Genomic DNA, 57,671 nt, shown 5'->3' on the forward strand with positions numbered 1-57,671 from the left:
GTCAGCAGGCGGCAGTTTGGCATCATAGGTATTATTTTTATCCGTCACCAGCAGTGCGACCTGCCCTTTTTTGCGTGTTTGCGCAAGCCATTGCGCAAAGGTATCACTGTTCAGCAAACGATGCTGACTATCCGGGTATTGCAGACCATAGGTCAGTTCACCTGAGTTATTCAGCAGATAAATATCACCACGCTTCAGTTCCCAGGCAAGACCGGCACCAATCCCGACACTGTTACTCACAATAAACGGGCTTTGTTCCAGTTCTGTCATATGCTGGCGGATAAAGGACTGCGGCAGTTTTGATTCTACGGAATGATTCGGAATTGCACTGCCGAACGTCAGGCTGATAACCAGAGAGCAGGAAGCCGCCCACAGCCAGTGCTTTGCTTTGAGCAGATAACAGAGATAGCCGATAATGCCCCAGATGGTGAACGCGACAATGCCGAGAACCACCTTTGACCATTCTTCCGGCTGATAAATCGGTTTTTTGACCAGATAACTGGCAATTATCAGCCCGATAACAGCGACCGCACCAACAGTAATGTTCAGTAATCCGTTAGCCTGTAAGGCTTTCATCCGGTGTTTGCGTACGCAATCCACGCCGTATTTAGCGATCATGACTGCCAGCGGTGCCATCAGCGGCAGCATGTACGTCGGCAATTTGCCTTTTGCAATACTGAACAACAGAAAAGGCGCGACAAACCAGCAGAACAGGAAAAACATCGGCGGATTATTACGCCGCTCTTTCCAGCCCTTGGATAATGCACCGGGCAGCAGAGCCAGCCACGGCAGACAACCAGCGAGGATCACCGGCAGATAGTACCAGACAGGCGATGCGTGCTGGGCATCTTCTCCGGAGAAGCGCTGAAAATGCTCAACAACAATAAAATAGCGCCAGTAATCCGGCTCCTGCTGATGAATCGCTAATGCCCACGGCAGGCTTATCAGCACCGCAGCAATAACGGCCAGCGGTCCGAATTTCAGTAATTCAAGAAAGCGCCGCTGATACAGCATCACCGGCAGCATGGCAACCACAGGTATCGCCAGTGCGAGAAAACCTTTGGTCATGAAACCCATGCCACAGGCCACACCCACCAGAAGCCAGGAGGTTATCTGCATCCTCAGATTTTCGGCTTTCAGCGCACGGAAACTGAACGCCATCGAGGCGATTACCCACATGGCAAACATAGGGTCCAGCACACTGTAGGTGCCGACACTGAAGACAAGGAACATGGAGATAAACACAAGCGAGGCGACAAATGCAGTATGGCGGTTGCGCCACATCCGCAGGGTCATCAGATACACCAGCAGGGTGCTGATAAGAATGCTGAATACGGAACCGGCACGGACAGCAAAATTGGTATGACCAAAAATCATCTGGCTGATATTGTTCACCCAGTAACCCGCCACCGGTTTTTCAAAATAACGCAGATCGAGTAAATTAGGGACGACCCAGTCACCCTGAGCCAGCATTTCACGGCTGATTTCCGCATAGCGGGTTTCATCCGGATGCCAGAGCAAACGATCATTGATCGGCAGAAGGTAGGTCAACACGAAAAAAAAGAGCCAGTAAAAAGGCTCCGATTTTACTCGCCCGGTTATTCAGCATGTCATGCTATCCCTCTTGTTGGCAGCCCAGCCAGCCTTCGCGGCCGGGAAAATTGCCCCGTACCACTTTACCTGTCGGTAATGTTGATAAATCAGACGGCAGTAGTTCACTCAGCGGACAAAACCGGATATTTTCCGCTGTTATCCGTGTCAGCAGCGCTTCAAACTGCGCGGCTTTGGACATACCTTCCACTTCTGTGTGGATGGTATAAACCGGAACGCCCTGATCCTGTCTGATAGCATTAAGAATAAAGTCATTAAAATCAGCATCTGCAACCTGTGTGCCGACGACTTCATCATAGGTGGGCAGTGTAACAGGAATTTGCACTGTTCCGGTAGTCCCGTCTGCGAGAAGCGGACGAAACGGATGTGTCCCGCGGCAATCACTGTTATACGCAAATCCGAACGCTTGTTTGGCCTCAATAACCCGCTCATCTGCACGCCAGCCCGCCACTGCCGAGCACAGTACCGGTTGCCCGGTCGCCTGCGACAGCGCATCGGTTCCGAGGCGGATTTGCTCTGTTATCTGCTCCGGTGACCAACGACCGATTTTAGCCTGCCAGCCCTGATGATCCCAGGCGTGCAGCCCGACTTCATGTCCGGCGTCCAGCGTTTGTTTCATCAGGTCGCCGAGATCACGGGCGATTTTTTTACCCGGCCACGCAGTGCCTGCCAGTAAAATATCAAGACCGTAAAGTGAAGCGGCATTGGAACGCAGCATTTTCCACAGAAATTTGGGACGCAAAAGGCGCCACAAGTGGCGCCCCATATTATCCGGCCCGACGCTGAAGAAAAAACTGGCTTTAATATCGTGCTGTGCAAATACTTTCAGTAACTGCGGCACACCTTCTTGTGTGCCGCGGTAAGTATCAACATCAACCCGCAGGCCGGTGTTCTTCATTACTCATCGTTCTCCAGTTCTTCAAATGCACCGCGCAGGAAGAAATCAAGTGTCTCTTCCACTGTCTGGCGGGTATCGATAGTCGGTGTCCAGTTCAGTAAACGCTCAGCGTTTTTAATGCTTGGTTTACGGTGCTCAACATCCTGATAGCCTTTACCGTAGTAAGTGCTGCTCTCGATTTTTTTGAAGCCGGCAAACGGCGGGAAATTGCCGCGCAACGGATGTTTTTCAAAGCAATCCAGCAGCATTTCTGCTAATTCACGGATACTTGCTTCATTAACCGGGTTACCGATATTGATAATCTGGCCATCACACTTGCCGTCACGGTTTTCGATAATGCGGAACAGTGCTTCGATACCGTCATGGATATCGGTAAAGCAACGTTTCTGCTCACCACCGTCAACCAGTTTGATCGGCGAACCTTCGACCAGGTTCAGGATAAGCTGGGTGATAGCACGCGAGCTGCCGATACGCGCAGAGTTCAGGCTGTCAAGACGCGGGCCCATCCAGTTAAACGGACGGAACAGGGTGAATTTCAGCCCTTCTTTTGCGCCGTATGCCCAGATAACACGGTCAAGCAACTGTTTGGAAACAGAATAAATCCAGCGCTGTTTGTTGATAGGGCCGACGATCAGACGGGAGTTATCTTCATCAAACTCTTTGTCGTCACACATGCCGTACACTTCAGACGTGGACGGGAAAATAATCCGTTTGTTGTATTTCGCACAGTAACGGACAACTTTCAGGTTTTCTTCGAAATCCAGTTCGAATACACGCAGCGGGTTGCGGGTATATTCGATTGGTGTGGCAATCGCCACCAGCGGCAGGATCACGTCACATTTTTTGATGTGATACTCAATCCACTCAGTGTGGATGCTGACATCACCTTCAATAAAGTGGAAACGCGGATCGCCGATAAAACGGTCAATAGCGGAGGCGCTGATATCCATACCATAGATATCATAGTTACCGTCTTCCAGCAGACGCTCTGTCAGGTGGTTACCGATAAACCCGTTAACCCCCAGGATCAGGACACGTTTACGGCGGGAAACCTGTGCAGTGGCTTTCGGACCGACGCGGACATCAGTCACGATACCCATTTCAAGCGCCAGACGGGAGCCCTGAACATACAGACCTGACTCACCCTGTCCGCTGACAATTTCCAGCGCACCTTCGCCACAGGCGATAGTCAGTGGTTCGGTCGCAATAACCGTACCGGGACGCTTGCCTTTGTTGTCAGCCAGTACACGGCTGCGCCAGATAATCATCTTACGCTCACCCAGGAAGGTGAATGCACCCGGGTACGGCTCAGTAACAGCACGGACCAGGTTATGGATTTGTGCAGCCGGCTTTTCCCATTCAATCAGACCATCGTCCGCACAACGGCGTCCGAAATAGCTTGCCTGAGATTCATCCTGAGCGGTTGCTTTATAAGAACCGGCTTCAATCAGCGGTAATGTTTTATTCAGCAGAATTTCAGCGGCTTCGCGGACTTTACCGTGAATAATCAGAGACGTATCGTTTTCACCGATAGTGACTTTTTCCTGCGCCACGATATCACCGGCATCGGCTTTTGTGACCATTTTGTGCAGTGTCACGCCTGTTTCGGTTTCGCCGTTCAGTACCGCCCAGTTGATAGGCGCGCGACCGCGATATTTCGGTAACAGTGAACCATGCAGGTTAAATGCGCCTTTCGGTGCCAGGTTCAGAATATCTTCACTCAGCATATCACGGTAATAGAAAGAGAAAATCACATCCGGTTTCAGTTCACGGATACGCTCAACCCACAGCGGATGATTAACATTTTCAGGGGCATAAACCGGCAATTCCATGTCTGCGCTGACGCGGGCAACCGATGAAAAGAAATGGTTTTCACCCGGATCGTCGGTATGAGTGAAGACGGCCTGAATATCATAGCCTGCTTTTTTCAGGGCTTTCAATCCGGCACAACCAATATCATGGTAGGCAAATACGATTGCTTTCATTAGTTTTTTTCCTGAGTTTCAGTTTCACGGGTCTCTTTCGCCGCAGCGCCGACCACTTTTTGAATAAAATACCGGGGACGTGCGCGGACATCGTTATAGATCCGCCCGATGTATTCACCGAGCATTCCCATCGCGACAAACTGCGCGCCGATAAACATAAATAAGATAGCAAACAGGGTAAAGACCCCTTCTGCCGCCCACAATGAGCCGAAAGCCACCCGCAGGATAATCAGTAACAGCGCCAGCAGAAAACCGGAGGCGGCAATAATACTGCCCGCAATACTTAATAAGCGCAGCGGTGCGGTGGTCAGACAGGTCAGCAGGTCGTACATCAGATTGATCAGTTTCAGAAAACTGTATTTTGAATCACCAAATTCGCGCTCGGCGTGGGTGACATCAATTTCAATCGTTTTGCGGGCAAAGGTGTTTGCAAGAATAGGGATAAAGGTGCTGCGCTCATGGCACTGCAACATGGCATCAATAATATGGCGGCGGTAAGCACGCAGCATACAGCCGTAGTCGCCCATAGAGCTGCCGGTCGCAGAAATAATCATTTTATTGATCATTTTGGATGCTGTTTTGCGAAACCAGGAGTCCTGACGGTTAGCCCGGCGTGTACCGACCACGTCATAACCCTCTTCCGCCTTTTCGACCAGGCGCGGGATCTCTTCCGGCGGGTTCTGTAAATCCGCATCCATGGTGATCACCAGATCGCCATCTGCCTGATTAAACCCCGCCATAATCGCGGAATGCTGCCCGTAGTTCCGGTTCAGTAACACGGCAACCACATGATTTTCAGGGATTTCAGCCGCCTGCGTCAGCATTTCGGCTGAACGGTCACGGCTGCCGTCATCCACCAGCACAATTTCATACGACTGTGTCAGTGACTGACACGCCCTGATGGTGCGCTCCAGTAACTGAGGCAGGCTTTCTTCCTCGTTATAAACCGGAATGACCACTGACACTTTTTTAATTTCGTTAAAAGACACTTATTTCTGCTCCGCAAGAATTTCTCTGATTGCGTCTGTCACACGGGTAACATCACTGTCCTGCATATCCGGGAAGAACGGCAGCGAACATAATGTCGCTGTATTCCACTCCGAATGGGGCAACGATAATGACGGATACCGTTCCCGGTAATATTTCTGGGTATGAGCGGCACGAAAATGAAGCCCGGTCCCGATATTGACCGCCTTTAACTGCTCCATAAAGGTATCACGGTCGATGCCGCATACCGTTTTATCCACACGGATCATCAAAAGATGATTCGCATGCAGATGCGGGTAATCCGGTACAGCCAGCAATGCAACCGGCAGCCCTTTCAGGGCTTCATGGTACAGTTTCGCTAACTGTGCACGGCGCGCGTTCAGTTCATCCATCCGGCTCAGCTGCACCACCGCGATGGCTGCATGAATATCGGACAGATTATATTTGAACCCCGGCTCAACAACTTCCGCCTGCGGTTTACGCCCCTGCATCTGACGGTCAAAAGCATCCACACCTAAGCCGTGGAATTTAAGACAACGGATACGCTGTGCAAGTTCATCGTTATCTGTTGCAATTAATCCGCCTTCTGCGCAAGTGACGTTTTTGATGGCATGAAAGGAGAAAATGGCCGTGCCTTTCTCACCAATCCACTCGTCTTTATAACGGGTGCCGACAGCATGTGCCGCATCTTCCAGCAGGAAGATGTTGTGTTCTGAGGCGATAGCGCGCAGCGCGTCCAGGTCACACGGAGCACCGGCGTAATGGACAGGAATAATCACTTTGGTTTTCGGGGTGATTGCCGCCCGGACAGCATCCGGCGAAATCATCAGTGTGTCACGGTCGACATCAATCATGACCGGCACCGCACCCAGCAGCTCAATCATATTGAGAGTGGACACCCAGGTCTGTGAAGGCGTAATCACTTCATCACCCGGACCCACACCCAGCGCCATCAGTGCAACATGCATACCCGCTGTTGCCGACGCCAGTGCAATGGCGTGTTTACATCCAAAGCGCTGACAGAAATCGGTTTCCAACTGATGATTTTGCGGGCCGGTGGTTATCCAGCCGGAGCGCAGCACCTTTTCAACAGCAGCTATTTCTGACTCCCCGATAGCAGGCCGGGAAAACGGAAGAAATTCAAGCATAAGTGCGCCCTAATAAGAAACAGAATTGGTGATTATATCCTGAATTGATTCAATTGACGTTCAACATCAACTCTGTGTTTAAACAATCCTTAATCTTTATGGCAAATTAAGAATAGCAAATAAGGCAGACAGCATAACAAAAAAATTGCGCTAATGTTGATGCCAATCCGTTATTTGCCAATGGGTTTCTTGTGTAGGTCTGATACTTTTTATGTCAGATTGAAAAAGGTCGCTCAAAATATCTTCAGTCATCACCTTTTTCGTTTCACCTGCCGCCAGTAGCTGACCCGCTTTCAGTAATACCACCGCATCCGCATTGATATAACTGTGGTTTAAATCATGACCGCTGGTAATAATAGTGCCCTGTAGCTGACAAAACCGGGCTATCCATTTATCCAGTATCGCCTGCTGGGTAATATCCAGGTGATTGCGGGGTTCATCCAATAACAGATATTTACCGTTCAGATTATCACCGCTCCATAATTGCAGAAATGACGCGGCAATTTTAACCCGCTGCCATTCACCACCGGATAACCGGGTTAATACGCGGGACAATAACGGTGCTAACTGAAAATCATCACAAAGCGGATAAATAATAGCGGTATTTTCCTGCTGCGGTGGCATATAAAGCTGTAAATACTGAAACACCGTCATTACCGGGATGCTGTCTGTAAGCTGAGTCAGATACCCGCGAAAATTGGCCTGCTGCCGTTTGGGGATTGTCTGTAAATTTTTACCGTAATAACACACCTCTCCCTGATAACGCGCGATACCGGCAAGTGCTGCCAGTAAGGTGCTTTTCCCGGAGCCGTTCGGTCCCAGCAGATGCACCTGCTGTCCGGCAAAAAATTCCAGATGATCACACGAAAGGCGCTGCCCCATCCGCAGCTGACTGACTGATAACAAAGGTGCATCCATCAGCGCCGCCCTCCGTGATGCCGCGTAAGCAGATAAATAAAGGCCGGTGCACCGATAGTGGCGGTCACCACTCCGATAGGAATTTCCGCGTTAGCTAAAATAAGACGTGAGCACAAATCAGCCAGCAGCATACTGAGCGCACCAAACAGCCCGCAAGCCGGAAGCAGTGTTCTGTGATCAGTAATACCCGTCAGACGCAGCATGTGCGGAATAATAAGCCCGATAAAGCTTATCGCGCCGGCTATCGCCACACTCAGCCCGATTAATAACCCGACGGCGATAATAAACACATTACGCCAGCGATGGGCGGACACGCCGAGTTGCAGGGCGCTGACCTCGCCGAGTGCCAGATAATTGAGAACCGGCGCCTGCCACAGCAACCAGAGCGCCACAACCGCAAGCGCTGCCAGTAACGGACTGAGCCGCCAGTCAGCCCCGGAAAAACTGCCCATCATCCAGTACATCAGTTGGCGCAAATCCAGGCTGGTGCTGAAATACACCATCCAGGTCATAAATGCCCCGCAGATAACGCCGAGCGCTACCCCCACCAGCAGCAACTGGCTGTTAGTCAGACGGCGGAAATGGGCGAAATACAATAAAATCAGTGTCAATAATGTTGCACCGATGACCGCGCCGGTACCCAGTACCCACAACGGCGGCATTCCTTTGAAAAACAATACGATGAAAACAACAAAGACCCCGGCACCATTACTGACGCCCAGCAGACCCGGTTCCGCCAGCGGGTTTTCAAAAATCGCCTGCATAACGGCCCCCGCCATCGCCAGGCTTGCACCCACAGCAATCACCGCCAGCACCCGGGGAAAACGCAGTTCCCAGACAAATAACTGTGCGGTTTCCGTCAGCCACTCGTCCGGCAGGATCCACATTTCACCTGCGCATAATGAAACGGCAGTCATGATGAGTAATGCAGCAGAGAGGAAAATAATACGGTGCATATCCCGCTTTTGCCCGGATTGCACTAACTGTGTGATGGGGTTGTGAGTACTCATGAGGTCCCTGTCATTATGTAAGACGGGAAATAGTATACCTGTACTGATGTAACGTTACTGTCTGACAAACCACAGAAAAGAAAACGACCTCATAAGAGGTCGTTTCAGGTCTTACTCTTTCGGTGTCGATTTCTCGACCTTGGCCTTCAATTTCTGCCCCGGACGGAAAGTGACAACTCTGCGTGCCGTGATAGGAATATCTTCACCCGTCTTAGGGTTGCGGCCCGGACGCTGATTTTTGTCCCGCAGATCAAAGTTTCCGAAACCGGATAATTTTACCTGCTCGCCATTCTCAAGAGAACGACGTACTTCTTCAAAAAACAGTTCTACCAGATCCTTCGCATCGCGTTTGCTGAGATCCAGCGTTTCCGACAAATTTTCTGACATTTCAGCTTTAGTAAGCGCCATAGGTTTAGTCCCTCAAGGATGCTTTAAATCGCTGTTGCAACGCGGCAACACATTTGTTTACGGTTGCTGCAATTTCATCTTCTTCAAGTGTACGTTCAGTATCCTGTAACGTCAGGCTTATCGCCAGGCTCTTGTAGCCTTCGGCAACGCCCTTACCGTAGTACACGTCAAATAAGTTTATGCCAACTAACTGATTTACGCCAACTTTTTTACATTCATTCAGAATGTCTTCTGCGGCGACACTTTCCGGCACAACGATGGCGATATCCCGGCGGTTTGCAGGGAAGCGTGAAATTGCTTCAGCCTCTGGAATAATACGGTCTGACAGTGCGTCCCAGCGGATTTCAAAGACAACCGTACGGCCGTTGAGATCCAGTTTTTTCTCCAGTTCAGGATGAACCACACCAATGTAGCCGATATGCTCACCTTCCAGATAAATCTCAGCACCTTGTCCCGGATGGAGGGCCGGATTCGTCGTTGCTTTAAACGATACACGATCTAATTTGCCAGTCAATTCTAAAATGGTTTCCAGATCACCTTTTAAATCATAAAAATCAACGACCTGTTTTTCCAATGACCAGTGTTCATCATTCCGGTTACCCGCAACAACCCCGCCCAGCATGGTTTCCTGACGGATCCCGAGGTCTGCCTGCGTATCAGGAACGAAGCGCAACCCTGATTCAAAAAGGCGTACACGATTTTGCTGACGGTTCTGGTTGTAAACAACGGTGCTCAGCAGACCCGGTAATAATGACAGGCGCATCGCTGACATATCCACAGAAATCGGATTAGGCAGAATAATGGCGTCCTGGCCGGGATGCAGCAGTGCCTGGATTTTAGGATCCACGAAACTATACGTAATCGCTTCCTGAAAACCCCGGTCAACTAACAGTGTTCTTACCCGTTTCAGCGGAAGATGCGCTTCATGACGTGATGTCATGATGAGATCTGCACGTAACGGAACATCCGGAATATTGTTATAGCCGTAAATACGGGCAATTTCTTCAACCAGATCTTCTTCGATTTCCATATCGAAACGCCAACCCGGAGCAACCACCTTCCACTGATCCTGTCCGGCATCCACATCACACCCTAAGCGCGTCAGAATGTCTGTGACCTGTGCATCATCCACATGATGACCAATCAGCTGATCCAGTTTATGACGGGTCAGTATGATAGTCGCCACTTCCGGTAAATCAGCTTTTGATACCACTTCAATGATTTCACCCGGCTCACCACCGCAAATCTCAAGGATCAAGCGGGTGGTACGCTCTGCCGCCATATGCTGCAATTGCGGGTCAACGCCGCGTTCAAAGCGGTGTGAGGCATCCGTATGCAAACCATACTGACGGGCACGGCCGGTTATCGCCAGCGGATTAAAAAATGCCGTTTCCAGCAGAATATTTTTTGTCTGTGCAGACACACCTGAGTGCTCACCGCCAAAAATACCCGCCATGCCTAATGCACCACGGTTGTCCGCAATGACCAGGATATTATCTGTCAGTGTAATTTCGTTGCCGTCCAGCAGGGTCAGTTTCTCGCCCTGCTCTGCCATACGGACGATCATTTCGCCATCCAGCGTATCCAGGTCGTACGCATGTTGCGGCTGACCGAGCTCCAGCAGAACATAGTTGGTGATATCCACGACAGGATCAATAGAGCGTACGCCGCCACGGCGCAATTTTTCCGCCATCCACAGCGGCGTTTTTGCTGTGACATCCACATTTTTGATAACACGACCCAGAAAACGCGGGCACGCCTTTGGCGCATCAACACGGATCGGGAAGGAATCTTTATGGACAGCCGCAACCGGTGTCATATCCGGTGCCTGATAATCCATTTTATTAATAACCGCGACATCGCGCGCCACACCACGAATGCTCAGGCAATCCGCACGGTTTGGCGTAATGCTGATGTCAATCGCCGTATCATCAAGTTTCATGTACGCGCGCAGATCTGTTCCCACAGGAGCATCTGCCGGTAACTCAATAATACCGTCGTGGTCAGTACTGATCCCCAGCTCAGAAAATGAGCAGAGCATGCCTTCTGACGGCTCACCGCGTAATTTGGCGGCTTTAATTTTAAAGTCACCCGGTAACACCGCGCCGACGGTTGCTACCGCCACACGCAGTCCTTTACGGCAATTTGGCGCACCACAAACGATATCCAGCAGGCGGTCGCCCCCGGTATTCACTTTTGTGACACGCAGTTTGTCTGCATTCGGATGCTGACCACATTCAACCACTTCACCGACGACAACGCCGTGAAACTGACCGGCAACGGTTTCAACACCGTCAACTTCCAGGCCTGCCATGGTAATCTGATCGGATAATGCATCACTGCTGATCGCCGGATTTACCCATTCGCGTAACCAGAGTTCACTGAATTTCATGAGAAAGTCCCGCCTTATTTGAATTGCTTGAGGAAACGAAGGTCATTTTCGAAGAACGCACGTAAATCACTCACGCCGTAGCGCAGCATGGTTAAGCGCTCCATTCCCATACCAAAGGCGAAACCGGAGTAAATATCAGGATCAATACCGACATTGCGTAAAACGTTAGGATGCACCATCCCGCAGCCCAGAACTTCCAGCCATTTGCCGTTTTTACCCATAACATCCACTTCCGCCGATGGCTCGGTGAACGGGAAGTAAGACGGACGGAAACGAACCTGCATTTCTTCTTCAAAGAAATGATTCAGAAAATCATGCAGTGTACCTTTCAGATTGGTGAAGCTGATATTGGTATCAATAATCAGGCCTTCGGTCTGATGGAACATCGGGGTATGTGTCTGGTCGTAGTCATTACGGTAAACGCGGCCCGGCGCAATAATGCGGATTGGCGGCTGTTTATCTTTCATGGTACGGATTTGCACGCCGGAGGTCTGGGTGCGTAACAGACGTTTGGCATCAAACCAGAAGGTATCGTGATCAGCACGCGCCGGATGGTGCGCCGGAATATTCAGTGCATCAAAGTTATGATAGTCATCTTCAATTTCAGGACCGGACTCCACAGAAAAGCCCAGTTCGCCGAAAAAGGCTTCAATACGTTCGATGGTACGGGTTACCGGATGTAATCCGCCGTTTTCCATACGACGTCCCGGTAAAGAGACATCAATCCGTTCAGCAGAAAGACGTGCATTCAGTGCTGCTGATTCCAGAGAATCTTTACGGGTGTTCAAGGCTGTCTGGACTTCCAGTTTAGCCTCGTTAATCACAGCACCCGCAGCAGGACGATCTTCCGGCGGCAGATCCCGCAGCGATTGCATCTGTAGTGTTAAATGCCCTTTCTTACCCAGGTATTCAACACGCACCGATTCCAGCGCTGCAACATCTTTTGCCTCTTCGACGGCTGCTTTTGCCTGAGCAACCAGTTCAGCGAGATGTGGCATGTTTTCCTATTCCTCTGACCCTGTGGTCTTAAATTGTGACGATAGTCGCTGCCGGTATTTTTTATAACATTTCACATTGGCAGGACCATAAAACAAAAAAGCCTCCAAACTGGAGGCTTACGGCGTTACTTTTCGTTTCTTTTCTACGCGTAAAACCCCCGAAATTCAGGCGCTAAAGTAAAAAAAAGAAACGGAAAGAAACGAGTGTGTTCATTTTTTCAACCATTTTGGGTTAATGAGTTATATCCTGTAATACTACGCGAAAATTCAGCAGAGATACAACGACAAATTATTCATTTTGAAGATTTTTTTGCCAGACAGCAAAAGAGGGAGCAAGCTCCCTCTTTTGTCTGAACAATTACGCCAGAGCGCCTTTTGCTTTTTCGACCAGTGCAGCGAATGCCACTTTATCGAATACAGCGATATCGGCTAAAATCTTACGATCGATTTCGATGGATGCCTTTTTCAGACCGTTAATGAAACGGCTGTAAGACAGACCATTCTGACGAGCTGCTGCGTTGATACGTGCGATCCACAGCTGACGGAACTGACGCTTACGCTGACGACGGTCACGGTAAGCATACTGTCCGGCTTTGATTACAGCCTGGAATGCAACACGATAAACGCGCGAACGGGCACCGTAGTAACCTTTCGCTTGTTTCAGAATTTTTTTTGTGCCGTGCGCGGGCAACAACACCACGTTTTACGCGAGCCATACTAATCTCCTAAGTCTTAAACTATTCTAAAAACTTGCTTATGCGTATGGCAGGCAAGCAATAACTAAACCCAGATCCCCTTTGGAGACCATACCCTTTGCACGCAAATGGCGTTTACGCTTAGTTGATTTTTTAGTCAGAATATGACGGAGGTTAGCATGCTTACGCTTAAAACCACCTTTGGCGGTTTTTTTGAAGCGCTTCGCTGCACCACGTACAGTTTTAATCTTTGGCATTTTAATATCCACTTCGCATTGTTAAAAAACGAATTAGCCTGGCGAATAAGTACCGGGGTTGCCCCCGGCGCTTATTACTTGTTATTGCCCGACTATTTCTTCTTAGGCGCAAGCACCATGATCATCTGACGACCTTCGATTCGTGATGGAAACGATTCGACGGACGCGATTTCACTCAGATCGTCTTTAACACGGTTAAGTACTTCAAGACCGATCTGCTGGTGCGCCATTTCACGACCACGGAACCGCAGTGTGATTTTGGCTTTGTCACCATCTTCAAGAAAACGAATCAGGTTGCGTAGTTTGACCTGATAGTCGCCTTCATCTGTACCAGGACGGAATTTAATTTCCTTGACCTGAATAACTTTTTGTTTCTTTTTCTGTTCTTTTGTCGATTTGCTCTTTTCGTAGAGGAATTTGCCGTAATCCATAATCCGACAAACCGGCGGCTCGGCATTAGGACTGATTTCAACTAAATCAACCCCTGCTTCCTCGGCTTTCTCAAGAGCTTCTTTAAGGCTGACAATACCAAGTTGTTCGCCTTCCAAGCCAGTCAAACGTAATTCAGTGACACGAATCTCCGAGTTGATACGGTTCGGACGTGCCGTTTGGATTCTTTTTCCGCCTTTAATACTTTATTCCTCCAGTTGATCAAGACTGCGACTGCGAATTTCTTCAAGCAGTTTTTCTTTAAATTCTTTTACATCGAAGCTGCCAAGGTCGTTACCGCGGCGCGTACGAACAGACACTTTGCCTGATTCAACTTCTTTATCACCGCAGACCAGCATGTAAGGAACACGACGTAATGTGTGTTCACGAATTTTAAAGCCAATCTTCTCATTTCTCAAGTCTGCTTTTGCACGGATACCGGCATCTTGCAACTCTTTGACTAATTTTTGAACATAATCCGCTTGTGAATCAGTGATATTCATCACTACAACCTGATTCGGCGCTAACCATGTCGGGAAGAAACCCGCTGTTTCTTCAGTCAGGATACCAATGAAACGTTCCATTGAACCTAAAATTGCGCGGTGAATCATTACCGGGGTAAGGCGTTCATTGTTTTCAGCAACATACGTTGCACCTAAACGAGCCGGTAGTGAAAAATCGAGCTGCACTGTACCACATTGCCATGCACGATCCAAACAATCATACAAAGTAAATTCAATTTTCGGACCGTAAAACGCACCTTCGCCCGGCAGGTATTCAAATTCAATACCATTTTTCTCCAGCGCGCTGGCAAGATCTGCCTCAGCTTTATCCCACTGAACATCTGTACCGATACGTTTTTCAGGACGGGTGGACAGTTTCACCACAATCTTTTTGAAACCGAAAGTGGAGTATATGTCATACACCATACGGATACAGGAGCGGACTTCATCCATTACCTGCTCTTCGGTACAGAAGATATGTGCATCATCCTGCGTAAAGCCGCGGACGCGCATCAGACCATGTAACGCACCGGATGATTCATTACGGTGGCAGCTACCGAACTCAGCCATACGCAGCGGCAGATCACGGTATGAACGCAGACCCTGATTAAAGATCTGGATATGACCCGGGCAGTTCATCGGCTTAATGCAATATTCACGATTTTCAGAAGAAGTAGTGAACATGTGCTCTTTATAGTTTTCCCAGTGTCCTGTTTTTTCCCACAGAACGCGATCCATCATAAACGGACCTTTCACTTCCTGGTAATCATATTCTTTGAGTTTCACACGGACAAACACTTCCAGCTCACGGAAAATCGTCCAGCCATCGTTATGCCAGAACGCCATACCCGGCGCTTCTTCCTGCATATGATACAGGTCAAGCTGTTTACCGATTTTGCGGTGGTCGCGTTTTGCTGCTTCTTCCAGACGTTGCAAATAGGCCGCTAACTGTTTTTTATCGCCCCATGCTGTCCCGTAAATACGTTGCAGCATTTTATTGTCACTGTTGCCGCGCCAGTAAGCACCCGCCACTTTCTGTAATTTGAAGTGATGGCAAAAGCGCATGTTCGGTACGTGCGGACCACGGCACATATCGATATATTCTTCATGATGATATAATGCAGGTTGCTGATCCTGAGGAATATTTTCATCCAGGATTTCAACTTTGTAATCTTCGCCGCGGGAAACAAATATATCGCGGGCTTCACGCCAGCTGACGCGCTTTTTGACCACGTCATACTCTTTTTTGGCGAGCTCCGCCATCCGTTGTTCGAGTTTCTCTAAATCTTCCTGAGTCAGGGAGTGTTCGAGATCAACGTCATAATAGAAACCGTTGTCGATTACCGGACCAATTGCCATCCGGGTATCCGGCCACAATTGTTTGATGGCGTGACCTAACAGGTGCGCGCAGGAATGTCGGATAATGTCCAGACCGTCATCGTCTTTGGCGGTAATAATGGCTAAGCTGGCATCGTGTTCAATCAGGTCACAGGCATCAACCAGTGTGCCGTTAACACGACCCGCGATACAGGCTTTCGCCAGACCGGCACCGATATCGTTAGCAACATCAAGGACAGAAACAGAGTGATTAAATTGGCGCTGACTGCCGTCAGGAAGAGTAATTACAGGCATTTTAAATCCTTATCTACAGTGGTGACCCATACGTAAGATCACATATAGAAATCTCATTTATTTGATTTAACTTTCAGTACGTTACCGGAAATTTCTTGCGTACATTGCAAGCTGGGTCACATCGGTAAATATCCATTTACCGGGCGCCCTTGCCGGAACTCAATATTGATACTATCACAGCAATTACGGATTAATAGATTTATCTGGCTATGTCACTGAAAAGGTGGATGGCGTCACAAACTGAGCTGTATTTATGAACATTTCATGGCGAAACAACCGGCTAACGACAAAACCCGCCGGAGCGGGTTTCATTTATACCGGATATACAGGAAATCGGTTATTTTGTGGCAGGAAGAACCAGGTCATCATCCGGCAACTCACTGAAATTTTTCAGTTCATTTTTAAAATTGACGACTTTATCCTGCCCGGCACACTCTGTATCCTTCAGCCAGTCACAAGATTTATCCAACTTTTTATCGTCAATACCCAGCCACTGACTCAGTAACGGCAGCATAGATAATCCGCTGCGGAAATGGTTGATACGGGTTTGTGACTGAGCATCATACGCGGTGATAAAAAACGGTACCTGAAAGTTAGGTTTTACACTGTCACCATGTGTCACATTGGTGTTTTCTGTTCCTTTATCCACAAACATCAGCCCGTGGTCAGAAAAGTACGCCATCGTCCAGCGGCGGTTGTCTTTGCCCGCCATCTGTGCAATATCTGAGAGTAATTTATCTGTATTTTCAATGCTTTTCACATAACACGAAATATTGCGTGAACCGATAAATTTATCAAAATTCTCCGTCAGTCGACCACACGGCTGCGGGTGTGACCCATTCAGATGCACAACTATCAGCTGTTTTCCGGTGCTTTCTGCCAGTGCATCACGGACAAACGGCAGCAGCATCTCATCAGGGCCGCCTTTATCAGAACGGTTCGGTGCAACAAAATGCGCAAATCCCGCTTTTTTACCCATGATCCCCACAGGGGAGTCATAAATACCTTTCAGATGCTGATTCGAAATCCAGTAAGTATGAAAGCCGGCTTTATTTGCCAGCGCCACTAAATTATCATTCAGGTTAATCACTTTCCCTTCACGGACCGCCAGCGCATTTGTCAGTGACAGCGTTGTAGAGCCGGAAGCCGAAATATAATTATCAAAAAACACACCGTTCCGGCTGCTCATCCAAGGGGTATTAGGGTGATGAGTAAAACCAAATGCCTGCATAAAATCTTTACGGACACTTTCACCAATCACCAGAATATAGGTGTCATAGCCGGTATCACGCACAACCGGATCCCAGTGGTCACTGGTTTCAATCACTTTGGCGTAGCGCAGATTATCTTTACGGATTTGAGCATAGCTATTATAGCTGTCACGGAAAAACCGGATTTCCGGCAGACCTGATTTAAAAACAGAGGTAATACCTTCTGATTTTCCCTGAATATAATCTTTTGATGAAGACCAGAATGCACTGATAAAAAAGACAATGAACAGTGCCAGTCGCCAACTGCGTTTTTTCGGGGTACTCAGTAAGCACGCCACAACCGCAGAAACCGTCATCACCGCCAGATATAAATAGGTTTTTACCGGAAGCCCGGCAATATATTCAAGGGATTCATTATTATCCGTATACATCAGTGAACCGATAGCATTCACATCCGGATAGCCGTAGTTAAGACCCACTGCCCCGTAGATAAGCCCGACCAGCCAATAAATCACAATCAGCGCTATGTATAATGTTTTACTTAACGATAAACAAAAGACAAATAATGCAGCCGCACTCAAAACATAAATAAATTTATATTCATAGCCGAAGCACAGATGAAGAAGAGACAAAAAGAGAAATAACCCGGCCGTTGCAATCAGACTTTTTAGCGTGCTTTTTATTGTCATTTGAAATAATTCATATTCGTAACTAAAAATGAGGTCAGCATTATAGCGGGACTGATAACAGGATACGACAGCTTTTGCAGCCGGTAATGAATCCCCCCTGCATCTCATTGTGGTGTAACAGAATTATTATGTTAAGAATTGATACAATTTATCATTATTCATTCACCACCTGTAAAACGCTTTCCGCTATTATTCAGCCCGTAGTAGAGATAAGTGAACTTTTGGTATTACTCTTGCCCTGATCCTGAATCAGGGCTTTTTTTTATGTTTTTCGCTACGCTCTGTACCCAACATGTCATTACTGACCGTCAGTCTGACATTGCCAGAGCACTGTATGCGTTTTTGACTTTCCACAAATAGCGCGGAGCCTGCGGTGCCGGATGTTTGCGCCGGACATGCTCATAAAACTCATCCGGTGACAATGCATTGATTTTTGTAATTGCCAGTGCGCGGTTATTATCAAATGTGCGCAATAATGCACCGGCGCCGTTCACATAAGAGACAATGGTGGCGTAATTGAGTGTTTGCGGATTGGTAATACCGGCAAGGTGCTGATCACGGATAATACGGATATACGTTGTGCCGATATCAATGTTGGTTTGCGGATCAAGCAGGTCACGGGTTGATGGCTCGCCATTACGCCCTTTCATGCGGTAAGCATCACGCCCGGCAGTAGAGGCTTTAATCTGCATCAGACCGACAGCATTCGATTTACTGATAACATCAGGCCGGTAAGAGGATTCCACTTCAATAATAGCGCGGATCAGTGTTTCATCGATTTCATAACTATTGGATGCCTGGCGGATAAACTGATCAAAAGGTGTCGCCGGATAAACACTATTTCCGTCTCCCTGTGCAGGAAACAACGAAGCGTCATAATCAGCGGACGGTGTCTTATTTATCCAGCCGCCGGTACGGGTCTGTTTATTACTTCCTGAGCAACCCGCTATCAATAATGCTATTGCAATCACACTAACGGTTTTTTTTCACTGTGCTACCCTTTATCCGGCGTTCTTCTGGCGTAAAGAATACTGAAAATGCACAGAAACAAAAAGAAGTTTACTTAACTTTTACTTTCCCTGTGATTCATAGCATAGTGTGAAGCAATTCCCTTGAATGTTATAAAGATATTACAAAAGTGCCTGACAGCATCAAATGATATTGATAATCATTATCAATAAAGATATCCTTAGTTTTTGTCACACTTTAACCAGGCAGGCTGATACCATGAACAAAAAACAAAAGACCCCCTTTCCCGCTTCCCTGGCGCGCATATTGCGCCATTCTGTCCTGCTGCTCACACTGAGTGCCGTTAGCTGGTATGCCACTGCGGCGGATAAAAAGTTTAAAGTCGTCACCACCTTTACGATTATTCAGGATATGGCTCAGAATGTTGCCGGCGATGCTGCCATTGTGGAGTCCATCACAAAGGTGGGTGCAGAGATCCATGACTATCAGCCGACCCCGAAAGATATTATGCGCGCACAGGATGCAGATTTAATTTTGTGGAACGGGTTAAACCTGGAGCGCTGGTTCGAGCGTTTTTTTGAGAATTTACAGGATGTTCCGGCGGTGACAATCACGGATGGCATCAAACCTAATTCGATTCGTGGCGGCACCTATAACGGCAACCCTAACCCGCATGCCTGGATGTCCCCCGCTAACGCCCTTATCTACGTTGATAATATCCGGGCAGCCCTGGTGAAACACGATCCTGCAAATGCAGACACCTATAATAAAAATGCCGCCGCATATTCCGAAAAAATCAAAGCAATGGATGCGCCTCTGCGCGCCCGGCTGGCAAACATCCCTGAAAATCAGCGTTGGCTGGCAACCAGTGAAGGTGCTTTCAGTTACCTCGCCAATGATTACGGATTTCAGGAAGTGTATTTGTGGCCGATTAATGCCGAAGAACAAGGCACGCCACAACAGGTGCGCCATATCATTGATACTATAAAAAAATATTCAATTCCGGTGGTCTTCAGCGAAAGTACTATTTCTGACAAACCGGCAAAACAGGTTGCCAAAGAGACGGGTGCAAAATACGGCGGTGTGCTGTATGTGGATTCACTGTCAACCGCAGAGGGTCCTGTACCGACTTATATAGATTTACTTAATGTGACCGTAGATACGATTGCCAAAGGATTTAACCAATGAGTGAACTTGCCGGTAAACCACGATTAGTTGTCGATAATGCAACCGTCACTTACAACAATGGTCACACCGCTATTTATGATGCCAGTTTTACTATTGATGGCGGCTCTATCTGCGCCCTTGTCGGCATCAACGGCAGTGGTAAATCCACTCTGTTCAAAACGATTATGGGCCTGGTTACGCCGACACAAGGGCGGGTAACACTCAATGATGAGCCGGTACGCGCCGCTCTGAAAAAAAATATTATCGCCTACGTTCCGCAAACAGAAGAAGTGGACTGGAATTTTCCGGTGCTGGTTTCAGATGTGGTTATGATGGGGCGTTACGGCAAAATGGGCTTTCTGCGCATTCCCGGCAAAGCAGATAAAAAAGCGGTTGCCGATGCTATTGAACGCGTTGGTTTAACCGGTTTAAGTCACCGCCAGATTGGTGAGCTTTCCGGCGGACAGAAAAAACGGGTATTCCTTGCCCGCGCACTGGCGCAGGAGGGAAAAGTTCTTCTGCTGGATGAACCCTTTACCGGGGTGGATGTAAAAACTGAAAATGCCATTGTTGACCTGCTGCGCGCACTGCGTGAAGAGGGGCATCTGGTGCTGGTATCCACCCATAACCTCGGGAGTGTGCCGGAGTTTTGCGATCATGTGATCCTGATTAACCGGACAGTGCTGGACAGCGGTCCTACTGCCACCACCTTTACACAAAAAAACCTGGAAAAAACCTTTGGCGGCGTTCTGCGCCATATCAATCTTTCAGGATCAGATCTTCATGACGATGATGACCCACGCTCACTCACTGTTATCACCGATGATGAACGCGCCGCCGTCTTCTACGGTCATCAGGATAATCTGACTGTGCAGACCGGCACTAAGGATGAACAGCCATGATTGAGCTGTTACTTCAGCCGTTTGAATACAACTATATGGTGAAAGCCATCTGGGTCAGCGCAATTGTGGGAGCCGTCTGTGCTTTTCTCTCTGCTTACCTGATGCTGAAAGGCTGGTCGCTGATGGGTGATGCTCTCTCTCACTCGGTCGTTCCCGGTGTTGCGGGGGCTTATGCGCTCGGCTTTCCTTATTCAGTTGGTGCATTTTTCACCGGTATGCTGGCGGCTCTTTCTATGACATTTGTCCGCCACCTGACCCGGCTGCGGGAAGATGCGGTGATCGGATTTATTTTTTCCACCTTCTTTGCCGCCGGTCTGCTGATTGTCTCGCTGAACCCGACCTCCGTGAATGTGCAGACGATTATTATGGGCAATATCCTCGGGATCGCCGATACCGATATGTTGCAGGTGGAAATTATTATTGCGGTGTCATTCCTGGTACTGATGTTTATCTGGAAAGATTTACTGGTGGTCTTTTTTGATGAAACCCATGCCCGTTCTATCGGACTTAATCCATCAGCACTGAAAATTATCTTTTTTACCCTGCTCAGTGCCTGTACGGTTGCCGCCCTGCAAACTGTCGGCGCAATACTGGTTATCGCCATGGTCATCACGCCGGGTGCAACTGCGTACCTGTTAACTGATCAGTTTAAAAAATTACTGATAACCGCGGTCATTTTAGGTGCGGTCACCAGCAGCGTTGGTGCTTACCTGAGCTATTTTCTCAATGGTGCCACCGGTGGCATGATAGTCACGTTACAAACAATCGTATTCCTGCTCGCCTTTTTCTTCGCACCAAAACACGGCATGTTATCAACCCGCCGCCGCGCCCGTCGTGAATCCGCCGCGTTACGCCGGGAGGCAAAATTATGAGTGATTTTCTGACCTCACTGTTTATTGACCCTTTTGCATTTCCGTTTATGCAGCGGGCCATGTTTGCGGCGATCATCACGGGCGCTGTCTGTGCCGTGCTCTCCTGCTTTCTGGTGCTCAAAGGCTGGTCGCTGATGGGGGATGCTATCTCTCATGCCGTGTTACCGGGAATTGTCCTCGCCTTTGTTATGGGCATCCCGATTATTATCGGTGCCTTTGTTTCGGGTTTATTCTGTGCCTTTGCCACCGGATACCTGAAAGAACACAGCCGGATCAAAGAAGATACGGTTATGGGGATTGTTTTTTCCGGCATGTTTGCGCTCGGCCTGGTTCTGTTTACCCGGATAGATACCGATCAGCATCTGACGCACATCCTGTTCGGCAATATTCTCGGGATCACACAGGCAGAGCTGTACCAGACAATGATAATTGCCGGGCTGACCATGGTTGTGCTGATGATAAAATACAAAGATTTCATGCTCTACTGTTTCGATCCGAACCAGGCGCGTGTTATCGGCTTACCTGTCCGCCTGCTGCATTACGGGCTGCTGTCACTGCTGGCACTGACCATTGTTGCCGCACTGCAGGCAGTCGGAATAATCCTTGTGATCGCCATGCTTATCTCGCCCGGCATCATTGCTTTCCTGTTGTGCCGCAGTTTCGGCAAAATGATCATAGTCGCCATTGCTGTATCAGTCAGCTCAAGTTACATCGGAACAGTTGTCAGCTTTCATATCGATGGTGCAACCGGTGCCTGTATCGTTCTGGTTCAGGCGCTCTATTTTGTTATTGCCCTGATTTATAACCAGCTCCGGTTATCCGCACTCAAACATCACAAACAGATAGCCTGATAACCCTGTACAGTGGCTGTTCCACGGATGGAATAACCACTGTTGTCCGGGCTTCCCGCTTCATCATTTCTGTTCAGGGCTCTTCTGAAACTTCCCGCGTAAGTCTCTTTTTTCGCTACTTCCCTGTGATTGGTGTGCAATTTGTGTGAGACATCCGCTTTTTTTCTTTTATATTCCGGCTGTAGAATAAATGAACTGATTAACGGCTTAGTGAGGTGGCTCATGTGGCAAGCAGTGGGACGTATACTCAGTGAACACTTCGGTGAACATTCGTTCTCTGATAAAAAGCAACTCAATGGTGGTGAAATCCATCGTTCCTGGTATGCCTGTTATGGCGATCAGCCGGTTTTTATCAAATACAACCGGCGCGACATGTTACAGGTCTTTAAAACAGAAGCAGAACAACTGGATGCGCTGAGTCGCAGCCACACACTGAGCACACCTGCCGTTTATGGTGTCGGTTCAACAAAAGAACACAGTTTTCTGATTATGGAATACCTGCCGCTGAAGCCTTTTGATTCACACACCGCTTATGTCTTCGGACAACAACTGGCGCGTCTGCATCAATGGCATGAACAACCCCGCTACGGTTTTGATGAAGACAATCTGCTCGGGACTAACCCGCAGCCGAATGCCTGGGATAAAAAATGGGCCTCTTTCTTTGCTGAAAAGCGTATCGGCTGGCAATTACAGCTCGCCAAAGAAAAAGGCATTGTATATGGCGATATTGATACGATTGTTGACCGGGTACAAGAGCGCCTGACTAACCATCAGCCACAACCCTCCCTGCTTCACGGCGATTTATGGCCGGCAAACTGTGCCGCCGTCACTGACGGAAGAACGGTTGCGTTTGACCCCGCCTGTTACTGGGGTGATCGTGAATGTGATTTGGCAATGCTCACTTTTTTCCCTGAACTGCCTATGCAAATCCTCGACGGGTATCAGCAGGTGTGGCCACTCGACAGTGGCTTTTTAGACCGGCAGCCCCTCTATCAGCTCTATTATCAGCTTCACCGCAGCCACTTATTCGGCGACCGTTATTACCAGAGCGCACAGGATATTATTGATGATATTCTGGCCCGCTGAAATATTGTCCATCCGTTACATGACGGATATTACAGCGCATATTGTAGTGGACAGAATGTAGTGAACAAAAAAACGCCCCGGACATACTAATGCCGGGGCGTTTTTCTTTTTATACCCTTATTCATTCAAACTGCAGGTTCGTTGGATGCTTTCAGATAACCCGCCGGAATTACCAGTTAAGAAACTTAATTAAAAACCATGCAATCACGCCTATAAATACAGGGAGTACATACAACACAAAAATCTGACGGAAAATAGTGTGGTTCGGAATACGAATTTTGGCTTTTAAGTCCTCAAGTGTTTTTCCGCTCTCTCTGGCATTTTCAATAATGCTCTGATCTTCAATATTTTCCCGGATAAACTTCACCTGTCTTGACATGCGGATCCCGGATGCACTCAGCGCCAGACCAACAAACATCAGAATATAGATCAGTAAAAAGCTTAAATTATAACTCTCAGTTCCCAGTAATTTGTCCGGCGTAGGTGAGTTGCGCCAGAATACATTCAGGAACGGCGTATTAACCCGGATCATTTCAGTGACAACGTTAATAAAATCCCCGATAACGGCATTAATCTTGTCACTGGCAGTGCTTTGCTGATGCGCCAGCTTCAGTAAAGAGACTATGGTTGAAATCAGCGCAGGAATAAACACCACCCACCCTGCCACACGTTTAAACACTGCGAGCCAGCGAGCCTGTTGCAACGTCATTCGTTTTCCTCATTTTATCTTTTAACGCTAATGATAACGCAGAAAACGGGTGAAAATCATTAGCAATATTCCGACCTTTTATAATATACCCTTATTCATTCAAACTGCAGGCTCGTTGGCTGCATCCTGAATGACGTTGGGTATAGCGTAAATTATTAACTCATTTAATGAATTCTGCTGATCCACTTGTTACAATCACTGTGCGTTTTAATTCATTGATAATTATCAGGAGCATACGCTATGTCCTACAGGTTACCAATTCAGGCCGCTATTTTTGATATGGATGGCTTACTGATTGATTCCGAACCTTTTTGGTTACAAGGTGAAGAGCAGGTTTTCAGCAGTCTGGGGCTGGATATGTCCCTGCGGGATAAACTACCTGACTTACTGGGGCTGCGTATCGATCAGGTCGTGGAATTATGGTATCACGCATCCCCGTGGCAGGGTCCGGACAAACAGGAAGTCACACAGCGAATTATTGATACCACTATTGCTATGGTGGAAAAAGAGCGCCCGCTGCTGCCGGGTGTGGAGCACGCACTGACACTGTGCCGGTCTGCCGGTCTGAAAATTGCGCTGGCGTCTGCTTCCCCGCTCTACATGCTGGAATCTGTGCTGGACATGTTTAACATCCGTGACTATTTTGATGCGGTCGTCTCTGCCGGTGATTTACCTTACAGCAAGCCACACCCGCAGGTTTATCTGAATGCCGCGCAGGCACTCGGTGTGAAACCGGTACAATGTGTTTCACTGGAAGATTCCGTCAATGGCATGATTTCCTGCAAAGCCGCGCGTATGCGCTCTGTTGTCATACCGGCAAAAGAAAATGCAGCCGATCCGCGCTGGTCACTGGCAGATTATAAGCTTGCTTCCCTGAATGAGCTGACAGCGGACATGATCCGTTAAACCTCCCGGCGGCAGGGATCCCCTGCCGTTTGAATGAATAAGGGTATAGTCGAATATTCCATACTTATCCATTAATAAATAAGCATTTTCTTTTTTACCCTCTGGTCGAACGCATCAAAAAACTTTATACTGCGCCACTGTATAAATAAACACCTGAGTATTTACCCGGTATTGATTGCGTCATGACGGCTGAAGGTCACCTGTTTTTTTTCTGTCGCCTCTATAGTGATGGTTCATCAGCTCCAGATTTCGCCTGAAATTACTCAGGGGGACTGGCTGCATCTGATCCCCGGCGCGCTTGCCGGTGCATTACTGCCGGATATCGACCACCCTAAATCGATGCTCGGTCAATGGGTACGGTTTATTTCAGTACCCGTGTCCCGCTTATGCGGTCACCGTGGCTTTACGCACAGTCTGCTGGCTATCCTGACCGGCATTTTTTTTATTCCATACCCGGCTGCCTGCCGGATGGGCTGTTCCTGCCGATTTTTACCAGGCGGTGATTGTCGGTTATCTCAGTCACCTGGTGGCGGATATGCTGACAACCGCAGGTATTCCGCTGTTATGGCCCATCCGCTGGCGTTTTTGTATTCCGGTTCTGGGCAGTAAAGGTAACAAGCGGGCTGAACGCAGTGTTGCCTTTTTTTGTATTGCTGGCCGCGTTTTATCTTCCTGCTCACTGGGAAAGCTGGTGGGGGCAGTTGTGGGATCTTATCCTTACCCAATTACCTATATAGTTATAATAAAATTAATTAATATAAAATATTGATATAAAAATGATCCGTTAAGTGACTGTTTCAACTAAATCAATCCCTTTGATCTACAATAAAGATATAAATAATTCAGATTAATTATAAGTACGACTGAAAAACTCCTGTTAATCTATAACGCATCATTTACAGTTTTAGCATTTGTATAACTGTATACGATTCAGCTAACAAACTATAACAACAATACCCTCAGGTATCGGAGTCCGGGATGAATTTTCCACTAATCAGCAATCTTGTCATATTCGTTGTCCTTCTGCTGGTGCTTATGAAGCTGTGCAGCAATAAGGACTGGAGTCTCTCCAAAAAAGTACTTACCGGTCTGGTTATCGGTGTGCTGTTCGGCCTCGGGCTGAATGCATTCTATGGTGCGGGTACCGCACCGATACAACAGGCATTGCCGTGGTTTGATATAGTCGGTAACGGCTATGTGAAACTGTTACAGATGGTCATTATGCCTCTGGTCTTCGCCTCTATCCTCAGTGCGGTTGCCCGCCTGCATCAGGCGTCTTCTCTGGGAAAAATCAGTGTGCTGACAATCGGCACACTGTTGATTACCACCGCGATCGCCGCCTTAATTGCTATCCTGGTTACCCTCGCCTTCGGTTTAACCGCTGACGGACTGGTTCAGGGTGTCAAAGAAACAGCACGCATCGCGCAGCTGGAGTCACAGTACGCGGGCAAAGTGTCTGACCTGACGCTGCCGCAGCTGATCCTCTCCTTCATCCCTAAAAATCCGTTTGCTGACCTGACCGGCGCAAACCCGACCTCTATTATCAGCGTGGTGATCTTTGCCGCCTTTATGGGTGTTGCTGCCCTCCAGCTGATTAAAGATAATGAAGAGCGCGGCGCGAAAGTGCTGAGCGCAATTGATATTCTTCAGGCATGGGTAATGAAGCTGGTTCGTCTGGTGATGCGTTTTACGCCTTATGGTGTATTTGCATTGATGACCAAAGTGGTTGCCGGTTCAAACATTCAGGACATCATTAAATTAGGCACATTTGTTGTTGCCTCTTATATTGCCATTCTGCTGATGTTTGTTGTTCACGGGTTGATTGTCGGGGTTGCCGGGATTAATCCGCTGCGCTTCTTCCGTAAGATTGCACCGGTACTGACGTTTGCATTTACCAGCCGTTCAAGTGCCGCCAGTATTCCGCTGAGTGTGGAAGCACAAACCCGCCGTCTCGGTATTCCGGACTCTATCGCCGGGTTTGCCGCCTCCTTTGGTACCACTATCGGTCAGAATGGTTGTGCCGGTATTTACCCTGCTATGCTCGCCGTCATGGTTGCGCCGACAGTCGGGATTAATCCGCTTGATCCGCTGTGGATTGCCACTCTGATAGGTATCGTGACCATCAGTTCTGCCGGTGTTGCCGGTGTGGGCGGCGGTGCAACCTTTGCCGCGCTGATTGTGTTGCCTGCAATGGGCTTACCGGTAACCCTGGTTGCGCTGCTTATCTCTGTTGAGCCATTAATTGACATGGGACGTACCGCACTGAATGTCAGCGGTTCAATGACCGCCGGAACCGTCACCGGCCAGGTGCTGGGACTGACTGACAAGACCGTGTTCAACAATGATAAAGATGATGATTTGCAGCAAGGATAATATCCCGTGCTGATTGTCGTCAGATAACAGAAAGCCCGTATTCAGGATATGAATATGGGCTTTCTGCTTTATATTACAATGTGTTGTGCATAAACGATACCAACTTACTAACCGCCAGCGCCACATAGTCCGGCTGGTCGTACATGGCTATATGGGTTGCACCGTCAATCACATATAACGTTTTATTCTCTGATGCCGCCTTCTGATAAATTTTTTTCTGATAACCAGCGCGTTCCCGCTTCACTTCCCGCAATCACCAGCAGAGGCTGTGTCAGAAAAATATCCGCATGATTAAATGCATCATACGTTACCAGTTGCGCCAGGCTGCGCGTGGTGATTTTGCCCGGCGCATTGGGATGTATTGCCCGCGCGGTATGATAGTAATCATGTGCTTCTGCCAGATCCGACTCCTGCGGTTCCGGAGCCGGGGCCGGAATGGTCGACAGATACCCCGTTGCCGCGCCTTTTGCTTCCTCATTCCGATGTTCAGCAGCCAGTTGCAGAAGTCCGGCGGTCTGTTCCGGTGTCTGATCGCCCCGCCATCCGTAACGATACATATCGCCGTAGTTAACCGCACTGATAGTTCCTGCTGCCTTAATCCTGTGATCAATTATTGCAGCATGAACCGCATAACCACCTCCGGCGCAAACTCCCGTCACACCGATGCGGTTTTCATCAACGAATGGCCGGGTCACCAGGTAATCCACCGCCGCACTGATATCCTCAACACGGGCATACGGATTTTCAAGGTGGCGCGGCTCACCACCGCTTTCCCCCTGGTATGATGCGTCAAAAGCCAGGGTGACAAAACCGTGTTCCGCCAGCTTTTCCGCATACAGACCGGCGGTCTGCTCTTTTACCCCGCCGCTGGGGTGAATCATGATAATCGCCGGATAACGACGTGACGCATCAAAATCTGCCGGGAAATACAGATTTCCGGCCATCTCAATATTGGCATTCATAAATCTGACTGGTGTCATTGTAGTATCCTCTGATAACAAAAAGTAAGTGCAAAACATCATAGCGCCGGACAATTACCTTGATTAGAGGCTATAATCTAATTTCGGTTATAAGTGAGGCTTATAAGTATGAAAGAGAACCTCAATGATTTGCAGACATTCCTGATGGTTGTCCGTGAAGGCAGCTTTACCCGGGCTGCGGTTCAGGCGGGTACATCGCAATCTGCAGTAAGTCAGACCATCAATAACCTGGAACAGCGCCTGCAACTGAAACTGCTGAACAGGACCACCCGCAGCCTGACTTTGACAGAGGCGGGTGAACGACTGATTGATCGGGTTGCACCGGCAATGGCTGAAATCACAGACGGGCTGGCACAACTGGCGGAACTGAGGGAAAAACCTGCCGGGACAGTACGGATTTCTGCCGATGAGTTTGCCGTACAACAGGTCTTGTGGCCTGCACTGATGCCGGTACTGAAAAAATATCCGGAAATCCGTCTGGAGCTGATCACGGATTACAGTCTGGTGGATATCGCCGGAGAACGCTTTGATGCCGGCGTGCGCCGGGGCGGACTGATTGCCGGAAATATGATAGCTGTCCCGATCAGCGCAGAAAACCCGATGGCACTGGTGGTTTCACCGGGATGCTTTGCCGCACATACCGCACCGGTAATACCGGAAGATTTGCTTTCTCTGCCCTGTATCAACCTGCGTTTACCGACTCACGGGGAAAATTTTGCCTGGGTCTTTGTCCGAAATAACCGGGAACAAAAACTGCGGGTCAGCGGACAACTGGTGATCAGCAGCATTAACCAGGCACTCAGTGCCTGCCTTGCAGGTTACGGATTTGCTTATCTGCCGCAGCAACTGGTCACTCCGCATATTGCCGCCGGGGAATTACTGAGCGTACTGAATGAATTTTGTATCACCTACCCGGAATATTATCTTTATTATACCAGCCGCCTGAAATCCTCTGTCGCTTTCGGTATTATCGCTGACGCACTCCGCAGACAAGTACAAAAAAAGGCCGTAACGCCCTGCGTTACAGCCTTTTTGCCATCATATCAGTGATTAATTCAGATACTCACCGCTGCGCAATGCGGCAATCCGCTTATCCAGCGGCGGGTGTGATAAAAACAGTTCACTGAATGCTTTATTACGCCCGTTGATGCAAAGCGCCATCATACTGCCCGCTTCCTGTGGCTCGTAACTGGTTTTCAGACGTTGCAGTGCGGCAATCATCTTCTCACGTCCCACCAGTTTTGCTGATCCCGCATCCGCATAAAACTCACGGTGGCGGGAGAACCACATGGTAATGATACTGGCAAGAATACCGAATACAATCTCCAGAACCATAGATACCGCAAAGTAAATCATCGGGTTACCCTGACTGCCGGAATTACTGTCATTGTTATTATTAGACATAAAGCCCGCGGCTAACTGCGCCAGGATACGGGAAATAAAGATAACAAACGTATTCACCACGCCCTGAAGCAGCGTCATCGTTACCATATCGCCGTTCGCAATATGACTGATTTCATGAGCGATAACGGCTTCTGCTTCGTCACGGCTCATACTTTCCAGTAAACCGGTACTGACCGCCACCAGCGACGCATCACGACGTGCGCCGGTTGCAAAGGCGTTAATGTCCGGTGCATGATAAACAGCTACCTGCGGCATACCAATGCCCGCTTGTTGTGCCTGGCGGCTCACGGTATCAAGCAGCCAGCGCTCTGTCTGGTTTGACGGATTGGTGATCACCTGTCCGCCCACAGAACGCAGCGCCATCCATTTTGACATCAGCAGTGAAACAAATGCACCACCGAAACCAAACAGCCCCGCCATGATCATAAGCCCGGTCACACTCTGCCCCTGAATACCGGTCAGACTCAGAATAATGCCGAACACAGCCATTACGGCCAGGTTAGTGAGTAAAAACAATGCAATTCGCATCATATCAGTAGGTTCCTTTAAATATATTGCCCGTCAGTTGTCTTAAAAATGGCGCCACTCTGCTAAATTTCAAGGTTTTTTTACCTGATGACATTAATTATTAAACAACTTTACACTTAATCTTAATAAGGTCTCTTTTTTACTACTTTGTGCGCAATATCCGGTTGCAGAAATAATCACCGCTTTTTAGTAAAAAACACTTTACTTTTTAAATGGGAAAAATTATCATTCTCGTTGTCGGTACCTGAGTAAATTACTAAGGTATTGGCAAACGACATTGCTCACATTGCTTCCAGTAATTTAGAAGTTTCTCAGCCAGCCTTCGCGCTGGCTTTTTTTTTATCCCGCATTTACTGTCAGCGCTCATACAACTCCACCGGAAGATTATCCGGATCAAAACAGAATAAAAAATGTTTTCCGGTGAATTCATCCGTCCGGATCCCGTCACAGTGAATTGCCTGTGCGTCCAGAAAGGCTTTCCACGCCGCAAGGTCATTCACAGCAAAGGCCAGATGGCGCAAACCGCAGGCTTCCGGCTGACTGAGACGCGCCGGACTTGCCGGGAAAGTAAACAGCTCAAGTAAATACTCTCCGTTCAGCGCCAGATCGATTTTCCACGAATTCCGCGCTTCACGATAATGCTCACTGATCACCGTAAAACCAAGCACATCACAATAAAACGCCAGGCTGGCCGCTTTGTCTGATGCAATCACTGCAATATGATCAATTTTCTCAATCTTCAGCATGCTATTCCTTTATAACGCCCCGTTTCCGGGGCGTTTACCGACGTCAGATTACAGTGGCTGAGTCTGTGCTTCCACCGCAGCCAGCGCGACCATGTTCACAATACGGCGTACCGAGGAAATCGACGTCAGAATGTGTACCGGTTTATTAATCCCCATCAGTACCGGACCTACTGTCACCCCTTCTGAACTGGTGACGCGCAGCAGGTTATAACTGATACGGGCGGCTTCACCGTTTGGCATAATCAGCAGGTTAGCCGCGCCTTTCAGCGGGCTGTCCGGCATCAGATCACGACGGATGGCTTCCACCAGCGCTGCATCACCGTGCATTTCGCCATCAATTTCCAGAGACGGGTCCTGTGCGCGGACCAGCGCCAGGGTGTCGCGCATTTTATCGGCAGACGGCGACCGGCAGGAGCCGAAGCTTGAACGGGATAACAGCGCCACTTTTGGCTCGATCCCGAAACGGCGTACAGCATTTGCCGCCATCAGCGTAATCTCCGCAAGCTGTTCAGCGGTCGGGTCATCATGCACATAGGTGTCTGTAATAAAGGTATTGCCTGTCGGCAGGATCAGCGCATTCATCGCCCCGGCAGTATGGACGCCCTCATGGAAACCAAATACATTTTCCACAATATTGTAATGCTCATGATAATCCCCGACGATTCCGCAGATCATACCGTCAGCCTCACCACGGTGAACCATTATTGCGCCAATGCTGGTCGGGTTGGTAATGATGGCGCGGCGCGCCTGCTCCTGTGTCACCCCTTTGCGTTTCATCAGCTGATAATATTCCTGCCAGTATTCAGCAAAGCGCGGATCACTTTCATTATTTACAATTTCAAAATCAGTCCCCGGGACAATCTGTAATCCCAGTTTTTTGATCCGCATCTCAATCACATCCGGGCGACCAATCAGAACAGGGAATGCCAGCCCCATACTGACCAGCTCCTGAGTCGCATGTAACATGCGCGGCTCTTCACCTTCTGCCAGCACAATCCGTTTGCGGTCTTTGCGCGCCATAGAAAAAATCGGTTTCATAAACAGCGTGGTTTTATAGACAAATTCATTCAGATGCTCAAGATACGCACTGAAATCTTCAATCGGACGGGTGGCAACACCCGTTTCCATCGCCGCTTTTGCCACTGCCGGTGCAATTTTCAGGATCAGGCGCGGATCAAATGGTTTTGGAATAATATATTCACGCCCGAAAGAGAGTTCCTGTCCGCCGTAGGCAGAAGCAACCTGCTCGCTCTGCTCTGCCAGCGCCAAATCAGCAATGGCTTTTACACACGCCAGTTTCATCTCTTCATTTATGGCGGTTGCACCTACATCAAGCGCACCACGGAAGATAAACGGGAAGCAAAGCACATTGTTAACCTGATTCGGATAATCCGAGCGCCCGGTACAGATAATGGCATCCGGACGCACTTCCAGCGCCAGCGGCGGCAGAATTTCCGGCTCCGGATTTGCCAGCGCGAGGATCAACGGATCCGGCGCCATATCTTTAACCATCGCCTGTGTCAGCACGCCGGGTCCTGAGCAGCCGAGGAAAATATCGGCACCGGGCATAGCATCCGCCAGTGAGCGCATGCCGTTATCATCAATCGCATAGGCGGCTTTGGTTTGCGCCATATTGGCTTCACGATCTTTGTAAATCACACCTTTCGAGTCACAAACAGTGATATTTTCCCGTTTTAACCCCAGTTGCACCAGCAGGTTCATACAGGCGATAGACGCCGCACCCGCGCCGGAGACGACCAGGCGCACATCACTGATTTTTTTATTAACAATACGCAGCCCGTTCAGTACGGCGGCGGTACTGATAATCGCGGTACCGTGCTGGTCATCATGGAATACCGGGATATTCATGCGCTCACGCAGTTTTTGCTCGATATAAAAACATTCCGGCGCTTTGATATCTTCCAGGTTAATGCCGCCGAATGTTGGCTCCAGCGATGCGATGATATCAACTAATTTATCCGGATCTGATTCATCGACTTCAATATCAAAGACATCCACACCGGAGAACTTTTTAAATAAAACGCCTTTACCTTCCATTACCGGCTTTCCGGCTAATGCTCCGATATTCCCCAGACCAAGAACCGCACTACCGTTAGAGATAACCGCGACAAGATTCCCCTTTGCCGTATATTTATAGGCCGCCAGCGGATTTTTTGCGATTTCCAGGCACGGAGCAGCAACACCCGGTGAATACGCCAGTGCAAGATCACGCTGTGTGGCAAGTGGTTTTGTCGGCGTAACGGTAATTTTGCCGGGCGACGGAAACTGATGAAAATCAAGGGCGCTTTGTTTTAATTGTTCGTCCATAACACATCCTTTACAGGGCAAGATGACAGAGTCTGAGCCGGTCAGCCACAGCATCAGTATGCCGCCGGCAAATTATTTAAAGATACAATAACAGTATACTAATAAATAACCGAATAGTGAAAATACTGTAATATTCATGTGTTTAATGTTTACAGAGTGTTGAAAAAAACGACATTTCATTATGTGCCTGCCTGATATATCTGACCAAATACCGTTATTCCGCGTATTGTTTCCCCGTATCAGAAACCGGTTAATTTATCCGCACAATATACTTTACGTTATTAGAGTCGTTATTATTTTTAAATGGTTTGTTATTTGCACATATAACCGTTTTGCGTAAAAATCAATTGTCAGCCGCGATAATGATATTTTTATGTTTTTAATAATAAGCATATCAATTAAATCGCCATAATTAATATGGCTTCATACCGTACACCCGGCAAGGGAGAATTCTATGCCTCATCACACTATTATGGTTATTGATGACCACCCGTTGTTACGCTATGGTTTTCAAATGCTTTTACAGCCGGATTACGCGCTGACCATCATGCCTGAGCCAACGGATAACGCGGGGCTTTTTGCCTATATTCATCAGCATGTTCCCCGCATGATTATATTAGATATTAATATTCACGCTTTTTCAGGAATTGATTTCATTAAGAAACTCCGCCATAAAAGAGTGCCCAGTTATATTCTGGTATTTTCACAGTCACAAGAGCGAAATGATATATACGCGGCTATTGATGCTGGGGCTGATGGTTATATATTGAAGAATTGCGATGTTGATTATTTAGCAGATCAGATAAAGAATGCATTTCAGGGGAAAAAAAATATTCAGCGAATCTGTCTGTAAAATATTACAGGAGCGGGAGCATTTTCATGACCCGATAACCTATCTTACCCGGCGGGAGTCAGATGTTCTGAAAGAACTGGCCTGCGGGATGAAAAATAAAGAGATAGCAAGGGCGCTGTATATTTCAGAAGAAACGGTAAAAGTACACATCCGTAATATCCTGAAAAAACTGAATGTCTCCACGCGGCTGGCAGCCAGCCTGTTGTATCTCAAACACCGGCTCCCCCGCTGAGCGGATATCCCCGGGCGCGTCTTGGGGATTATTCGTTTTCACTGTCAATACTGGCAGGTGTCGGATAATTAAGCAGCTCCAGGGTACCGTCCGGGTTTTCGCGGACATCCACCTGGATAACTTCTTTGTTCATTCCGCGGATAACGGTATCCACCTCACTGTACGCGTAGCGGATACTTTTATCCCGCGCCCAGTCCGGCATATCTGTCACACCATAGTAAAAATAAACGGTATTAATACCGTTTTCCTGAAATTCAATGGCAGTGACTTTACTGATGCGCAGAGCTCCGTAACAGAAATCTTCACGAGCCTGCCAGGCATCACGCCCTTTTTCTGTCAGTGTGTACTCCACACCTTCAGGTTTAATGGTTGCAGTGATTAACCCCACCGTTGCCAGAGCATTGAGGCGCGAAATCATCCAGGGTTCGGACTGGCTTGAACTCAGTTGCGGCCATTTGTGCTCATCAAGGCACAATTCACTGTTTTCCACAAACTTGTGCTGGAGCTCAGTCAGATAAAAATCTGTTTGTCCCGCAAAGGTAAACCCGGCAAACAACAGCGTGCTTATGGCTAAGTACTCTCTCATCTATCCCGTCTCAACATCTTCCGGATGTATTTATCCGGTTTTGGTGTAATGCTAACTCACTTTTTTCCATTTATCGAATATTCTCTGCGCGTAACGCTCTGGATAACTACGCCAAATTACCGCATTATGCTATTTTTCGTGTTCACGACAAAGGATTAAAGATGAAAAATACACCCTCCGTCTACCGGATTTTTGGTATCAAAAATTGCGACACGATGAAAAAAGCCCGCGCATGGCTGGATACAAACGGGATCGCATATGAATTCCACGACTACCGGCAGGATGGCATTGATGCCGCGCTGCTGACAGAATTTATCCGTCATATTGACCTGACACAACTGCTCAATAAACGCGGCACCACCTGGCGCCAGCTGGATAAAACAGAGCAGGATGCCGCGACTGATACCGCTGCTGCTATCCGTCTGATGACGGAAAAACCGGCCTTAATTAAACGCCCGGTGCTGGTTTCCCCGGACGGTCGCTACCACCTTGGTTTTAAAGCTGATGACTATCAGCAGTTCTGCCGCTGAATATCGCCATACCCTTATTCATTCAAACTGCAGGTTCGTTGGCGGCATGAAGCCAGCCGGGTCACATACTGATGTATGCTCCCCGTCTATCTTCCCTTGCCGCCTGCCTGCATCTTGAATGACGTTGGGTATATAAATTAAGTAAGGAAGCACAATGCATTGTCCTGTAATTGAACTGGCAAAACAACTTATCAGCCGCGAATCTGTCAGCCCGGACGATAACGGCTGCCAGGCACTGATGACTGAACGCCTGGCGGCCATCGGCTTTACCGTTGAACAAATGCCCTCCGGCGATACTCAAAATTTCTGGGCGCACCGGGGCGGCAACGGAAAAACACTCGCCTTTGCCGGACATACAGATGTTGTGCCGCCGGGAGACACCGCCCGCTGGCGCACCCCGCCTTTTGAACCCGCCCTGATAGATGGCATGCTGTACGGACGCGGTGCCGCAGATATGAAAGGCTCTCTCGCCGCCATGATGGTTGCCGCCGAGCGCTTTGTCTCGCGTTATCCGCAATATCCGGGTCGCCTGGCATTTCTGATTACCTCCGATGAAGAGGCTGCCGCGACCGACGGCACAGTGAAAGTTGTGCAAGCGCTGATGAAGCGCAATGAAAAGGTGGAATATTGCCTGGTCGGCGAACCATCAAGCCAGACACAACTGGGGGATACCATCAAAAATGGCCGCCGTGGCTCAATTACAGCTAATCTGACCATTCACGGTATTCAGGGGCACGTTGCGTATCCGCATCTGGCGGATAACCCGGTTCACCGCGCTATACCCTTTATACAAGAGCTGATAAACACGCACTGGGACAGCGGCAACGAATTCTTCCCGCCGACCAGTATGCAGATAGCCAATATTCACGCCGGAACCGGCAGCAATAATATTATCCCGGGTGATTTGTTCGTGCAGTTTAATTTCCGTTTCAGCAGTGAATCCACCAGTACGCAACTGGAAGCCCTTGTTGCGGCACTGCTGGAGAAGCATCAGTTACCGCACAGTATCAGCTGGTCACTCTCCGGGCATCCGTTCCTGACGCCTGAAGGACCACTGACAGAGGCAGTTTGCCACGCTGTCGGGCAGTATTGTCACCTGACACCGGAATTGTCGACCAGCGGCGGAACCTCTGACGGACGTTTTATCGCGCAGATGGGTACACAGGTTGTCGAGCTGGGACCGCTGAATGCCACAATCCATAAAGTAGATGAATGTGTAAGTGCCGCTGATTTGCAGCAACTCAGCCGTATCTATCAGCGCATTATGGAGCAGATTTTACTATGATGACCTTTGAGATGCTGACCGGGCAGACGCGTGACCATGTGATTAATTTTGCCGGTAATCATCACCTGCAATTCAATGCCACCAAAGCGTTTCTGGCAATGCAGAAAGCCGCCGCCGGAGCGGGATTTAAACTGATGCCTGCCAGTTCGTTCCGTGATTTTGCGCGCCAGCAGAGTATCTGGAATGAGAAATTTGCCGGAACCCGCACTGTAAATGATGCGGATAACCGCCCGCTGGATGTATCTGTGCTGTCAGAAGCGCAGCGCTGTCAGGCAATTCTGCGCTGGTCTGCCCTGCCGGGCGCCAGCCGCCATCACTGGGGAACGGAGGTGGATTATTACGATCCGTTCCGCCTGCCTGCTGACACATCGCTGCAACTTGAGCCTTGGGAATACGAGGAAGGCGGCTATTTTGCGACACTGTCTGCCTGGTTAACAGAGAATATGGCGCAGTTTGATTTTTATCTGCCGTTCACACAGAAAAAAACAGGTGGCGTGGCGTATGAGCCCTGGCATATCAGCTACTGGCCGCTCTCATATGAAGCGGAGCAACTTTATACTGTAGATACACTGGAACAGGTGCTGAACACGCAGGAGATTGCAGGGAAAACCTGGCTTCTGGCAAACCTGGACAGTATTTATCAGCACTATGTCCGCCTGCCGGGTTCGTCTGCCGGAAAATAGTTAATCTTCCGGTTTCCCCGGTTTTTCCTCTGATGCCGCCGGGTTCTGTGGCGGCATTTCTTCAGTCTCCGGCAAACGCAGCATAAAAATCAGCAGGCAGGCTAAAATCACCAGTAATAACAGCCGGATATAAATCAGCTTCACCAGCCAGAGAGAAACAGCAAAGGTCACTAAAATAACCATCACGGCACGGCGCTTTGCCTTACGCGGTAAACCTTTGTGTTCCTGCCAGTGACGGATATAACCGCCGAACCAGGAACGGTACAGCAGCCAGTGATGAAAACGCGGGGATGAACGGGAGAAGCACCATGCCGCCAGCAGCAGAAACGGCGTTGTCGGCAACAAAGGCAAAACAACACCCAGTGTTGCCAGTACAACGGCAATCCAGCCGCATAACAACAGCAGCAAGCGTGTAAATGGCATCCTTTTATCTCTCTCCCGATGATAGCTCTGCACGATTATAGTTCTGCACGATGTTATCGTTATGTATACCCTTATTCATTCAAACTGCAGGTTCGTTGGCTGTGCTCATCCAGCCGGGTCACATACTAATGTATGCTCCCCGTCTGGCTTCCCTTGCCGCCTGCCTGCAATTCGAATGACGTTGGGTATATACTCTAAATAATTCAGGATGATGAGTATAACACTATATTCAACCGGCTTCTGAGGTAGGACGACAAAGCCGCGTCCCGTTTTAACCGGGACGCGGCTCAGAGTATTAAAATAAAAAATAAACTTTAAAATCAAATGATTGATAATTTAATTTTGGTCACCTGCTTTATATCAGCGGCGGTATTGACGGCTGGATCGGCACAACCAGCACAGTCGGACCTTTACGCGCCAGTGCCGCTTTACAGGCAGCAGTTACTTCATCTTCCGTCTCTGCCCTGACTGCTGTACAGCCATAACCCGTTGCCAGTGCGACAATATCCAGCCCCGGAATGTCAAGCCCCGGCACACCCGGCGTCTCTTCCAGTACGGCAAACGATTTCAGAATGCCGTACTGACGGTTTTCCGGAATAATAAACAGCACCGGCAATTGATGCTGTGCCGCCGTCCATAGCCCCTGAACAGAATATTGCATTGAGCCGTCACCGATTATCGCCACCACCGGGCGGTTTCGCCCGCTGTCCCGTTCACCGAGTGCTATCCCGGCACTCGCCGGCAGATTCCAGCCCAGCGATCCGCTGGCAAAAGTATAGAAGGAGTCCGGTTTATCAATAGGCCAGGCGGTATGCAGTTCGCCGAGATTAGACGGCGATTCTTCCACCAGGATGGCATTTTCAGGCACCACACTTCTTACCGCGCGGAATAGTTGTGCCGCACTCAGCACACTGCCTGCAACAGGCTCCGGTGCCGCAGGGTGCGCAGCCATGCCATGCGGCTGTTTACAGACGGCAGCAGCCCGTGCGGGACGCGCAGCAACCAGTTCGGTTAACTGTTCAACCGCCAGTACCGCATCACACAACAAACTGTCACCCACCGGCGCACGACCGGCTTCAGACGGATCGTCTGTTACATGCAGCAGGCGCAATCCCTGCGGGATATATTCACCGGCGACATACGGATAATAACGGAATACCGGCGCACCGATCACAATAGCTACGTCATGCCCGGCGAGCTTGTCTGACAACGGTTTGATCGCAAACGGCAGACCACCGGCATACAACGGGTGGGATTCCGGAAATGGCGGGCGCTCCGAGGCCGGTGCTGCATGTACCGGGATATTCAGCTTTTCTGCCAGCCGGATCCCCGCGTCCCAGCCCTCTCCCCGCGCAATCGCAGAGCCATAAATAAGTACCGGATTTTTCGCCGCAGACAGTGCCTGCGCAAATTCCCTGATCCGCACAGGGTCAGGCCCGATACGTTGAGTCACCGAGCGGACAACCGCAGGTGCCGCACCCGCAGGTTGATCCCAGTCATCCAGCGGAATGGATAAAAAGACCGGACCTGCCGGAGGTTGCAGCGCCATCGCATACGCGCGCATAAATGCCGCCGGAACATCTTCTGCCCTGACCGGCTGATAACTCCATTTCACCCAGGGTTTCGGCAGTGTTTCCGGTTCAATATTAGTCAGCCACGGCTCCATCAGCAGCATGTCGCGGGTTTGGTTACCGGCAGTAATAATCAGCGGCGTACGGTTCATAAATGCGGTCAGAATATTACTCATCGCATTGCTCAGCCCGGCAGAGGTATGCACATTCACCAGTGCCACATTGCGTGTGGATTGCGCATAACCATCTGCTGCCGCCACAGCGGAAGATTCATGTAATGTCTGGATATAGCGAAAATCTGACGGAAAGTTTTTCAGAAACGTTTCTTCCGTCGACCCCGGGTTACCAAATACCGTGGTTATATTCAGTTGTCGCAGCAATTCAAATGTCACTTGCCGGATTGTTTTGTCCATCCTGATGCTCCCGTATAATCATTATATTGCGCTATAAAAGTTAGTATGTTGTTTACACGCTGTATTCCGGATTATTAAAAACAAACAGATATTGGTTTATATCTCCGGGGATTTTTTTTATTGAAAAACAATAACAAACAGATAAACAATGAAATAATGGATATGAGAAAAACCGGATATTCCTGAATGTATTACAGGATAAAATAAAGATCAAATAACCGGAATGCCGGAAATAACCTGAATATTTCAGAATGAAACAATGAATAACATTTATTTATGATATAAAGCAAAATGATAGAGGTAAGACCACATATCTTACTCAAAAAAGGTCAGCAAAATATACCTGCAGAGTCTTATTCAGAGTGAAAAAAGCGATAAAACACTGTCTGTCGGTTAATTCGTTACATCACTGTTTAACTTAGTGCTGTTATTGTTTTCCGCGTGGTACCAATTGGTTATTTTCTTTTTTTAAGCTCTCCGCGGATGCAGAGAGCTTTTTTTTTTGATTTCGGTATACTCTTTTCTGTATCATGTGACACGGCTGGCGTCGTTCCGCCAACGAACCAGCAGTTTGAATGAATAAGGGTATACATGTTGAAGATTATCAGTTTGATTGCCGTTATCATGCTGTCCGGCTGTGCCGGGGTGGGTGTCGGCGCGTCCGGTGGCTCCGATGGTGCGTCTGTCGGGATCGGTACAGGTATCGGATTTTAATCCTGCCGGTAAACAGATGCTCAGCAACATCACAAATGTGATAATCTGTCGGTCTTCACGGTACGGACAAAAAGAAAGGTAATCACATGCAGCAATGGTTAGCAGACTACTGGTGGATCATCCTGGTGCTGTTTTTTGGTATTATTCTGAATGCAATTAAGGATTTAAAGCGGGTGGATCATACTAAATATCTGCTGAACCGCCGCGAACTGCCACCACATCGTGATAATAATGCCCAATGGGATGATGAAGACGATGACCATCCGGATAATTCAGCTAAAAAGCCGTAATTATTGATGCCGTCTGCTGTGCCCATTCCGGGCGCAGCGAATGCAGCACCTCTGCTGTTTCCTGCCGTAATGCATTCAGTAATGCTTTCTTCCCGTTTATCTGCGGCTGTTTCAGTGCGCTGTCATCCGTTATATTCCCTGATAACAGAGCCGATAACCGCGCGGTTTGTGCCGGGTAGCAGGTCTGTAACAATGTCAGTGCAGGGTCTGCTACTGCCTGCGGTTTGGCGGCAAACGCAAAACCGGCAAGCATCATCCACTCACGTTCATTCAGTGCCGTTGCCCTGACAGGGGTTACCGGTGAATATCCCCATGTGCGGGAAAGCACGCTGCAATCACGGGCAAACTGCTGTAGCGCGCTCTCTGCCAGCGCTTCGCCTGCCGGTGAAAGCGGCAACAGCAACATGGCTGTATAGCAACCACTGCCCGCTTCAGGATGTGTACCCATTCTGGTAAAACGAAATCCGCAGGCGGTCCAGAATGCCGCCAGTTCAGGTGTATAGCCAAAGCTGACGGATAAATAATCCAGCCCGCAGGCTTTTGCGTCTTGTGCCGCCCGCTGTAACAGTTCCCGCCCCAGCGCCTTGCGCCGGTATGCGGCGTGAACGGCTATCCGGCTGATGCGCCGCGAAACGAGCTGTGCCGCCTGCGGGAAATAACTGTGTGCCGCCAGTGATTGTGCCAGCAGATTACCCGGAGGTCGTCGAACTCCTGCCCAGACAGCCTGTGACAGCGCTGCGGATAATCCGCCCTCATCAACCATCCAGAGCGCCGCAGCGACTTGCCCGTATTGGCGGAACAACGAAAAATGCTGCCCGCAGGCATCCGTCAGCCGCCGTAAATCAAGCGGAGATGTCCGGTAATGTGCGGCGGTGAGCAAGCCGTAAAACCCGGCAAGCAATGCAGGGTTATCACACAACGCCTGTTGCGATAATGACTGATACTCACACGTCCCCGGTAACACCGGTATTTCTGCCGGTTCTTCCAGTAACAGAGCCTTATTCAGCCAGTTTTCCAACGGGTCATTGTCCGCCCAGCGAACCGGACGGGTCAGCGAAAGCAGTGTAAAGCCCGGCAATGCATGACAAAATTTGAGTAAAAAGCCGCGACCGGTGCCTTCATAGCCCTGAACAGTGGATAACAGCAGAACGCGGGGGAATGCTGCCACAATCCGCGAGAGCTGCGGTAACGGGATCATTGCGGCTTCATCGATAACCAGCCAGCCATATCCGCTGAGATCGGCGGTTTCACTTAAAATGAGCAGATTGTCCGGCGGGATAAATTCCACATTATCAGACTGACTGAGATAGTGCTGAATAACAGAAACAGATACTTTTGCCGGTGCGCATAACAGATGATGACCCGGCGTCTGTGCCAGAAACAGACCGGCGAGAGCCGATTTTCCCCGTCCGCGGGCAGCAGGAAGACCAAAAATGCCCTTTTCCGCCTGACGCAATTGCGACAATACAAGCATCTGGTCAGGTGTGGGAGCGCCATCCGGCGGCAGCCAGCGCGCCCGCTGTGGTAAAAGAGATAATTGACAGGATTGCCCTTCATGCCAGCGGACAACCGCCTCATCATCCAGAGTCTGTGCCAGATGACGCATAAATCGGGGTGCGGGGATCAACTGCCCGCGATCGTTCCAGCGCAGGCTGTCTTCGTCGGGTCGCGTCAGCCACTCTGATTCAGCGGGCAATAACAAAATCAGCCAGCTGCCTGCCTGTAAAGTGCCGGTCAGCATTGCCAGCGCTTCAGTGTGAAGCCCCCGGCGGGCGTCAAATACGCCGTGACAAAATTCCCGTCCCAACAATAACCGCGCCTGCGGGGGGAGAACCGCTCCCTGCAACTGTGAAGAAATCACCGGCCAGTCGCCGGACACTGCCGCCATAATATCGCGCAGTGTTTCCTCACACCAGCTATCGCTTCCGCTTAATACCCACAACCGGCGTGCGCCTTGTATGCGGAGTTGTTCTGTGCAAAGCGGAAATATCGCGGGCAGCATAGGTATCCGCTACGCTTTGCCGATCAGCATTGAGAGTATCCCTGCCGCAATCAGTGGTCCGACCGGCACACCTTTAAACATTGCCACGCCGATAATGGTTCCGACCAGCAAGCCGGCAACCGTCGATGGCTGGTTACTCATCAGTGTGACCCCGCGACTGCCGAGCCATGAAACCAGAATCCCGATAGCTATCGCCAGCAGGGATTTCCAGTTCAGAAAGGAGCCGAGTACATCACCGGCGCTGATTTTTCCGCTGGCAATAGGCGCCATCACCCCGATAGTCAGAATGAGTATCCCTAATTTCAGTCCGTATTTTTCAACAAACGGAAAATAGCTGTTCAGTGGCGTAATACGCACTGCCAGCAAAAAAAGAAGGGCGAGAGTTACCGTCATATTGTTACTGATAAGCCCGAGTCCGGCTAAAACCAACAGAATAATCAGGGTCGGGTCAATATTGCTCATGTGAGATCCTGCATCAGGAGAATGAAAACCACAGATAGTATGCGCTTGCAGACGGATAATCAAACCTGCCCGGCCGGTACAGGAATAAACCGGGCAGATATTATTATTTCAGTGCGGAAAATGTATCACATTGCGCGATATCACCGGTGTCAAAACCGCGTTTAAACCATTCATGGCGCTGTGCGGATGTACCGTGTGTAAAGCTGTCGGGGATAACCCGTCCCTGACTCTGTTTTTGCAGGCGGTCATCACCGATAGCCTGCGCCGCATCCAGTGCGTTCTGTAAATCACCCTGTTCGAGTATCCCGGCATTTTTCATTTCATGCCCCCAGATACCGGCAAAGCAGTCCGCCTGTAATTCCATTTTAACGGATAACCGGTTTGCTTCCTTCTGACTGCTGCGCTGTTGGCGCTCACGCACCTGGCTGTCAATGCCCAGCAGATGCTGAACATGGTGCCCCACTTCATGGGCAACCACATAGCCCTGAGCAAAATCCCCGCCTGCCGCCAGTTTGGTGCGCATATCATCATAAAAAGAGAGATCGATATACACTTTCTGGTCAGCCGGACAATAAAATGGTCCCATAACTGACTGCCCCGCGCCACATCCCGTAGGCGTGGCTCCACGGTACAGTACCAATTTCGGCTCGCGGTACTGACGGTTCATCTGTGAAAATTTCCGTGCCCAGACCGCTTCTGTTTCTGCCAGCATCACCCCGGTGAATTCAGCCTGTTTCTGCTCCTGTGCACCGTTTTGCACAGGACGCTGTTGCGCAGAAGTTTGCCCGCCGGGCATCGGGTCACCGGAAATAAAGCCCGTCAGGTCAAGGCCGTAAAACCCGGCAACGACAACGATCACTATCACCACCAGACCGGCTTTACCACGCGGTAACGGAATACGCGGTCCGCCGGACGATCCACCCGGCATTCTGCTGCCGGAACCCCGGCGATCTTCTATATTGTCGCTCTGACGACGCCCTTGCCAACGCATGATAGCTCTCTGTTCTGATAGATATACCCTTATTCATTCAAACCGCAGGTTCGTTGGCGCAGGGAAGCCTGCCTGCATCCTGAATGACGTTGGGTATAGGATAAGTATTAAGTATATAGTACAGAGAAAACCTGGTGAGGAAAAACGCTTCTTTCTTTCAGTATGCTGTTAAAAAGCAGCCGGAGCTGCTTTATACAGAGTATTAGTCCAGCTCAACACCCAAGCGGCGCGCCACTTCTTCATAGGCTTCGATAAGACCGCCCAGACTCTGACGGAAACGGTCTTTATCCATTTTATTGAGAGTTTCTTTATCCCATAAACGGCTGCCGTCCGGCGAAAATTCATCCCCCAGCACAACCTGTCCTTTATACAGACCGAATTCCAGTTTGAAATCCACCAGGATAAGACCGGCGTCATCAAACAGGCGGGATAACACATCATTGGCGAGATAGCTCAGACGCTTCATTTCGGCGAGATTTTCCTGACTGACCCAGCCAAACGTTTCACAGTAAGACTCGTTGATCATCGGGTCATGTTTCGCGTCATTTTTAAGGAAAAGGTCAAAGATTGGCGGATTCAGCACCAGCCCTTCTTCTGTACCGAGACGTTTAACCAGTGAACCGGCAGCGCGGTTGCGGATCACACACTCGACCGGCACCATATCCAGCTTTTTCACCAGAACATCGGTATCAGACAGCAGTTTCTCCATCTGAGTAGGGATCCCCGCCGCTTCCAGCCTGCTCATGATAAAGTGATTGAATTTGTTATTAACCATGCCCTTACGGTCAAACTGCTCGATGCGCTCACCATCCAGTGCTGATGTATCATTGCGAAATTCCAGAATCAGCAAATCAGGATTATCCGTGGTATAGACGGTTTTGGCTTTACCACGATACAGTTCAGCTTTCTTTTGCATCTTGCACTCTCCAGACAGGATTAATAATAGGCATATCGCCTGATGTGTTTATTCTCCCTCAGAATGCACAGAGAAGCAATCGTTTGCGTTAGAAAAAACAACAGCGGAGGAAAGTGTGTACGGCAGATACGGTGCGCCCCCCAACCCGGCTCAGTTTAAACCATCACAAGGGATAGTCCCTGCTGTATAAGCAGGTCACGGGCTGATTGCGGAATACTTTTATCAAGCACGATATGGCTCAAATCCTGACACCCTGCCACACGATGACGGGAGATCCGTCCCAGCTTACCGGCGGTTATTCCGGTGACAACCTGATTACTCTGCTGCACCAGCGCACGTTTAAATGCCGCTTCTTCAAACCCGGAAACGGTGACCCCGCCGTCTGTATCCATCGCACAACCGCCGAGAAAACAGAGATCAATATACAGATTGGACAACTGTTGCAGAGCCTCAATACCCAGACAGGCACCTGACGGCTGATGCAGTTTTCCACCCAGTACAATCAGTTCAAACTGCGGATATTTAGTGAGTTCTGCGGCAATCAGCGGTGTATGCGTCACAACCGTCAGTGAGAAATCAGCGGGCATCTGCTGTGCCAGCAGTAAATTCAGGCTGCCGGAATCCAGAAAAACAGTGGTATTGTTTTTAATTAACCCTGCACAACCGAGCGCGATATTTTCTTTTTCTGCACTATTCTGCCCGATCCGTTGCTGAAAATCTGCCACTTCACCAAGCACACTGACCGCGCCGCCATAGACCCGTTTACAGAGCCCTTCTTCCGCCAAAACCTGCAAATCACGCCGTATTGTATGCTCTGACACACCCAGTTGCGTGACCAGCGCACTGCACTGAACCCGTCCTTCTGTCTGTAATAATTGTCGGATCAGGGATTGCCGTTGTTCCGGAAAAGCTGCATAATCGAGCACATTAATCTCCTTTAGGTTGCACAAAGAATCATAACCGAGCATCTTAAAATGTCAATCAACCCTTTATACCCGATGTCATTCAAGAGGTAACTGATGAACACACGCCATCCTGATATTGCATTTTTTCACCAACTGGCTAACCGCGCGGCACAGGAAACATTGCCCCGCTTTTTGCCGTCACACCATCTTAGTGTTGATACCAAGGTCAAAGAGGGTGTCAGCTTTGACCCGGTGACAGACGCCGATCGTCAGGCTGAAATAGCTATGCGGGCGCTGATAAACACGGTGTATCCCTCTCACAGTGTGCTGGGCGAGGAGTTTGGACTTAGCGATGAAAGTGGTGAAAAGGGAGAAAGTGATTATCAGTGGATACTCGACCCGGTCGACGGAACCCGCCCTTTCCTGCTCGGTTTACCGGTCTGGGGTACGCTTATGGGGTTGACTTACCGTGAACAGGCAATTATGGGCATGATGAGCCAGCCTTATACCAGTGAGCGGTTCTGGGCTGATGGTGAGCGCAGCTGGCACAGCAGCCCTCACGGCACATTTCTGATGGAAACCCGCAAAAACATCACGTTGGAAAATGCTATCCTGCATACTAATTCACCGGAGCCGATATCCCGCTTCCCTTCGATAAAACTGACGGCGCTGATGGACCGGGTTCTGATGACCCGTTTCGGGGGAGAGTGTTACGCGATGGCGATGGTTGCAGCAGGACGTATTGATTTGTGCTTTGATTACGCATTACAACCCTATGATATAGCGGCATTCATCCCGATAATCGAGCAGGCGGGCGGCTGTGTGACCACCCTTGACGGCGGACGTCCTGAAAAAGGTGGTGCGATTCTGGCCAGTGGCTGTTCCCGTCTTCATCAACAGGCTCTTGCCATTCTGAATGGTAATGATTAGCCTTAATATGACTATCTGATTTATATAATTTGTACTGATAAGGTTTTAAGTTATGAGTGATATTCTTTCTGTTATCCCCGCCCGGGCTCCGGCACGGCGGGAACAAATGGCAACCCGCGCACTCTTTTTTGTTGCCGGATTTGCCTCTGCCGCCTGGGCTGCACTGGTGCCATTTGCCAAACTGAATACCGGGGTCAATGATGGTGTTCTCGGGCTGTTATTATTGTGCCTGGGTGGCGGTGCGCTGGTCGCAATGCCGCTCACCGGCATTCTGACAACCCGCTTCGGCTGCCGCCGGGTGATGACAACCTCCGTTATCCTGCTCAGTCTGACCCTGCCGCTACTCGCGATGATTAACCATACCGGGTTACTGGCGCTTGCATTGGTTATTTTTGGTATGGGGATCGGAATTACTGACTGTGCCATGAATATTCAGGCGATTATTGTCGAGAAAGCCGCACCCAAACCCATGATGTCGGGCTTTCACGGGTTTTACAGTGTCGGCGGAATAGCCGGTGCCGGGGCAATGAGTGGTTTTATGCTGGCAGGTATGGGCGCGGTTCAGGCGGCATCTGTCGTGATGATAATCTGCCTGCTGCTGCTGACTGCCGGGTATAAAGGGATTCTGGATTATGCGTATCCCGCTGAAGGACCGGCCTTTGCCGTGCCGCGTGGTGCCGTGCTGCTTATCGGGATTGTCTGTTTTGCCACTTTCCTGGCAGAAGGCAGCGTACTGGACTGGAGTGCGGTATTTCTGACGGAGTATCACAATGTGCCGGACAGCCTTGGCGGGCTGGGTTTTGCCTGTTTTGCCGTGCTGATGTCTCTCGGGCGGTTGACCGGTGATAAAATTGTCGCGGTTCTCGGACGTCCCCGGGTTGTGCTGTGGGGTGCACTGCTTGCGGCAGGCGGGCTGCTGCTGAGTGTTCTGACAGATAACTGGCTGATTGCGCTCACCGGTTACGGGCTTATCGGGCTGGGTTGCGCCAATGTGGTGCCGGTGATGTTTTCAGCGATCGGGCGGCAGACCAGTATGCCACAGGCGGTTGCCGTTCCTGCGGTCACGACTCTCGGTTACCTGGGTATTCTGGCTGGCCCCGCGTCTGTCGGGCTTATCGCATACCGTTTTACGCTGCCCGCCGCACTGATGGTGGTGGTCGGTTTATTACTGGTAGTAGCACTGCTGTCGCGCAAAGTCAGTATGCGGTGAGACAACATCGTACACCGGTTATCACACCGGTGTACGAAACCTTATTCATTCAGACCACAGGTTCTGCGGAGACTTTCAGTATCGCTTTCAGGCGCGGATAGCGTCGGGCAAGCCGCCAGCGCAGGCGTAAATCATTGGCATTATCCCAAATCAGTGCCCAGATCCCGCGGTCAAACAGTTCCTGTATCATCGCCTGTTGTATCGCCGGTGATTCAATGTCGCTGATAGTATGCAGGATCCCCAGACCCTCTTTGGATATCTGCCAGTGACACGCGGATACCTGTTTTACAATATCGGCATGACGGTGATTAATCGCATCCAGCATTTCAAGGATTTTCATATAATTATGAATGGTCCGCACCCGGATCCTGTCATCCTGCGGCGTATGGGAGACTGATTCGGAATGGATCAGATAATCGTAATAACGTTCATCAATATATTCAACCCGCCCAGCCGTCAGCAGAACCTCCGTAGTCCAGGGAATGTCCTGGTGATGCAGTCCGGGTTCAAAACGGTAGTTATGTCCGCGCAAAAATGCGCTGCGATACAGGTTAAGCCAGGTGACATGCAAAAATTTACGGGAATCCAGCGCCCGCTTCAGCCATTGCGGACCGGAGATAACCCCTGTTGAACGCAGACGATCCGACGGAAAAATAGCATTCGGCTCCCGTCCGTCCTCATACACATACGTGCCGTTACAGGTCGCCACATCAAGCTGACCCTGCAATGAAATATCCAGTAACCGCCCGTACATCGACGGATGGATCACATCATCAATATCCGGAAACGTGACATAAACTCCTTTCGCGGCAGCAAATCCGGTATTGCGGGCAACTGAAACGCCCTGATTTTCCTGATGAATAATAGTAACGGCGGGAAATTTATCTTTCCATTCATCCAGCACCGCGGCAGTGTTATCTTTGGAGCCGTCATCAACCAGAATCAGTTCCCAGGCAGGTAAGGTCTGTTTTTGCAGGCAATCAAAAAACTGAGGGAGAAATTTTTCTCCGTTATAAACGGCGGCAACAATGCTCAGTAAGGGTTGTGATGGAGCCACAGATAAATGCATATCAGTCCCGTCAATTCCGGATTCATGCTGAAGCTGACTCAGCTTAAATAGTGATAAAATAATTGTGATTAATCACTATAACGGCTGTGGTATTTATAAACGTAGCTAATGATGCCATAACATTATGATAAGCCGGAGTATCACGCTTTAAAGGAGTCGGCTGTTGTACCTGTTTGCTATAAAATAATTTACGCAAAAAAAATACCGGTCATTAATTATAATGACCGGTATTTTTAATTATATTCACCCGGTATATATCCAACCTCATTCAGGATGCCGCCAATGAACCTGCGGTTTGAATGAATAAGGGTATATCGATACCGGTGATAATTATTGCTTCATTGCAGCTTTACTGAAAGCCGCTTCCAGCGCTTTAACCATTTCATCATTTTCTTTCTGTGTCAGAGGTTTCCCTTTGGCACTGATGAATTGCAGGCTGCTGCGGTTATTCAGGTCACCGACCTGCAGGGTGTAATCCCCTTCTGTAACAGAAGGATCGTCCATTCCCATGCTGCTCCATTCCGCAGAGCTGAGTCCTTTATAAGTGACTTCAACATTACCTGTGGAGCGGGTACGGTCGCCCACTTTCATCCCGACACTTTCCAGTGCGCCCGGAAGGCGTGACCAGACCACATCAAATGGTGCGCGCACAACAATCTGCGGCAGACCGGTTTTATCGCTGCCGCTCTGAACTTCCAGAACAGCAAACTGACCGGCATTGCTGTCCTGACGGGCAGCATTGCGCAGGCGATCCAGACCATCAACCACTTCATTGAGTGTCAGATTGTTGTAACGGGTAATTTCTACTTTATCCGTTACCGCGTTTTCACCCTGCTTCAGGCCTTCACTGGTCACAACAACCGCAAGCTGTGAGCCTGCCGGTTCGATTTTGATGCGCTGGCGGGACTGCAACGGCAGATCTTCATCTGCACGCTGCCAGACAATCCAGTCAGTCACAATTTCACCGGTGGCTTCATTGCGCTGACTGACCGGCACGGAGCGGTCTGCCAGAACGCGGTTAATCTGCGCCCATAATGTTTTGTTTTCCGCCGAATTTTCCAGCAGAAGACGGCTGGAATCTGCTGCGGTTTCAGTACGGGAACCTGCTAACAGGCTGACGGTCTGTACCGGCGGACGAATATCCAGCGCCAGACCGGTCGCACCTTCATGCTTAACCTGAGGAATATCATACTGCCCGCTTTGTAACGGCAGGATCATCCCCTGAGGGACATTCAGCGTCTGCAACTGCGGCGCATCCAGATACGAGGTATCACCGCTGACCTGGCGCTTATAGCGCTGATCGCCGGAGCAGGCTGCCAGTAAAAAAACCACGGAGAGGCCAGCGACCTTCATAACCTTTGATTTTTGCAGTAGTGTTGCCATTCAGATTCCCTAAAGTATTATCGTATGCCGGCCGTCTTCATGGCTTGCCCGATCGTCTTCTGCCCCGCTTGTGTGAGAGGTAACAGCGGCAGACGCAATGTCTGCTCCGCGATCAGACCCAGCTGATGACAGGCCCATTTCACCGGTGACGGGCTTGGTTCACAGAATAAATTGTGATGCAGGTCCATCAGTTGATTGTTAATCACACGCGCCTGGCTGAATTCACCGCGCAGAGCGAGATCAAACATTTTTGCCATTTCTGCTGCCGCCACATTGGCTGTCACAGAAATCACGCCTCTTCCGCCCAGCAACGTGAAATCCAGCGCAGAGGCATCATCACCACTAAGCAGAATGAAATTTTCATCATTTACCAGGGTTTTGATTTCACTGACACGGCTTAAGTTCCCGGTTGCTTCTTTAATTGCAACAATATTGTCCAGTTTTGCCAGGCGGGCAACAGTTGCAGGTAACATATCACAGCCGGTACGCGTTGGCACATTATACAGAATTTGCGGTAATGCGGTATTCTCCGCAATCATTTTAAAGTGCTGGTACAGCCCTTCCTGAGAGGGTCTATTATAATAAGGTGTAACCGTCAGACAAGCAGCAATTCCAGTATTTTCAAATTGTTCCGTAAACCAGACGGCTTCATTTGTGGCATTTGCCCCTGTTCCGGCAATCACCGGAATGCGCCCTGCCGCAAACTCAAGCGTCGCCAACACCACATCAACGTGCTCCTGATGGGACAGCGTGGCAGACTCGCCGGTGGTTCCGACTGCCACAATCGCAGAGGTTCCTGCTGCAACATGATAATCCACTAACTTTTTGAGACCCGCCTTGTCAACACGACCCTGTGTATCCAGTGGTGTAACCATCGCAACAATACTGCCTTTTAAAACTTCATTTACGTGTGACATGTACAAAACCCTCATCAATCGGATAAATATACCCTTATTCATTCAAACTGCAGGTTCGTTAGCTGCGCTCATCCAGCCGGGTCACATACCAATGTATGCTCCCCGGTGGTCGGAGCTTGCCGCCTGCCTGCATCTTGAATGACGTTGGGTATATGTGGCATCAATTTAATGGTACTTCTTAGTTGCACAGAAAAAAAACTCCCTAACTGTACGTTTTTAATGAATTTTGTTAATACCCGGCGCCAGACCTTAAAAAGAAGTAATAATGTCCGCTTTTTTAACCGGTAAATCAGCGGAACACATGATAGCGTGTCTGTATCGGGTATGCTTGATATGACGCAATCATTTGATTATTACCACAGAGCACCAAACAGGTTATTGCCATCGGCCTTATCTTTCTTTATGTTTAACACATTCATGATGTCAGAAGAGGAATGTGGGTTTGCCGCAACACGATCAGCAATATCTGGTTATCACAGCTCTGGGACGGGATCGCGCGGGGATTGTTAATGCAATTACCCGCCATGCCGGACAGTGTGACTGTAATATCGAAGACAGCCGCCTGGCGATTTTTGGTGAGGAATTTACCTTTATCATGATGCTGTCCGGCAGTTGGAATGCCGTAGCCATGCTGGAGTCCACCCTTCCTGTGCTGGCAGCAGAGTTAGATCTGCTGACAGTGATGAAGCGGACTCAGCGCGGACACCAGCCGACAGCAACCACCGGCGTCAGCGCCCGGATAACAGTGGCGGATGCGGCAGGACTGGTCGAACGGTTTACCAATTTATTTATGAAACTGGATTACACCCTGGCCGAGCTGGTGTCAAAAACCCGGCCGGATGATAACAGCACGTCCGCCCTGCTGGAAATTCAGATTACTGCCCATCACCCTACGGGTGAAAACACGGATATATTGCAACATCAATTTACCTGTCTTTGTGCTGAATTACAGGCCGAAGGCAATGTTACCCTGATAAGTCATTAATTCTTATATTTATAATTACGTTTACGGAGAGTATGTAATGAGCCCATTGAACGCCGGTGATAAGGCGCCACAATTCAGCCTTCCTGACCAAGATGGTGAGTCAATCAGTCTTGCTGATTATCACGGTCAGCGTGTACTGGTTTATTTTTATCCTAAAGCCATGACACCGGGCTGTACCGTCCAGGCGTGTGGTCTGCGCGATAACATGGATGACCTGAAACAGTTCAACGTTGAAGTACTGGGGATCAGTACAGACAAACCTGAGAAGTTGTCCCGGTTTGCTGAAAAAGAGCTGCTGAATTTCACTTTGCTGTCAGATGAAAACCACGAAGTCGCACAAGCATTCGGCGTCTGGGGCGAGAAGCAGTTTATGGGGAAAACCTATGATGGTATCCACCGTATCAGCTTCCTAATTGGTACTGACGGAAAAATAGAACATGTGTTTGATAAATTTAAAACCAGTGATCACGAACAGGTTGTACTCGATTACCTGAAATCACGCAGTTAATTTATTCGCCAGAATTATAAAAACACTATCCCCGGATAGTGTTTTTTATATTTAAGCCATTTATTTATAATAAATGAACCTACGTATCACATTACTATTTTGTGAAAAAAAATAATATGGTATTGTCTCCCGGCTGACAATGATGTCATTATGTTAAAAGGGATATTTAATGAAGTTAACCAAAATTGCCACTGCATTATTATTTTTAGCGCCCGCTTATTTATCTGCGGCAACCCAGGATTTTACCTACCGTAATGGTTATAAAATCACAGTTGATCAGACCTCACCTGACGTCAGTATTCAAATAAAAAAATAATAAACCGACACAATCAATCAGCACACCAAATTCAAATGGTATTTCGCATAACTATTTTTCTGAATTCAATGTGGGAAAACGCGGACTGAACATTGATAACGCACCATCTGCCCGGGTGATTATCAACGAAGTAACCGGATCAAATATCAGTCACCTTGACGGCAAAATGGCCGTTATGGGTAAACAAGCCAGCCTGATTATCGCTAACCCTAATGGTATTAACTGCAACAATTGTGGTGTATCCAATGTCAGCCACCTGACACTTTTAGCCGGAAATACGGCGCCTGATGTTGCGACCGGGAAATTAACCGGTTTTAAAAATATATCAGGTGATGTTTTAGTTAATAATGTAAAAAGTAAAGACATCCAAAGTAATTTAACCATTACAGCCGTCAGTGCTGACATCAGAAACGCTTATATTGATGCGCCAATGACAACACTTAATATTGGTGCCGAAAAAAATTGATTTTTCTGATAAAATCACATCGCAAATTGCCGAACAAAAACTCGACCGGGGACATCTGATTAATGAAGCAAAAACCTATTCAGCATCCGGAATTGATGAAGATACAAAAATAAAAGGCAATCTTACTGTTAATGCAACAAATTCGTCTTTTTCTAATGATGGGGTGATCACCGGCAATACAGTGAACTTAAATTTATTACACTCTGAATTTATGAATGATGGATATATAAAAGCAAGCACAATTAATGTAAATGCTAAAGGTGGTAGTATTTCCAATAGCAATACATTGTTTGCGAAACAATTATCCGGAACATACAATGGTGATTTTTCTTTATCCAACAACGTTGCTATGGCTGGTAAAAGTACGTTCAGTGTCGGTACTCTGACACTGACAAGTAATAATATTAACAACCTGATTGACCTTAATAATAGTGAGTACCAGGGCGTTTATCGTGATAATACACTCACAATTGATAATGAATCTTCTTTCTATGTTAGTTCATTCAATATCAATGGAAGTCACGATACCATTAATATTAAAAACAAAAAAATAATGGGGGCTGGCCTTGTTAATATAAACGGCGGTTCTGTCAGACTCCATAATGAAGATCTATTAGCGGTTAAGGCCGGTTCAACTGTTCATGGTATTCTTGGCACCTTTGGCAACGGCATTAATCATGAGAATATTACCGCGACCACTCATGATTTTAATATGTAAATCTGATTAAATAAAAGGTGATGTTTTAATAAAAACATCACCTTTTAAATATAATTTAATTATTTTCCGGTATCATTTTTTATATTATCGGGGATCACTTCTTCCGGCCAAGCATGAATAACCGCTTTAATTAATGTTGCCAGCGGGATAGCAAAGAATATCCCCCAGAATCCCCACAGACCGCCAAAAATAATAATCGAGAGAATAATCACCAGCGGATGTAAATTGACCGCCTCTGAGAATAAAATCGGCACCAGAATATTACTGTCCAGTCCCTGAACCACAAGGTAGGCAATAAACATCGTCCAGAAATCTGAGGTTAACCCCCACTGAAATACCCCGACAAGAGATGCGGCAGGGCTGGTCGAATAGTTTACCAATTTATTGATGAAACTGGATTACACCCTGGCCGGGCGGGTGTCAAAAACCCGCCAGGATGATAACAGCACGTCCGCTCTGCTGGAAACTGAGAAGTTGTTCCTGTTTGCTGAAAAAGAGCTGCTGAATTTCACTTTGCTGTCAGATGAAGATCACGAAGTCGCACAAGCGTTCGGCGTCTGGGGCGAGAAGCAGTTTATGGGGAAAACCTATGATGGTATCCACCGTATCAGCTTCTTAATTGGTACTGACGGAAAAATAGAACATGTATTTGATAAATTTAAAACCAGTGATCACGAACAGGTTGTGCCCGATCACCTGAAATCACACAGTTAATTTATTCACCAGAATTATAAAAATACTATCCCCGGTAGTGTTTTTTATATTTAAGTTCTTTACTTATAAAAAATGAACCTAAATATAATATTAATACTTTGTGAAGAAATGATATGGTATTGTCTCCCTGCTGACAATGATGTCATTATGTTAAAAGGGATATTTAATGGAATTAACAAAAATCGCCACTGCATTATTATTTTTAGCACCCGCTTATTTATCTGCAGCAACCCAGGATTTTACCTACCGCAATGGTTATAAAATTACAGTTGATCAAGTCTCACCTGATGTCAATATTCAAATAAAAAATAATAAACCAACACAATCCATCACCGCACCAAATTCAAATGGTATTTCGCATAACTATTTTTCTGAATTTAATGTAGGAAAACGTGGACTGAATATTGATAACGCACCGTCCGCCCGTGTGATCATCAACGAGGTGACCGGAACGAATATCAGCCAGCTTAAAGGTAAAACAGCGATTATTGGTAAACAAGCCAGCCTGGTCATCGCTAATCCAAATGGTATTAACTGCAACAATTGTGCGGTATCCAATGTTAGTCATTTGACACTTTTAGCCGGAAATACGGTGCCTGATGTTACTACCGGAAAACTAACTGGTTTTAAAAATATAACAAACGATGTTATCGTCAATAATGTCAAAAAAGATACGATAAAAAATAAACTTACGTTAACCGGAAAGAATATAGAATTAAACAACTCTTATATTAATTCGCCTGAAACAAAGATTAACATTGGCATGGATGTTATTGATTTTTCAGATAAATTAAAATATCAGATTACTGATGTAAACTTAACCAAAGAAAAAAAAAGATTACACCGTATACACCCGTCCATTATTATCTATTGGTGACAATACTGAAATACGTGGGAAGTTGGTTATTAATGCAGACAACGCCGCTCTGATAAATAATGGCAGTATTATTTCCACTAACACTCGACTTAATTTGATGAATTCTGAGCTATCTAATAATGGTTATTTAAAATCATCAGAAATTGATATTAACGCGAAAGACGCCACTATAAGTAACAATAAAAAAATTCCATGCAAATAGGCTGAATGTCAATTACATGGGTGACTTCAAAATTAATAACCACAACGAATCTGACTCTGATTCTCTTTCAATCGACAATATATTAATCAACAGCCTGAATGTAAAACAAAATATACAACGTGGCCCCGATGAATATACTTATTCCTTACGCGACAACTCATTAATTATAAATAACAATGGGCTATTTTCAATTTTCCGATTAAGTGTTACAGGAAATCAATACGATAATGTACTAATTTCAAACGAAGGCACTATATTGTCGGATAAGATTGATATAAAGGCCAGTACAGTCAGAATGATCAACAATAATACTTTTGAAGTTCGTTCTGAATTAGATGTCGATAGCATTAACGGATTTTATACCTTTGGAGATAACAAGATTTTAGTTTCCAACAAGATTTTAAATATGTAATTTTTTTTGTGAATAACCAAAAGTGATGTTTTCTAAAAACATCACTTTTATTTTTTTGGTTATTTTTTGGGAATGGACTGTATATCGTCAGGAGTCACTTCTTCCGGCCAGGCATGAATAACCGCTTTAATCAGTGTTGCCAGCGGGATAGCAAAGAATATTCCCCAGAATCCCCACAAGCCGCCAAAAATAATAATTGAGAGAATGATCACCAGCGGATGCAGATTAACGGCCTCTGAGAATAAAATCGGCACCAGAATATTACTATCCAGCCCCTGAACCACAAGGTAAGCAATAAACATTGTCCAGAAATCAGATGTTAGCCCCCACTGAAATAACCCGACCAACACCACCGGAACCGTGACAATGACCGCGCCCACATACGGAATAAGAACCGAAACCCCGACCAGCACCGCCAGCAACAGCGCATAATTCAGACCGACCACTGCAAACACAATGTAAGTACAGACACCAACAATAATCATCTCTGTGACTTTGCCGCGGATATAGTTGGAG

54 protein-coding genes, 5 pseudogenes and 1 other annotated feature (2 of these 60 running past the window's edge) are annotated in these 57,671 nt (G+C 48.4%); of the genes and pseudogenes, 25 read left to right on the plus strand and 34 right to left on the minus strand.

Annotated features, from left to right (window positions below; translation table 11 throughout):
- The 16 genes and pseudogenes from arnT to AYY16_RS05695 form a co-directional block, all read right to left on the minus strand.
- A pseudogene (gene arnT, locus AYY16_RS05620) lies at positions 1–1,609 on the minus strand (lipid IV(A) 4-amino-4-deoxy-L-arabinosyltransferase); it reaches 54 nt to the left of the window's first position.
- A gap of 6 nt (positions 1,610–1,615) precedes the next feature.
- Positions 1,616–2,509, minus strand: a complete 894-nt coding sequence (gene arnD, locus AYY16_RS05625) for a 4-deoxy-4-formamido-L-arabinose-phosphoundecaprenol deformylase (RefSeq protein WP_067363129.1) — start codon at positions 2,507–2,509, stop codon at positions 1,616–1,618.
- Positions 2,509–4,494 carry a bifunctional UDP-4-amino-4-deoxy-L-arabinose formyltransferase/UDP-glucuronic acid oxidase ArnA gene (gene arnA, locus AYY16_RS05630; RefSeq protein WP_067363131.1) on the minus strand — a complete coding sequence of 662 codons (1,986 nt, stop codon included), beginning with the start codon at positions 4,492–4,494 and terminating at the stop codon, positions 2,509–2,511. Before arnA ends, arnD begins: the two co-directional genes overlap by 1 nt.
- A complete protein-coding gene (gene arnC / locus AYY16_RS20600) occupies positions 4,494–5,483 on the minus strand; it encodes an undecaprenyl-phosphate 4-deoxy-4-formamido-L-arabinose transferase (RefSeq protein ID WP_067363134.1) in 990 nt (329 codons plus the stop codon). The genes arnA and arnC overlap by 1 nt, the downstream gene beginning before the upstream one ends.
- Positions 5,484–6,629 (minus strand): UDP-4-amino-4-deoxy-L-arabinose aminotransferase, encoded by a 1,146-nt coding sequence (gene arnB, locus AYY16_RS20605; RefSeq protein WP_067363137.1) that lies wholly within the window; start codon positions 6,627–6,629, stop codon positions 5,484–5,486. It abuts the gene before it with no gap.
- Between the two features lie 150 nt (positions 6,630–6,779).
- Entirely contained in the window at positions 6,780–7,547 is a 768-nt protein-coding gene (locus AYY16_RS05645) for a vitamin B12 ABC transporter ATP-binding protein BtuD (RefSeq protein WP_067363140.1), read from the minus strand.
- Complete coding sequence (gene btuC / locus AYY16_RS05650; protein WP_067363143.1) at positions 7,547–8,557, minus strand: vitamin B12 ABC transporter permease BtuC; 1,011 nt, start codon at positions 8,555–8,557, stop codon at positions 7,547–7,549. The genes AYY16_RS05645 and btuC overlap by 1 nt, the downstream gene beginning before the upstream one ends.
- 111 nt (positions 8,558–8,668) lie before the next feature.
- Positions 8,669–8,965 (minus strand): integration host factor subunit alpha, encoded by a 297-nt coding sequence (ihfA, locus tag AYY16_RS05655; protein WP_067363146.1) that lies wholly within the window; start codon positions 8,963–8,965, stop codon positions 8,669–8,671.
- A 4-nt stretch (positions 8,966–8,969) separates the two neighbouring features.
- Positions 8,970–11,357 (minus strand): phenylalanine--tRNA ligase subunit beta, encoded by a 2,388-nt coding sequence (gene pheT / locus AYY16_RS05660; RefSeq protein WP_067363149.1) that lies wholly within the window; start codon positions 11,355–11,357, stop codon positions 8,970–8,972.
- Between the two features lie 14 nt (positions 11,358–11,371).
- Positions 11,372–12,355, minus strand: a complete 984-nt coding sequence (pheS, locus tag AYY16_RS05665; RefSeq protein WP_067363152.1) for a phenylalanine--tRNA ligase subunit alpha — start codon at positions 12,353–12,355, stop codon at positions 11,372–11,374.
- A gap of 91 nt (positions 12,356–12,446) precedes the next feature.
- Positions 12,447–12,573 (minus strand) — a sequence feature (Phe leader region).
- Positions 12,574–12,713: 140 nt separating this feature from the next.
- Positions 12,714–13,071 (minus strand): annotated as a pseudogene (gene rplT, locus AYY16_RS05670) (50S ribosomal protein L20).
- 38 nt (positions 13,072–13,109) lie between these two features.
- Entirely contained in the window at positions 13,110–13,307 is a 198-nt protein-coding gene (gene rpmI, locus AYY16_RS05675) for a 50S ribosomal protein L35 (RefSeq protein ID WP_067364771.1), read from the minus strand.
- Between the two features lie 92 nt (positions 13,308–13,399).
- Entirely contained in the window at positions 13,400–13,939 is a 540-nt protein-coding gene (infC, locus tag AYY16_RS05680; RefSeq protein WP_067363155.1) for a translation initiation factor IF-3, read from the minus strand.
- 3 nt (positions 13,940–13,942) lie between these two features.
- Positions 13,943–15,871, minus strand: coding sequence for a threonine--tRNA ligase (gene thrS, locus AYY16_RS05685; RefSeq protein ID WP_067363158.1), 1,929 nt, complete (start codon positions 15,869–15,871; stop codon positions 13,943–13,945).
- Positions 15,872–16,208: 337 nt separating this feature from the next.
- Positions 16,209–17,771 carry a phosphoethanolamine transferase gene (locus AYY16_RS05690; protein WP_067364778.1) on the minus strand — a complete coding sequence of 521 codons (1,563 nt, stop codon included), beginning with the start codon at positions 17,769–17,771 and terminating at the stop codon, positions 16,209–16,211.
- A gap of 308 nt (positions 17,772–18,079) precedes the next feature.
- Positions 18,080–18,742 carry a transglycosylase SLT domain-containing protein gene (locus tag AYY16_RS05695; protein ID WP_082970598.1) on the minus strand — a complete coding sequence of 221 codons (663 nt, stop codon included), beginning with the start codon at positions 18,740–18,742 and terminating at the stop codon, positions 18,080–18,082.
- Between the two features lie 256 nt (positions 18,743–18,998).
- Here AYY16_RS05695 and AYY16_RS05700 point away from each other — a divergent pair, with 256 nt between their 5' ends.
- From AYY16_RS05700 to AYY16_RS05720, 5 genes are all read left to right on the plus strand, one after another.
- Positions 18,999–19,928, plus strand: coding sequence for a metal ABC transporter substrate-binding protein (locus tag AYY16_RS05700; protein ID WP_067363162.1), 930 nt, complete (start codon positions 18,999–19,001; stop codon positions 19,926–19,928).
- Positions 19,925–20,809 carry a manganese/iron ABC transporter ATP-binding protein gene (locus AYY16_RS05705; RefSeq protein ID WP_067363166.1) on the plus strand — a complete coding sequence of 295 codons (885 nt, stop codon included), beginning with the start codon at positions 19,925–19,927 and terminating at the stop codon, positions 20,807–20,809. The genes AYY16_RS05700 and AYY16_RS05705 overlap by 4 nt, the downstream gene beginning before the upstream one ends.
- Positions 20,806–21,681, plus strand: coding sequence for a metal ABC transporter permease (locus AYY16_RS05710; RefSeq protein ID WP_067363169.1), 876 nt, complete (start codon positions 20,806–20,808; stop codon positions 21,679–21,681). Before AYY16_RS05705 ends, AYY16_RS05710 begins: the two co-directional genes overlap by 4 nt.
- A complete protein-coding gene (locus tag AYY16_RS05715; RefSeq protein ID WP_067363172.1) occupies positions 21,678–22,532 on the plus strand; it encodes a metal ABC transporter permease in 855 nt (284 codons plus the stop codon). The genes AYY16_RS05710 and AYY16_RS05715 overlap by 4 nt, the downstream gene beginning before the upstream one ends.
- Before the next feature lie 222 nt (positions 22,533–22,754).
- Positions 22,755–23,618: a fructosamine kinase family protein gene (locus AYY16_RS05720; RefSeq protein ID WP_067363175.1), complete on the plus strand. Its 864-nt coding sequence runs from the start codon at positions 22,755–22,757 to the stop codon at positions 23,616–23,618.
- Between the two features lie 169 nt (positions 23,619–23,787).
- Here the strand turns inward: AYY16_RS05720 and AYY16_RS05725 are convergent, their stop codons facing one another.
- On the minus strand, positions 23,788–24,327 hold the full coding sequence (locus AYY16_RS05725) for a YniB family protein (protein ID WP_067363178.1): 540 nt from the start codon (positions 24,325–24,327) through the stop codon (positions 23,788–23,790).
- Between the two features lie 240 nt (positions 24,328–24,567).
- On the opposite strand from AYY16_RS05725, the gene hxpB reads away from it, so the two are divergent.
- From hxpB to AYY16_RS05740, 3 genes and pseudogenes are all read left to right on the plus strand, one after another.
- Complete coding sequence (gene hxpB / locus AYY16_RS05730) at positions 24,568–25,233, plus strand: hexitol phosphatase HxpB (protein WP_067363182.1); 666 nt, start codon at positions 24,568–24,570, stop codon at positions 25,231–25,233.
- A 182-nt stretch (positions 25,234–25,415) separates the two neighbouring features.
- Positions 25,416–26,002 (plus strand): annotated as a pseudogene (locus tag AYY16_RS05735) (metal-dependent hydrolase).
- Positions 26,003–26,211: 209 nt separating this feature from the next.
- The gene (locus AYY16_RS05740; RefSeq protein ID WP_067363185.1) at positions 26,212–27,606 is read left to right on the plus strand and encodes an L-cystine transporter; all 1,395 of its coding nucleotides are present in this window, start codon (positions 26,212–26,214) and stop codon (positions 27,604–27,606) included.
- Between the two features lie 182 nt (positions 27,607–27,788).
- Here AYY16_RS05740 and AYY16_RS05745 read toward each other — a convergent pair whose 3' ends face one another.
- Positions 27,789–28,586 (minus strand): alpha/beta hydrolase, encoded by a 798-nt coding sequence (locus AYY16_RS05745; RefSeq protein ID WP_235846223.1) that lies wholly within the window; start codon positions 28,584–28,586, stop codon positions 27,789–27,791.
- A gap of 108 nt (positions 28,587–28,694) precedes the next feature.
- Between AYY16_RS05745 and AYY16_RS05750 the strand changes: the two genes are divergently transcribed.
- Positions 28,695–29,636, plus strand: coding sequence for a LysR family transcriptional regulator (locus AYY16_RS05750; protein WP_067363188.1), 942 nt, complete (start codon positions 28,695–28,697; stop codon positions 29,634–29,636).
- On the opposite strand, the gene htpX is transcribed toward AYY16_RS05750, so the two are convergent.
- The 3 genes from htpX to maeB all read right to left on the minus strand — a co-directional run bounded on the left by htpX (position 29,637) and on the right by maeB (position 33,592).
- Positions 29,637–30,521, minus strand: coding sequence for a protease HtpX (htpX, locus tag AYY16_RS05755; RefSeq protein ID WP_067363191.1), 885 nt, complete (start codon positions 30,519–30,521; stop codon positions 29,637–29,639).
- Positions 30,522–30,874: 353 nt separating this feature from the next.
- Positions 30,875–31,264 (minus strand): VOC family protein, encoded by a 390-nt coding sequence (locus tag AYY16_RS05760; protein WP_067363194.1) that lies wholly within the window; start codon positions 31,262–31,264, stop codon positions 30,875–30,877.
- 48 nt (positions 31,265–31,312) lie between these two features.
- Positions 31,313–33,592, minus strand: a complete 2,280-nt coding sequence (maeB, locus tag AYY16_RS05765; RefSeq protein WP_067364784.1) for an NADP-dependent oxaloacetate-decarboxylating malate dehydrogenase — start codon at positions 33,590–33,592, stop codon at positions 31,313–31,315.
- Between the two features lie 454 nt (positions 33,593–34,046).
- Between maeB and AYY16_RS20875 the strand changes: the two genes are divergently transcribed.
- Entirely contained in the window at positions 34,047–34,445 is a 399-nt protein-coding gene (locus AYY16_RS20875) for a response regulator (protein ID WP_235846224.1), read from the plus strand.
- Entirely contained in the window at positions 34,402–34,677 is a 276-nt protein-coding gene (locus tag AYY16_RS20880; protein WP_235846225.1) for a LuxR C-terminal-related transcriptional regulator, read from the plus strand. The genes AYY16_RS20875 and AYY16_RS20880 overlap by 44 nt, the downstream gene beginning before the upstream one ends.
- Positions 34,678–34,705: 28 nt before the next feature.
- On the opposite strand, the gene AYY16_RS05775 is transcribed toward AYY16_RS20880, so the two are convergent.
- Entirely contained in the window at positions 34,706–35,263 is a 558-nt protein-coding gene (locus AYY16_RS05775; protein WP_067363197.1) for a hypothetical protein, read from the minus strand.
- A gap of 161 nt (positions 35,264–35,424) precedes the next feature.
- On the opposite strand from AYY16_RS05775, the gene AYY16_RS05780 reads away from it, so the two are divergent.
- The 3 genes from AYY16_RS05780 (at position 35,425) to AYY16_RS05790 (ending at position 37,761) form a co-directional block, all read left to right on the plus strand.
- Positions 35,425–35,793 carry an ArsC family reductase gene (locus AYY16_RS05780; RefSeq protein WP_067363200.1) on the plus strand — a complete coding sequence of 123 codons (369 nt, stop codon included), beginning with the start codon at positions 35,425–35,427 and terminating at the stop codon, positions 35,791–35,793.
- Between the two features lie 154 nt (positions 35,794–35,947).
- Positions 35,948–37,078, plus strand: coding sequence for a succinyl-diaminopimelate desuccinylase (gene dapE, locus AYY16_RS05785; RefSeq protein WP_067363203.1), 1,131 nt, complete (start codon positions 35,948–35,950; stop codon positions 37,076–37,078).
- Positions 37,075–37,761 carry a M15 family metallopeptidase gene (locus AYY16_RS05790; protein WP_067363206.1) on the plus strand — a complete coding sequence of 229 codons (687 nt, stop codon included), beginning with the start codon at positions 37,075–37,077 and terminating at the stop codon, positions 37,759–37,761. Before dapE ends, AYY16_RS05790 begins: the two co-directional genes overlap by 4 nt.
- Here AYY16_RS05790 and AYY16_RS05795 read toward each other — a convergent pair whose 3' ends face one another.
- Positions 37,762–38,184, minus strand: a complete 423-nt coding sequence (locus AYY16_RS05795) for a DUF454 family protein (RefSeq protein ID WP_067363216.1) — start codon at positions 38,182–38,184, stop codon at positions 37,762–37,764.
- A 355-nt stretch (positions 38,185–38,539) separates the two neighbouring features.
- On the minus strand, positions 38,540–40,168 hold the full coding sequence (gene mdlC / locus AYY16_RS05800) for a benzoylformate decarboxylase (protein WP_067363219.1): 1,629 nt from the start codon (positions 40,166–40,168) through the stop codon (positions 38,540–38,542).
- Between the two features lie 591 nt (positions 40,169–40,759).
- On the opposite strand from mdlC, the gene AYY16_RS21400 reads away from it, so the two are divergent.
- Positions 40,760–40,882 (plus strand): hypothetical protein, encoded by a 123-nt coding sequence (locus AYY16_RS21400; RefSeq protein ID WP_263317255.1) that lies wholly within the window; start codon positions 40,760–40,762, stop codon positions 40,880–40,882.
- Between the two features lie 86 nt (positions 40,883–40,968).
- A complete protein-coding gene (locus tag AYY16_RS05805) occupies positions 40,969–41,172 on the plus strand; it encodes a YpfN family protein (RefSeq protein WP_067363222.1) in 204 nt (67 codons plus the stop codon).
- Here AYY16_RS05805 and AYY16_RS05810 read toward each other — a convergent pair.
- The 5 genes from AYY16_RS05810 to AYY16_RS05830 all read right to left on the minus strand — a co-directional run bounded on the left by AYY16_RS05810 (position 41,159) and on the right by AYY16_RS05830 (position 46,469).
- Entirely contained in the window at positions 41,159–43,174 is a 2,016-nt protein-coding gene (locus tag AYY16_RS05810) for a tRNA(Met) cytidine acetyltransferase TmcA (protein ID WP_067363225.1), read from the minus strand. The two genes, AYY16_RS05805 and AYY16_RS05810, sit on opposite strands and share 14 nt — an antisense overlap.
- A 9-nt stretch (positions 43,175–43,183) precedes the next feature.
- Positions 43,184–43,636, minus strand: coding sequence for a DUF441 domain-containing protein (locus AYY16_RS05815; protein ID WP_067363228.1), 453 nt, complete (start codon positions 43,634–43,636; stop codon positions 43,184–43,186).
- A 103-nt stretch (positions 43,637–43,739) separates the two neighbouring features.
- Positions 43,740–44,627 carry a KPN_02809 family neutral zinc metallopeptidase gene (ypfJ, locus tag AYY16_RS05820; RefSeq protein WP_067363231.1) on the minus strand — a complete coding sequence of 296 codons (888 nt, stop codon included), beginning with the start codon at positions 44,625–44,627 and terminating at the stop codon, positions 43,740–43,742.
- 202 nt (positions 44,628–44,829) lie between these two features.
- Positions 44,830–45,543: a phosphoribosylaminoimidazolesuccinocarboxamide synthase gene (gene purC, locus AYY16_RS05825; protein ID WP_067363234.1), complete on the minus strand. Its 714-nt coding sequence runs from the start codon at positions 45,541–45,543 to the stop codon at positions 44,830–44,832.
- A gap of 155 nt (positions 45,544–45,698) precedes the next feature.
- The gene (locus AYY16_RS05830) at positions 45,699–46,469 is read right to left on the minus strand and encodes a DeoR/GlpR family DNA-binding transcription regulator (protein ID WP_067363237.1); all 771 of its coding nucleotides are present in this window, start codon (positions 46,467–46,469) and stop codon (positions 45,699–45,701) included.
- Positions 46,470–46,562: 93 nt separating this feature from the next.
- Here AYY16_RS05830 and AYY16_RS05835 point away from each other — a divergent pair, with 93 nt between their 5' ends.
- Both AYY16_RS05835 and AYY16_RS05840 read left to right on the plus strand, forming a co-directional pair.
- The gene (locus tag AYY16_RS05835) at positions 46,563–47,378 is read left to right on the plus strand and encodes an inositol monophosphatase family protein (protein WP_067363240.1); all 816 of its coding nucleotides are present in this window, start codon (positions 46,563–46,565) and stop codon (positions 47,376–47,378) included.
- A 52-nt stretch (positions 47,379–47,430) separates the two neighbouring features.
- The gene (locus tag AYY16_RS05840; RefSeq protein ID WP_067363243.1) at positions 47,431–48,588 is read left to right on the plus strand and encodes an MFS transporter; all 1,158 of its coding nucleotides are present in this window, start codon (positions 47,431–47,433) and stop codon (positions 48,586–48,588) included.
- Between the two features lie 49 nt (positions 48,589–48,637).
- On the opposite strand, the gene AYY16_RS05845 is transcribed toward AYY16_RS05840, so the two are convergent.
- From AYY16_RS05845 to dapA, 3 genes are all read right to left on the minus strand, one after another.
- The gene (locus AYY16_RS05845) at positions 48,638–49,657 is read right to left on the minus strand and encodes a glycosyltransferase (RefSeq protein WP_067363246.1); all 1,020 of its coding nucleotides are present in this window, start codon (positions 49,655–49,657) and stop codon (positions 48,638–48,640) included.
- A 330-nt stretch (positions 49,658–49,987) separates the two neighbouring features.
- Positions 49,988–51,040 (minus strand): outer membrane protein assembly factor BamC, encoded by a 1,053-nt coding sequence (gene bamC / locus AYY16_RS05850; RefSeq protein WP_067363250.1) that lies wholly within the window; start codon positions 51,038–51,040, stop codon positions 49,988–49,990.
- A gap of 17 nt (positions 51,041–51,057) precedes the next feature.
- Positions 51,058–51,957, minus strand: a complete 900-nt coding sequence (gene dapA, locus AYY16_RS05855) for a 4-hydroxy-tetrahydrodipicolinate synthase (RefSeq protein ID WP_067363253.1) — start codon at positions 51,955–51,957, stop codon at positions 51,058–51,060.
- Between the two features lie 442 nt (positions 51,958–52,399).
- On the opposite strand from dapA, the gene AYY16_RS05860 reads away from it, so the two are divergent.
- The 4 genes from AYY16_RS05860 to AYY16_RS20890 all read left to right on the plus strand — a co-directional run bounded on the left by AYY16_RS05860 (position 52,400) and on the right by AYY16_RS20890 (position 54,950).
- Complete coding sequence (locus AYY16_RS05860) at positions 52,400–52,942, plus strand: ACT domain-containing protein (RefSeq protein WP_067363256.1); 543 nt, start codon at positions 52,400–52,402, stop codon at positions 52,940–52,942.
- Positions 52,943–52,979: 37 nt separating this feature from the next.
- Positions 52,980–53,450: a thioredoxin-dependent thiol peroxidase gene (bcp, locus tag AYY16_RS05865; protein WP_067363259.1), complete on the plus strand. Its 471-nt coding sequence runs from the start codon at positions 52,980–52,982 to the stop codon at positions 53,448–53,450.
- Between the two features lie 356 nt (positions 53,451–53,806).
- Positions 53,807–54,232 (plus strand): two-partner secretion domain-containing protein, encoded by a 426-nt coding sequence (locus tag AYY16_RS20885; protein WP_235846250.1) that lies wholly within the window; start codon positions 53,807–53,809, stop codon positions 54,230–54,232.
- On the plus strand, positions 54,216–54,950 hold the full coding sequence (locus AYY16_RS20890; protein ID WP_067363267.1) for a hypothetical protein: 735 nt from the start codon (positions 54,216–54,218) through the stop codon (positions 54,948–54,950). The genes AYY16_RS20885 and AYY16_RS20890 overlap by 17 nt, the downstream gene beginning before the upstream one ends.
- A gap of 59 nt (positions 54,951–55,009) precedes the next feature.
- Here AYY16_RS20890 and AYY16_RS05880 read toward each other — a convergent pair.
- Positions 55,010–55,297: pseudogene (locus AYY16_RS05880) on the minus strand (AI-2E family transporter); the annotation flags it as partial.
- Between the two features lie 121 nt (positions 55,298–55,418).
- Here AYY16_RS05880 and AYY16_RS05885 point away from each other — a divergent pair.
- The 3 genes and pseudogenes from AYY16_RS05885 to AYY16_RS20900 form a co-directional block, all read left to right on the plus strand.
- Positions 55,419–55,664, plus strand: a pseudogene (locus AYY16_RS05885) (redoxin domain-containing protein); the annotation flags it as partial.
- Positions 55,665–55,830: 166 nt separating this feature from the next.
- A complete protein-coding gene (locus AYY16_RS20895) occupies positions 55,831–56,541 on the plus strand; it encodes a filamentous hemagglutinin N-terminal domain-containing protein (protein ID WP_067363274.1) in 711 nt (236 codons plus the stop codon).
- A gap of 218 nt (positions 56,542–56,759) precedes the next feature.
- Positions 56,760–57,155, plus strand: a complete 396-nt coding sequence (locus AYY16_RS20900; protein ID WP_067363276.1) for a hypothetical protein — start codon at positions 56,760–56,762, stop codon at positions 57,153–57,155.
- Between the two features lie 59 nt (positions 57,156–57,214).
- On the opposite strand, the gene AYY16_RS05900 is transcribed toward AYY16_RS20900, so the two are convergent.
- A protein-coding gene (locus AYY16_RS05900) for an AI-2E family transporter (RefSeq protein ID WP_067363279.1) crosses the window boundary here: on the minus strand, positions 57,215–57,671 show its 3' portion. 626 nt of this gene lie beyond the right edge of the window; the window shows 457 of its 1,083 coding nt (coding positions 627–1,083); its start codon lies off the right edge, out of view; its stop codon occupies positions 57,215–57,217.

The sequence above is a fragment of the Morganella psychrotolerans genome (assembly GCF_001676155.1).
Classification (GTDB): Bacteria; Pseudomonadota; Gammaproteobacteria; order Enterobacterales; family Enterobacteriaceae; genus Morganella; species Morganella psychrotolerans.

Bases quoted from the DNA above. Each gene is read 5' to 3' on its own strand.
- arnD (WP_067363129.1), bottom strand. From the start codon at position 2,509: ATGAAGAACACCGGCCTGCGGGTTGATGTTGATACTTACCGCGGCACA.
- arnA (WP_067363131.1), bottom strand. From the start codon at position 4,494: ATGAAAGCAATCGTATTTGCCTACCATGATATTGGTTGTGCCGGATTG.
- arnB (WP_067363137.1), bottom strand. From the start codon at position 6,629: ATGCTTGAATTTCTTCCGTTTTCCCGGCCTGCTATCGGGGAGTCAGAA.
- AYY16_RS05645 (WP_067363140.1), bottom strand. From the start codon at position 7,547: ATGGATGCACCTTTGTTATCAGTCAGTCAGCTGCGGATGGGGCAGCGC.
- btuC (WP_067363143.1), bottom strand. From the start codon at position 8,557: ATGAGTACTCACAACCCCATCACACAGTTAGTGCAATCCGGGCAAAAG.
- ihfA (WP_067363146.1), bottom strand. From the start codon at position 8,965: ATGGCGCTTACTAAAGCTGAAATGTCAGAAAATTTGTCGGAAACGCTG.
- pheT (WP_067363149.1), bottom strand. From the start codon at position 11,357: ATGAAATTCAGTGAACTCTGGTTACGCGAATGGGTAAATCCGGCGATC.
- pheS (WP_067363152.1), bottom strand. From the start codon at position 12,355: ATGCCACATCTCGCTGAACTGGTTGCTCAGGCAAAAGCAGCCGTCGAA.
- rpmI (WP_067364771.1), bottom strand. From the start codon at position 13,307: ATGCCAAAGATTAAAACTGTACGTGGTGCAGCGAAGCGCTTCAAAAAA.
- thrS (WP_067363158.1), bottom strand. From the start codon at position 15,871: ATGCCTGTAATTACTCTTCCTGACGGCAGTCAGCGCCAATTTAATCAC.
- AYY16_RS05690 (WP_067364778.1), bottom strand. From the start codon at position 17,771: ATGACAATAAAAAGCACGCTAAAAAGTCTGATTGCAACGGCCGGGTTA.
- AYY16_RS05700 (WP_067363162.1), top strand. From the start codon at position 18,999: ATGAACAAAAAACAAAAGACCCCCTTTCCCGCTTCCCTGGCGCGCATA.
- AYY16_RS05705 (WP_067363166.1), top strand. From the start codon at position 19,925: ATGAGTGAACTTGCCGGTAAACCACGATTAGTTGTCGATAATGCAACC.
- AYY16_RS05710 (WP_067363169.1), top strand. From the start codon at position 20,806: ATGATTGAGCTGTTACTTCAGCCGTTTGAATACAACTATATGGTGAAA.
- AYY16_RS05715 (WP_067363172.1), top strand. From the start codon at position 21,678: ATGAGTGATTTTCTGACCTCACTGTTTATTGACCCTTTTGCATTTCCG.
- AYY16_RS05720 (WP_067363175.1), top strand. From the start codon at position 22,755: ATGTGGCAAGCAGTGGGACGTATACTCAGTGAACACTTCGGTGAACAT.
- AYY16_RS05725 (WP_067363178.1), bottom strand. From the start codon at position 24,327: ATGACGTTGCAACAGGCTCGCTGGCTCGCAGTGTTTAAACGTGTGGCA.
- hxpB (WP_067363182.1), top strand. From the start codon at position 24,568: ATGTCCTACAGGTTACCAATTCAGGCCGCTATTTTTGATATGGATGGC.
- AYY16_RS05740 (WP_067363185.1), top strand. From the start codon at position 26,212: ATGAATTTTCCACTAATCAGCAATCTTGTCATATTCGTTGTCCTTCTG.
- AYY16_RS05745 (WP_235846223.1), bottom strand. From the start codon at position 28,586: ATGACACCAGTCAGATTTATGAATGCCAATATTGAGATGGCCGGAAAT.
- AYY16_RS05750 (WP_067363188.1), top strand. From the start codon at position 28,695: ATGAAAGAGAACCTCAATGATTTGCAGACATTCCTGATGGTTGTCCGT.
- htpX (WP_067363191.1), bottom strand. From the start codon at position 30,521: ATGATGCGAATTGCATTGTTTTTACTCACTAACCTGGCCGTAATGGCT.
- AYY16_RS05760 (WP_067363194.1), bottom strand. From the start codon at position 31,264: ATGCTGAAGATTGAGAAAATTGATCATATTGCAGTGATTGCATCAGAC.
- maeB (WP_067364784.1), bottom strand. From the start codon at position 33,592: ATGGACGAACAATTAAAACAAAGCGCCCTTGATTTTCATCAGTTTCCG.
- AYY16_RS20875 (WP_235846224.1), top strand. From the start codon at position 34,047: ATGCCTCATCACACTATTATGGTTATTGATGACCACCCGTTGTTACGC.
- AYY16_RS20880 (WP_235846225.1), top strand. From the start codon at position 34,402: ATGCATTTCAGGGGAAAAAAAATATTCAGCGAATCTGTCTGTAAAATA.
- AYY16_RS05775 (WP_067363197.1), bottom strand. From the start codon at position 35,263: ATGAGAGAGTACTTAGCCATAAGCACGCTGTTGTTTGCCGGGTTTACC.
- AYY16_RS05780 (WP_067363200.1), top strand. From the start codon at position 35,425: ATGAAAAATACACCCTCCGTCTACCGGATTTTTGGTATCAAAAATTGC.
- dapE (WP_067363203.1), top strand. From the start codon at position 35,948: ATGCATTGTCCTGTAATTGAACTGGCAAAACAACTTATCAGCCGCGAA.
- AYY16_RS05790 (WP_067363206.1), top strand. From the start codon at position 37,075: ATGATGACCTTTGAGATGCTGACCGGGCAGACGCGTGACCATGTGATT.
- AYY16_RS05795 (WP_067363216.1), bottom strand. From the start codon at position 38,184: ATGCCATTTACACGCTTGCTGCTGTTGTTATGCGGCTGGATTGCCGTT.
- mdlC (WP_067363219.1), bottom strand. From the start codon at position 40,168: ATGGACAAAACAATCCGGCAAGTGACATTTGAATTGCTGCGACAACTG.
- AYY16_RS21400 (WP_263317255.1), top strand. From the start codon at position 40,760: ATGTTGAAGATTATCAGTTTGATTGCCGTTATCATGCTGTCCGGCTGT.
- AYY16_RS05805 (WP_067363222.1), top strand. From the start codon at position 40,969: ATGCAGCAATGGTTAGCAGACTACTGGTGGATCATCCTGGTGCTGTTT.
- AYY16_RS05810 (WP_067363225.1), bottom strand. From the start codon at position 43,174: ATGCTGCCCGCGATATTTCCGCTTTGCACAGAACAACTCCGCATACAA.
- AYY16_RS05815 (WP_067363228.1), bottom strand. From the start codon at position 43,636: ATGAGCAATATTGACCCGACCCTGATTATTCTGTTGGTTTTAGCCGGA.
- ypfJ (WP_067363231.1), bottom strand. From the start codon at position 44,627: ATGCGTTGGCAAGGGCGTCGTCAGAGCGACAATATAGAAGATCGCCGG.
- purC (WP_067363234.1), bottom strand. From the start codon at position 45,543: ATGCAAAAGAAAGCTGAACTGTATCGTGGTAAAGCCAAAACCGTCTAT.
- AYY16_RS05835 (WP_067363240.1), top strand. From the start codon at position 46,563: ATGAACACACGCCATCCTGATATTGCATTTTTTCACCAACTGGCTAAC.
- AYY16_RS05840 (WP_067363243.1), top strand. From the start codon at position 47,431: ATGAGTGATATTCTTTCTGTTATCCCCGCCCGGGCTCCGGCACGGCGG.
- AYY16_RS05845 (WP_067363246.1), bottom strand. From the start codon at position 49,657: ATGCATTTATCTGTGGCTCCATCACAACCCTTACTGAGCATTGTTGCC.
- bamC (WP_067363250.1), bottom strand. From the start codon at position 51,040: ATGGCAACACTACTGCAAAAATCAAAGGTTATGAAGGTCGCTGGCCTC.
- dapA (WP_067363253.1), bottom strand. From the start codon at position 51,957: ATGTCACACGTAAATGAAGTTTTAAAAGGCAGTATTGTTGCGATGGTT.
- bcp (WP_067363259.1), top strand. From the start codon at position 52,980: ATGAGCCCATTGAACGCCGGTGATAAGGCGCCACAATTCAGCCTTCCT.
- AYY16_RS20895 (WP_067363274.1), top strand. From the start codon at position 55,831: ATGGAATTAACAAAAATCGCCACTGCATTATTATTTTTAGCACCCGCT.
- AYY16_RS20900 (WP_067363276.1), top strand. From the start codon at position 56,760: ATGGGTGACTTCAAAATTAATAACCACAACGAATCTGACTCTGATTCT.